The 42,697-nt window shown below is 61.0% G+C and carries 42 protein-coding genes; 17 read left to right on the forward strand and 25 right to left on the reverse strand.

The genetic code is table 11. The features are described 5' to 3' along the window. Positions 1-306: 306 nt before the first annotated feature. The gene (locus ACZRN6_RS32980) at positions 307-1,500 is read right to left on the reverse strand and encodes an MFS transporter (RefSeq protein ID WP_464009751.1); all 1,194 of its coding nucleotides are present in this window, start codon (positions 1,498-1,500) and stop codon (positions 307-309) included. Next, a complete protein-coding gene (locus ACZRN6_RS32985; RefSeq protein ID WP_464009752.1) occupies positions 1,497-2,660 on the reverse strand; it encodes an MFS transporter in 1,164 nt (387 codons plus the stop codon). The genes ACZRN6_RS32980 and ACZRN6_RS32985 overlap by 4 nt, the downstream gene beginning before the upstream one ends. Positions 2,661-2,755: 95 nt before the next feature. Here ACZRN6_RS32985 and ACZRN6_RS32990 point away from each other — a divergent pair, with 95 nt between their 5' ends. The 4 genes from ACZRN6_RS32990 (at position 2,756) to ACZRN6_RS33005 (ending at position 5,180) form a co-directional block, all read left to right on the forward strand. Next, the gene (locus tag ACZRN6_RS32990; protein ID WP_322143708.1) at positions 2,756-3,655 is read left to right on the forward strand and encodes a LysR family transcriptional regulator; all 900 of its coding nucleotides are present in this window, start codon (positions 2,756-2,758) and stop codon (positions 3,653-3,655) included. An 82-nt stretch (positions 3,656-3,737) separates the two neighbouring features. Then, positions 3,738-4,070: a hypothetical protein gene (locus tag ACZRN6_RS32995; RefSeq protein WP_464009753.1), complete on the forward strand. Its 333-nt coding sequence runs from the start codon at positions 3,738-3,740 to the stop codon at positions 4,068-4,070. Positions 4,071-4,161: 91 nt separating this feature from the next. Next, positions 4,162-4,644 carry a methylated-DNA--[protein]-cysteine S-methyltransferase gene (locus tag ACZRN6_RS33000; protein WP_464009754.1) on the forward strand — a complete coding sequence of 161 codons (483 nt, stop codon included), beginning with the start codon at positions 4,162-4,164 and terminating at the stop codon, positions 4,642-4,644. A 110-nt stretch (positions 4,645-4,754) separates the two neighbouring features. Further along, the gene (locus tag ACZRN6_RS33005; protein ID WP_322143705.1) at positions 4,755-5,180 is read left to right on the forward strand and encodes a low affinity iron permease family protein; all 426 of its coding nucleotides are present in this window, start codon (positions 4,755-4,757) and stop codon (positions 5,178-5,180) included. A 54-nt stretch (positions 5,181-5,234) separates the two neighbouring features. Here ACZRN6_RS33005 and ACZRN6_RS33010 read toward each other — a convergent pair whose 3' ends face one another. Next, a complete protein-coding gene (locus ACZRN6_RS33010) occupies positions 5,235-5,762 on the reverse strand; it encodes a DUF4142 domain-containing protein (RefSeq protein ID WP_322143704.1) in 528 nt (175 codons plus the stop codon). Between the two features lie 248 nt (positions 5,763-6,010). Between ACZRN6_RS33010 and relB the strand changes: the two genes are divergently transcribed. Both relB and ACZRN6_RS33020 read left to right on the forward strand, forming a co-directional pair. Then, entirely contained in the window at positions 6,011-6,250 is a 240-nt protein-coding gene (gene relB / locus ACZRN6_RS33015) for a type II toxin-antitoxin system RelB family antitoxin (RefSeq protein ID WP_464009755.1), read from the forward strand. Next, positions 6,240-6,524: a type II toxin-antitoxin system RelE/ParE family toxin gene (locus ACZRN6_RS33020; RefSeq protein ID WP_464009756.1), complete on the forward strand. Its 285-nt coding sequence runs from the start codon at positions 6,240-6,242 to the stop codon at positions 6,522-6,524. Before relB ends, ACZRN6_RS33020 begins: the two co-directional genes overlap by 11 nt. 7 nt (positions 6,525-6,531) lie before the next feature. Here the strand turns inward: ACZRN6_RS33020 and ACZRN6_RS33025 are convergent, their stop codons facing one another. After that, positions 6,532-7,440 carry a LysR family transcriptional regulator gene (locus ACZRN6_RS33025; RefSeq protein ID WP_464009768.1) on the reverse strand — a complete coding sequence of 303 codons (909 nt, stop codon included), beginning with the start codon at positions 7,438-7,440 and terminating at the stop codon, positions 6,532-6,534. Positions 7,441-7,517: 77 nt separating this feature from the next. Here ACZRN6_RS33025 and ACZRN6_RS33030 point away from each other — a divergent pair, with 77 nt between their 5' ends. Continuing rightward, positions 7,518-8,006 (forward strand): DMT family transporter, encoded by a 489-nt coding sequence (locus ACZRN6_RS33030; RefSeq protein ID WP_464009757.1) that lies wholly within the window; start codon positions 7,518-7,520, stop codon positions 8,004-8,006. Here the strand turns inward: ACZRN6_RS33030 and ACZRN6_RS33035 are convergent, their stop codons facing one another. From ACZRN6_RS33035 to ACZRN6_RS33055, 5 genes are all read right to left on the reverse strand, one after another. Further along, the gene (locus ACZRN6_RS33035) at positions 8,007-9,338 is read right to left on the reverse strand and encodes an MFS transporter (protein ID WP_322143700.1); all 1,332 of its coding nucleotides are present in this window, start codon (positions 9,336-9,338) and stop codon (positions 8,007-8,009) included. It lies immediately after the preceding gene. 60 nt (positions 9,339-9,398) lie between these two features. Then, positions 9,399-10,337 (reverse strand): hydroxymethylglutaryl-CoA lyase, encoded by a 939-nt coding sequence (locus ACZRN6_RS33040; RefSeq protein WP_464009758.1) that lies wholly within the window; start codon positions 10,335-10,337, stop codon positions 9,399-9,401. Then, positions 10,334-11,527, reverse strand: coding sequence for a CaiB/BaiF CoA transferase family protein (locus ACZRN6_RS33045; RefSeq protein ID WP_322143698.1), 1,194 nt, complete (start codon positions 11,525-11,527; stop codon positions 10,334-10,336). Before ACZRN6_RS33045 ends, ACZRN6_RS33040 begins: the two co-directional genes overlap by 4 nt. Positions 11,528-11,763: 236 nt before the next feature. Next, the gene (locus tag ACZRN6_RS33050; RefSeq protein ID WP_322143697.1) at positions 11,764-12,675 is read right to left on the reverse strand and encodes a LysR family transcriptional regulator; all 912 of its coding nucleotides are present in this window, start codon (positions 12,673-12,675) and stop codon (positions 11,764-11,766) included. After that, a complete protein-coding gene (locus ACZRN6_RS33055; protein ID WP_322143696.1) occupies positions 12,676-13,350 on the reverse strand; it encodes an NAD(P)H-binding protein in 675 nt (224 codons plus the stop codon). Positions 13,351-13,699: 349 nt separating this feature from the next. On the opposite strand from ACZRN6_RS33055, the gene ACZRN6_RS33060 reads away from it, so the two are divergent. Beyond that, positions 13,700-14,926, forward strand: a complete 1,227-nt coding sequence (locus ACZRN6_RS33060) for an 8-amino-7-oxononanoate synthase family protein (protein WP_464009759.1) — start codon at positions 13,700-13,702, stop codon at positions 14,924-14,926. 46 nt (positions 14,927-14,972) lie between these two features. Continuing rightward, positions 14,973-16,160 (forward strand): MFS transporter, encoded by a 1,188-nt coding sequence (locus ACZRN6_RS33065; RefSeq protein WP_464009760.1) that lies wholly within the window; start codon positions 14,973-14,975, stop codon positions 16,158-16,160. Here ACZRN6_RS33065 and yiaY read toward each other — a convergent pair. Then, on the reverse strand, positions 16,127-17,275 hold the full coding sequence (gene yiaY, locus ACZRN6_RS33070; protein WP_322143693.1) for an L-threonine dehydrogenase: 1,149 nt from the start codon (positions 17,273-17,275) through the stop codon (positions 16,127-16,129). The genes ACZRN6_RS33065 and yiaY overlap by 34 nt on opposite strands. Before the next feature lie 127 nt (positions 17,276-17,402). On the opposite strand from yiaY, the gene ACZRN6_RS33075 reads away from it, so the two are divergent. Next, positions 17,403-18,419, forward strand: coding sequence for a DUF4917 family protein (locus ACZRN6_RS33075; protein ID WP_322143692.1), 1,017 nt, complete (start codon positions 17,403-17,405; stop codon positions 18,417-18,419). Between the two features lie 801 nt (positions 18,420-19,220). On the opposite strand, the gene ACZRN6_RS33080 is transcribed toward ACZRN6_RS33075, so the two are convergent. Further along, complete coding sequence (locus ACZRN6_RS33080) at positions 19,221-19,763, reverse strand: helix-turn-helix domain-containing protein (protein WP_177090499.1); 543 nt, start codon at positions 19,761-19,763, stop codon at positions 19,221-19,223. A gap of 104 nt (positions 19,764-19,867) precedes the next feature. Between ACZRN6_RS33080 and ACZRN6_RS33085 the strand changes: the two genes are divergently transcribed. The 5 genes from ACZRN6_RS33085 (at position 19,868) to ACZRN6_RS33105 (ending at position 25,941) form a co-directional block, all read left to right on the forward strand. Then, positions 19,868-20,650, forward strand: a complete 783-nt coding sequence (locus ACZRN6_RS33085) for an aldolase (protein WP_322143691.1) — start codon at positions 19,868-19,870, stop codon at positions 20,648-20,650. 28 nt (positions 20,651-20,678) lie between these two features. Beyond that, the gene (locus ACZRN6_RS33090; protein ID WP_464009761.1) at positions 20,679-21,566 is read left to right on the forward strand and encodes a dihydrodipicolinate synthase family protein; all 888 of its coding nucleotides are present in this window, start codon (positions 20,679-20,681) and stop codon (positions 21,564-21,566) included. Between the two features lie 183 nt (positions 21,567-21,749). After that, on the forward strand, positions 21,750-22,289 hold the full coding sequence (locus ACZRN6_RS33095) for an RNA polymerase sigma factor (RefSeq protein WP_322143689.1): 540 nt from the start codon (positions 21,750-21,752) through the stop codon (positions 22,287-22,289). Continuing rightward, complete coding sequence (locus ACZRN6_RS33100; protein ID WP_464009762.1) at positions 22,286-23,254, forward strand: FecR family protein; 969 nt, start codon at positions 22,286-22,288, stop codon at positions 23,252-23,254. Before ACZRN6_RS33095 ends, ACZRN6_RS33100 begins: the two co-directional genes overlap by 4 nt. Before the next feature lie 128 nt (positions 23,255-23,382). Continuing rightward, positions 23,383-25,941, forward strand: coding sequence for a TonB-dependent receptor (locus ACZRN6_RS33105; RefSeq protein ID WP_464009763.1), 2,559 nt, complete (start codon positions 23,383-23,385; stop codon positions 25,939-25,941). Positions 25,942-26,086: 145 nt separating this feature from the next. Here the strand turns inward: ACZRN6_RS33105 and ACZRN6_RS33110 are convergent, their stop codons facing one another. Continuing rightward, positions 26,087-26,404 (reverse strand): ribbon-helix-helix domain-containing protein, encoded by a 318-nt coding sequence (locus ACZRN6_RS33110; protein WP_322143686.1) that lies wholly within the window; start codon positions 26,402-26,404, stop codon positions 26,087-26,089. A 16-nt stretch (positions 26,405-26,420) separates the two neighbouring features. Continuing rightward, positions 26,421-27,002: a DJ-1/PfpI family protein gene (locus ACZRN6_RS33115; RefSeq protein WP_464009764.1), complete on the reverse strand. Its 582-nt coding sequence runs from the start codon at positions 27,000-27,002 to the stop codon at positions 26,421-26,423. A gap of 324 nt (positions 27,003-27,326) precedes the next feature. On the opposite strand from ACZRN6_RS33115, the gene ACZRN6_RS33120 reads away from it, so the two are divergent. Further along, positions 27,327-28,226 (forward strand): DMT family transporter, encoded by a 900-nt coding sequence (locus ACZRN6_RS33120; protein WP_464009765.1) that lies wholly within the window; start codon positions 27,327-27,329, stop codon positions 28,224-28,226. A gap of 105 nt (positions 28,227-28,331) precedes the next feature. Here ACZRN6_RS33120 and ACZRN6_RS33125 read toward each other — a convergent pair whose 3' ends face one another. The 4 genes from ACZRN6_RS33125 to ACZRN6_RS33140 are packed head-to-tail and all read right to left on the reverse strand — an operon-like array spanning position 28,332 to position 31,573. Then, a complete protein-coding gene (locus ACZRN6_RS33125) occupies positions 28,332-29,549 on the reverse strand; it encodes a class I SAM-dependent methyltransferase (RefSeq protein WP_464009766.1) in 1,218 nt (405 codons plus the stop codon). A gap of 41 nt (positions 29,550-29,590) precedes the next feature. Next, positions 29,591-30,208 (reverse strand): TPM domain-containing protein, encoded by a 618-nt coding sequence (locus tag ACZRN6_RS33130; RefSeq protein WP_322143682.1) that lies wholly within the window; start codon positions 30,206-30,208, stop codon positions 29,591-29,593. A gap of 28 nt (positions 30,209-30,236) precedes the next feature. After that, positions 30,237-30,965 (reverse strand): TPM domain-containing protein, encoded by a 729-nt coding sequence (locus ACZRN6_RS33135; RefSeq protein WP_322143681.1) that lies wholly within the window; start codon positions 30,963-30,965, stop codon positions 30,237-30,239. Then, on the reverse strand, positions 30,965-31,573 hold the full coding sequence (locus tag ACZRN6_RS33140) for a LemA family protein (protein WP_088426967.1): 609 nt from the start codon (positions 31,571-31,573) through the stop codon (positions 30,965-30,967). The genes ACZRN6_RS33135 and ACZRN6_RS33140 overlap by 1 nt, the downstream gene beginning before the upstream one ends. A gap of 214 nt (positions 31,574-31,787) precedes the next feature. Here ACZRN6_RS33140 and bglX point away from each other — a divergent pair, with 214 nt between their 5' ends. Continuing rightward, the gene (gene bglX / locus ACZRN6_RS33145) at positions 31,788-34,079 is read left to right on the forward strand and encodes a beta-glucosidase BglX (RefSeq protein WP_322143680.1); all 2,292 of its coding nucleotides are present in this window, start codon (positions 31,788-31,790) and stop codon (positions 34,077-34,079) included. Between the two features lie 163 nt (positions 34,080-34,242). On the opposite strand, the gene ACZRN6_RS33150 is transcribed toward bglX, so the two are convergent. The 8 genes from ACZRN6_RS33150 to ACZRN6_RS33185 all read right to left on the reverse strand — a co-directional run bounded on the left by ACZRN6_RS33150 (position 34,243) and on the right by ACZRN6_RS33185 (position 42,487). After that, positions 34,243-35,400, reverse strand: a complete 1,158-nt coding sequence (locus ACZRN6_RS33150; protein WP_322143679.1) for a phospholipase D-like domain-containing protein — start codon at positions 35,398-35,400, stop codon at positions 34,243-34,245. Between the two features lies 1 nt (position 35,401). Beyond that, positions 35,402-35,983 carry a YceI family protein gene (locus ACZRN6_RS33155; RefSeq protein ID WP_322143678.1) on the reverse strand — a complete coding sequence of 194 codons (582 nt, stop codon included), beginning with the start codon at positions 35,981-35,983 and terminating at the stop codon, positions 35,402-35,404. Positions 35,984-36,143: 160 nt separating this feature from the next. Further along, the gene (locus ACZRN6_RS33160; RefSeq protein ID WP_063032738.1) at positions 36,144-36,914 is read right to left on the reverse strand and encodes a helix-turn-helix domain-containing protein; all 771 of its coding nucleotides are present in this window, start codon (positions 36,912-36,914) and stop codon (positions 36,144-36,146) included. A gap of 65 nt (positions 36,915-36,979) precedes the next feature. Further along, entirely contained in the window at positions 36,980-38,422 is a 1,443-nt protein-coding gene (locus ACZRN6_RS33165) for an amidase (RefSeq protein WP_322143677.1), read from the reverse strand. Further along, a complete protein-coding gene (locus ACZRN6_RS33170) occupies positions 38,419-39,729 on the reverse strand; it encodes a citrate-proton symporter (RefSeq protein ID WP_322143676.1) in 1,311 nt (436 codons plus the stop codon). The genes ACZRN6_RS33165 and ACZRN6_RS33170 overlap by 4 nt, the downstream gene beginning before the upstream one ends. A 56-nt stretch (positions 39,730-39,785) precedes the next feature. Continuing rightward, a complete protein-coding gene (locus tag ACZRN6_RS33175; protein ID WP_322143675.1) occupies positions 39,786-40,961 on the reverse strand; it encodes a M20 aminoacylase family protein in 1,176 nt (391 codons plus the stop codon). Positions 40,962-41,096: 135 nt separating this feature from the next. Continuing rightward, complete coding sequence (locus tag ACZRN6_RS33180; RefSeq protein WP_464009767.1) at positions 41,097-41,411, reverse strand: amidase; 315 nt, start codon at positions 41,409-41,411, stop codon at positions 41,097-41,099. Next, the gene (locus tag ACZRN6_RS33185) at positions 41,408-42,487 is read right to left on the reverse strand and encodes a serine hydrolase domain-containing protein (protein ID WP_464009769.1); all 1,080 of its coding nucleotides are present in this window, start codon (positions 42,485-42,487) and stop codon (positions 41,408-41,410) included. The genes ACZRN6_RS33180 and ACZRN6_RS33185 overlap by 4 nt, the downstream gene beginning before the upstream one ends. Positions 42,488-42,697: the final 210 nt, after the last annotated feature.

The raw sequence follows: 42,697 nt of genomic DNA on the forward strand, positions 1-42,697 counted from the left end.
GGCTTGCCCGCGATGCAGGCGACGCGGTCTGCCAGGTACACCGCAGCGATCCCATCGCAGCCTCGCTAATGCTCGACAGCTCCCACAAGGAACTGAATTTACCATCCGAAAAGACGGCTATCTCTCGAGCACCACTCCACATTAGAGCCGCGGCGCTCCCAAATCGGGATGCATTCCCTGTGGGAGCCGGGCTTGCCCGCGATGCAGGCGACGCGGTCTGCCAGGTACACCGCAGCGATCCCATCGCAGCCTCGCTAATGCTCGACAGCTCCCACAAGGAACTGAATTTACCATCCGAAAAGACGGCTATCTTTCGAGCACCACTCCCCGCTGCACCTCCCACGCCAACGGCAATGTCAGCAACAACATCCCCGCCAACACCATCACCGCCACCGGCACGCCCATCGAGTCCCCCAGCCCGCCAAACAGTACCGGCGCCAACGCGCCACCGCCGATGGTGCCGGTGTAGAACACCGCAAACGCCTGTTCCCGTTTACCTGCGCCCGCCAGGTCTGGCACCGCGCCGTAGAGCACCGAAGACGTGCCGTTCAACGCGAGCCCCAACACCGGCAACATCACCATCAACCCGGTCAACGGCAGGTACACCGCCGCCACGATCAACACCGCGGTGCTGGTCTCCGTCAGCCACACGGTTTTCATCATGCCGATGCGTGCGCCGAGGTAGCCGCAGAGCAATTTGCCGAAGGCACCACCGACAAACAGCATGGTCAGCGCTAGGCCAATGCCCGCAGTGCCAGCGCCTTTGGCTTGCAGCAGAAACGGCAAAAACGTGAGAAACCCCATGCGCACGGCACTGTCGAGAGTGCCGGTGACGATCAGCGCACGCAGGCCGCTGACAGAGCCGCTTCCTACCGGTGTCTTGGCGTTTTTCCCGGAAGTGGACGCCGCTGCTTGCGTGGGGATCAGCCACCACAGCAACCCCGCCGCCGCCAACCCCAACAGGCCCAAAAGCGTAACGCTCGCGCGCCAACTGATGACCGTCAGTAACAGTCCCACCAGCCCGGGAACCAGTGTCTTACCAATGTCCCCGGAAAAGTTGTATTGCGACAGCGCCTCCTTGACCCCGCCTCCGCCCTCATAGGTATCGGTGATCATCGAAGAAGCCAGTGGATGTTGGGTGCTCGCGCCCAACCCACCCAACAGCAGCGCCAGCAACAACATGCCCAACCCGGTCGCCTGCCCCACCAACAGATAGGCAATACCGGCAAGCGCCGTACCGCCCACCAGCATCGGTGCGCGCCCCCAGCGTTTGGCGGCGCGGCTGGCCATCAGCTGGAACACCGCCATCATCCCGGAATAGGCACCGCGCAGCAGGCCGATCTGGGCGTAGGTCATGCCGAACTGCGCTTGCCAGATCGGCAGCAGCACGTAGATCACATCGGTCAGGCCATCGTGAATCGCGTGGGCGCTGCAGCCTGCAATCAACGAGCGGCGACGGGCGGAAGTCTCGGGTACGGGCAAGGCAACGGCGTCGTTCATGAGGTCTTGCTCAGTTCAGGTTGGAGGGGCTTCCAGCCCACCAGGGCAATCAGCAAAGACAGTAGCTGGAAACCAATGATCAGCACCACACAGCCCACCCAACCCCAACGCCCCCAGATCAGCGCCGGGACGACGGCACCAAAGCTGCCGCCCAGGTAATAGCAGGTGAGGTACAAGCCTACGGCACCGGCTTTGTTGTGGCGGGCGGTGGCGGTGGTGAAGGCGCTGGCAGCGGCCTGGGCGAGAAAAACGCCGGTGGAGCTGAAGGCCAGGCCCCACACGATGCACCACAGGGATGGCAATAAGGTCAGCGCCGAGCCGCATACACCGAGCGCCGCGGCGGCGGTCAGCAGTTCGGATTGCGGGCGGAATTTGCTCAGGCGACCGGCGATGGGGATCACTACCAAAGCCAGCAGGAACACCATGTATATGGTGCCTAGCGCCGCTGGGCCAAGGTCAAAGGGCGCTTGGCTGAGGTACAGGCCGGCGTAGGTAAACGTCGCCACTTGGGAGAACAGTACGCAAAATCCTACGGCGTAGGCAGCCAACAGCGGAGTGCCGAGCACATCGGCCCAAATGGTCGAAGCTCGCGCGACTCGGGGAGGATTGTCCGGCAGCAGAAACTGGATAAATCCGCCCACCATCAGGCTCAACACCGCCAACAGCTCAAAGGCTTCACGCCAGCCGACGTACTCGGTCATCACGCCGGTGACAAAACGCCCGGCAAACCCGCCGAGCACGGTGCCGGCCACGTACAGGCTGGTGACTTCGGTCACGGTGCCGCCGCGCCAGCGATCGCCGATGTAGGCCACGCTGGTGGCGAACACCACCGGTATCAGCATGCCTTCAATAAAGCGCCACACCAGCAGTTCGGCAAAGCTGGTGGCATAGGCGGTCATCAGCGCCGGCACGGCCAGCAACAGCGCGGCCACCGAGATCACCGTGCGCTGCTCAAAACGCCCGGTCAGGCGGCTGACAAAAGGTGCGGTCAGCGCCACGGCCAAGGTGGTGACGGTAATGCTCCAGCCCGCTGCGTTGGCGCTCACCTGAAAGCGGGTGGCAAAGGCCTGCAAAATGCTTTGGGTGGCGTAGAGGTTGAGAAACGCCGCGCAGCCACACAGGAACAGGGCAAGACGGGCACAATGCAGGCGCGGTTTCATGAAACCTCTCGTTTTATTATCAGAGGCCTTTATAGAATGACCCGCGCACCCGAGACCAATACCAATTTCGAACCGATCAATACCCTGGGGCCAGGATGCTCGACCTACGCAAGCTGCGTTACTTTCTGACCGTCGCCGAAGAATTGCACTTCGGCCGCGCCGCTATTCGCCTGCACCTGGCCCAGCCGCCGTTGACCCGGCAGATTTCCGCGCTGGAGGCCGAGCTGGGGTTTCGCCTGTTCGACCGCACCAGCCGCACGGTTTCGCTCACTCCGCAGGGGCGTTCGTTCCTGCCCTACGCCCGTGCCGTGCTGGAGCAGGTCGACCTCGCCGAAGTCATCGCCGGCAAGCTGGCCGCAGGTGCCGCCGGGCAACTGGCTTTGGGTTACGTTAGTTCGATTGCCCTGTCGGACTTGTTCAGCCAGGCGATTCAAGCCTTTGCCCAACGTTTCCCGGATGTGCAACTGACATTGGTGGAATGCGCCTCCGGCAGCCTGGGCGCGCAGGTAGCCGATGGCCGCCTGGATATCGGCCTGAGCCGCTTGCTGCCCCAGGATGGCCAGACGCAAGTGCAGGCGTTGTCGTTGGGCGAGGAGCGGCTGGTGGCGGCGGTGTCCAGCGACAGCCCGTTGGCCAGCCAGGCCGAGGTCAGCCTGGCGCAGTTGAGTGGGTATCCGCTGATTCTGTTTCCCACCGATTACGGCTCGGGGCTTAACCAGTCCATCGAGCAGCTTTACCGGCACAAGGGTTTGCCATTGCGTGCCGGGCCAACGGGACGGCAGATCACTTCGATCATTGCGCTGGTGGCGGCAGGGCAAGGTGTGGCGCTGGTGCCGGCGTGCACCCAGAGCTTGATGAACAAGGGCGTGACGTATCGACCGTTGGTGGATCTGGACGCGTATGCGCAGTTGTTGGTTCTTACCCGAGCTGAAGGACGAAGCTTGATGGTTGAAGCGTTCATGACGGTCATTGATAAGTTGCTGCAGGACCGATAATGGCATTTAAGCAAACTCCGACGGCCACAACCCACTGAGGCCACGATGATGCTCACTCGTCGCCTCTGAACAAGGACCCTGCATGCTCCTTCCCGCACAACGCACACCAAGGCCCATACTGCGCAAGGTACTGGGCTGGGTACTGGTCACCCCTCTGCTGCTCTCGTTTCTGACGCTGCCATTTCCGTTCGGGCTCGTTCTTGTGCTGGCGTCCATCGCAGCCTCTGTCTACGGCGCCCGGTTTGCACAACTGTACGCCAGCCGGCATGTGACCGTGTTTGCCGTGATTATCACAGTGTTCAACATCGCGTCCTTTTTTCTCATAAGCACTGCGTCGGTACTCAAGGCACTGTACTGGCTCTCGTGGCTTTACTGGTACCCGTATTACGCCAATTGGGTTTATTGGAACTTCTAAATATCTTGCGAATTCAACCGCAAGAAACGTAGTTTCACCCTGTACCGGCAGATCTAGAGTAGCGCTGCACACTAAAAAAAGGCGCCCGACCATGTCCTATGAATACACGCTCATGCCCTCCCCCGTCGGCCAACTGACCCTGGTGGCCCGTGACGGAAAACTCACCGCCATCCTGTGGGAAAAAGAGCGTCCCAACCGTGTCCGGCTGGGTGCCCTGCAAGAAGCCAACAACAGCCCGGTGTTGCAGGAAACCACGCGGCAGTTAAAGGAATACTTCGCCGGTACCCGCAACCGTTTCGAGCTGAAACTGGACTTTGCCGGCACCGACTTCCAGAAAAAAGTCTGGCAGGCGCTGCTGACCATTCCGTTTGGTGAAACCCGCAGCTACAGCCAGATCGCCACTCAGATCGGTAACCCCAAGGCAGTGCGAGCGGTGGGAGCAGCCAACGGGCGCAACCCGATTTCGATTATTGCGCCGTGCCATCGGGTGATTGGCGCGTCGGGCGGCTTGACCGGGTTTGCCGGCGGGCTTGAGGCCAAGCAGTACTTGTTGGCGCTGGAGGAGCGCGCCTGAACGCTCTGCCGATAACCGTACAATTTTATTCAAACTTCCAATTGTAAAAAGAAATTTCAAAGCGCGCCTGCGGTCAATATTTTCATCACCCACTTTTAAGGAAAACGGTCATGAAATTCTCCGCAGTCTCGCAGTCCCTGTCCCGCTGGGCAGGCAGTGCCCGCACGTTCTACGCGGCGGTGGCGTTGATCTTCCTGTGGAGTTTGAGCGGGCCTTATTTCCACTACAACGACACCTGGCAACTGATCATCAACACCTCCACGACCATCATCACCTTCCTGATGGTGTTCCTGATCCAGAACACGCAAAACCGCGACAACGATATTTTGCATATCAAGATCGACGAACTGCTGCGCGCTACCAAGGATGCGCAAAACGCCGTGTTGAGCCTGGACGGCATGGATCGCAAGGAACTGGAAAAACTGCGTAAGGAATACAAGACCATCGGCGACAGCGAATCCATCACCGTCACCACCATGGTCACCGACACACCGGATGAACATGGCCGGGCCAAGACCGATTTGAACCAGGCATAAAAAAACGGCGGCTGGAATATCCCGGTCGCCGTTCTTTATAGGTACTCAGGCCGATCAACCGTCGCCTTGGTGGCCTTTTCCGTAAGTCGATGCCAGCGCCCGGGCTTTCTCCAGGCGTTCTTCCAACTTGGGCAACGTCTCGTCCACCAATGCCTTTATTTCCGGGATATCAGACTCGGCGCCTTCCTGTTTGAACAGGGCGATCGCATCTTCATTGGCCTTGATCTGCTGCGCGGTGTAGGCCGCGTCAAACGAATCGCCGTCCTTTAGCTGCGGCATCAGCGATTCGGCCTTGTCGACGATCTTGTCCCGTGGCGCCACCGGCAAATCGAGCTTCTTGGCGATGGCGGCCAGATGCTGATTGGCCAGGGTGCGTTCATTGATGACTTCGATGGTGTAGTCCTTGATCTCCTGGGACGAAGTCTTGGCGTGTGCCATGCGGCTGGTCTCAATATCGGCCATGCCCTTGGCCGAAGCCTGCTCGATGAAATCGGCAGGCGACTGGGCGAAAGCATTGCTGGCGCCGAGGCCCAGCAGCATCGCAAAACTGGCGGTGCGTAACCGGATAGCCATGCGGCTCATGATGGGTTCCTCCAGGTAATAAACAGGCGCAGGGAAACAAGCCCCGCCTTGAATCTGAATTTTCAGCGCGGTAAAGGTTTAGAAAAAACTTCCCGGCGCGACGAACGGTTGTCAGGCCCAACAGGATGCCTGGCAAGAACGGGTAGCGCCCCGCGACCCGTGCCGCTTCGACAACGACGAACGGAGTACGCCACCATAGCCATGACAATGTAGTATGTTGTATTACACACCACTACATCGAGGCACTTATGTCGATAATGTCATTACGCCTACCTGAAGACATCTCCGAAACACTCGCCAGCCTCGCCAAAGCCACCGGGCGCAGCAAATCGTTCCTCGTCGTCGACGCGTTACGTGAATACCTGACGCGTGAAGCATGGCAAATCGAGGACATTCAAAAGGCCTTGAAAGAAGCCGATGCGGGTGACTTTGCAACTGCGGCCGAAGTGGACGCTGTGGCGAGCAAATGGCGCACCAATGCGCGTTGAGTGGTTGAAGGCAGCACTCCAAAACCTGGATGACGAAGCGGCTTACATTGCTCAGGAAAATCCAAAGGCAGCTCATGAATTCGTTCAAGCCGTCCGGGCAGGGCTTGAGCATCTTGCCGAGTTTCCTGCCATGGGTCGCGAAGGACGCGTTGCAGGTACCCGCGAATGGATAATGTCTCGGTGGCCTTATCTGGTGCCGTACCGTATTCGAGACGGCCGACTACAAGTCCTGCGTTTGTTTCATATGCGCCGCCAACCACCAAAAACCTGGTGACACGTAATCACCTCTTTAGCACCTCCTGCACCTGCCCATTCAACCACTGCAACGCCGGGTCCCCACCCCGCCGCGAATGCCAGGCCAGCACAAACGCAAACGACGGAATATGAAACGGCGGCGGCACAGCCAACAGTTGCTCATGATCAATGTTGAGCAGCCCGCGAGACGACACGGTAAGAATCAGGTCCGTGCCCTGGATCAACTGCGGCGCGACACCCCAATGAGGCAAGCTGATCGCCACGTGCCGCCGCTCACGAATCGCGGTCAATGCCCGTTCGATTTCCGGCGTGCCGCTGCCGCGCATTTCCAGCAACACATGAGGCCGTGCCAAGTACGTGGGCAGGTCAAGCGCACCGCTTCGCGACAGGCTGTCACGGTCCACCAGGCACACGTAATGCTCTTCAAATAACGGGGTGCTGCGCAGTTCGGCAGGCATGTCGGGGAACACCCCGGCGGCCACGTCGATGTCGCCATTGAGCACGCCATCCAGCATGCCTTCGCGACTGGCCTGGATAACCTGCAAATCAATCCCCGGCGCTTCGCGGCGCAAGGTGCGCACCAGCCCCGGCAGGAAAATCGCCGCGCTGTAGTCCGACATGGCCACCCGAAAGGTGCGTTTGGCCGAAGCTGGATCAAAGCGATTCGGCGCCAGCAGCGCCTGTACCTGGGCCAATGCTTGCGCCAGCGGCATGGCCAGTTCCAGCGCGCGTGTGGTGGGCACCAGCGAACTGCCTTGGCGCACCAGCAACGGGTCCCCCAGCACATCGCGCAATCGCGCCAGGGCGTGGCTCACCGCCGGCTGGCTCAAATGCAGGCGCTCGGCAGCGCGGGTCACGTGTTGCTCGTTGAGCAAGGCGTCGAGGATCACCAGCAGGTTAAGATCGATACGTCGAAGATCATTCATCGGCTGCATGTTCTGCATAAGAATCTGGAATTTAAATTTGCGCGACGAATAGCCTAGAGTCCAGCAAAACCTCTGGGAGATGGATCATGACGACGTTGCATTGGGTGGGTTTATTGCTGTTGGCGGCGTTCGCCGGGGCGGTGGTGCCGTTTCAAAGTGCTATCAACGCCAACCTGGGACGCGGCCTGGGCCATCCGCTATGGGCCACCCTCGCCTCGCTGCTGGTGAGCATCATCGTGTTGCTGCCGGTGATCCTGGCCCTGCGCCTGCCGCTGCCCAACCTTGGCTTTATCACCAAGGCGCCGCTGTGGATGTGGAGCGGCGGTGCGTTTGGCGTGTGCTTTATTTCGCTGGCGTTGATTTTGATGCCCAAGCTCGGCGCTTCGGGGTTCGTCGCCTTGGCGATGGCCGGGCAAATCATCGCCGCGTTGATGCTGGATCACTTCGGCCTGTTCGGGCTGGTGGAGCGCCAACTGACCGCGCCCCGGTTGATCGGGGCGTTGATGTTGATCGGCGGCGTGGCGCTGATTCAGTTCAGCGCCACGCCCACCCGATCATTGGTGACCACCGGCTGATCAGTGCTTGTCGAGTGTGCGCAGCTTCTGCGGCAAGCCCCACAGCAACAGCGCCGCCGCGACCAGCGCGCACACGCCGATGACATACAGCGCCGGCGTGGTGCTGCCGGTGAGATCCTTGATCCGGCCGACCATCACCGGGCTGACGATACCGCCGAACTGGCCCAACGTGTTGATCACCGCAATCCCGCCCGCCGCGCCCGCACCGGCACCGGCCAACAACTTCGGCGGCAGCGTCCAGAACGTCGGGATCGAGGCGATGATGCCCGCGCCCAGCAAGCTCAAGGCAACGATCAGGAATGTGGTGTGATCGGCAAAGATCCCCGCACAGAAGAACCCCACGGCGCCCAGCGCCACCAGGCCGCTGACGAACTTGCGGCGCTCGCCGGTGGCGTCGGACAAACGGCCGATCACCACCATGCTGATAGCGCCGCACACGTAGGGAATCGCCGTCAGCAGGCCGATCATCACCGGGCTCTGGGTGCCCGCGCTGCGGATCAGTTGCGGCGCCCAGAAGTTCAGGCCGTAGGACGCCACCTGGATCAGGAAGTAGATAAAGCCGAGCATCAGGAAGCCAGGGATACGCAGTGCGGCGAGCAACGAGCCGCCGCTTTTGTGGGGCTCATGCACGGCAATGCGGCTGGCCAGCAAGGTCTTCTCCGACGGGGTCAGCCAGTGGGCGTCTTCGATGCGGTCCTTGAGCAGCTTCAGCACCAGGAAACCCAGGCCAACGCAGGGCAAGCCACCCAGCAAAAACAACCAGTGCCAACCGCGCATTTGCAGCACGCCGTCGAGGTGTTCCAGCACCAGCCCGGAGAACGGCGCGCCCACCAGCCCGGCAAACGCCGACGCCAGGAACAGCATCGACGTGATGCGCCCACGGTAGTGCTGCGGGAACCACAAGGTCAGGTAATACAACACGCCCGGCGCGAACCCCGCCTCCATCGCACCGATGATGAAACGCAGCCCATAGAACTGCCATTCGGCCGTGACAAACACCATGGCCGCCGTCGCCAGCCCCCACGACATCATGATGCGCGCGATCCAGCGACGGGCGCCGACCTTGTACAGCATCATGTTGCTCGGCACTTCGAAGATCACATAGCCGACCACAAACAGCCCGGCGCCCAGGCCGTAAGCGGTGTCGCTCAGGCTCAGGTCGGTCTGCAACTGGAACTTGGCGAAGCTGATGTTGATGCGGTCAAAAAACGCGAACAGATAACAGACCATGATCAGCGGCATCAGGCGCCAGGCGACCTTGCTCACCAGGGCTTTTTCGGCATCGTGTTCAGCGGCCGGGCGCACGCCGGCCTCCAACGTATTCAGGCTCATTGTTTCTCTCCAGCGGACTGCTCGCAGGCGTCCGATTGTTTTTGTTGTCTGGTGGGCGGTTTACAAGGTCGCGATGTAGGCCGGTGGCGGATGCAGGTCGCAGTTGCGCCCGGCCTTGGCCACCTGGCCTGGTAGTTCGTGGCCAAGCAAGGCCGGCAATTGCCGCGAAAGCTTCAGCAAGTGCGGCAGGTCGATGCCGGTGTGAATCCCGACTTCTTCACACAGGTTCACCAGGTCTTCGGTGCAGATATTGCCCGACGCGCCGGGCGCAAACGGGCAGCCACCGAGGCCGCCCAGTGCCGCATCAAACCGTCGGGCACCGGCCCCGTAGGCGGCCAGCACATTGCACAAACCCAGGCCACGGGTGTTGTGGAAATGCAGGGTCAGGTCGCTGGCCGGAACACGCTCGAGCACGCGCTTGACCAAGCGCTCGACCTGGCGCGGATTGGCCATGCCGGTGGTATCGGCCAGGCTGATGCCCTGGATGCCCAATTCGCGGTAGGCATCGACCAATTGCAGCACGCGGTCTTCATCAATCTTGCCCTCGAACGGGCAACCGAAGGTGGTCGCGATGCTGCCGTTGAGGCGCACCGGATAGCCGCCGGCAAAGCTCACGATGTCGCCGAATGCCGCCAACGACGCTTCGCAACGCATGCGCATATTGGCCAGGTTGTGGGTCTGGCTGGCGGACATCACCAGGTTCAACTCATCAGCCCGCGACTCGATGGCACGCTGGGCGCCCTTGAGATTGGGGATCAACGCTACGTAGATAATCTCGGGGCGGCGGGTGATGCCCTGGAACACCTGCTCGCCGTCGCGCAGCGCGGGAATGGCCTTGGGCGAAACGAACGAACCGGCTTCGATCCGGGAAAACCCGGCCAGGGACAGTTGGTCGATCAGGGCGATCTTGTCGACGGTCTCGACCCAGGTCGGCTCGATTTGCAGGCCGTCCCGGGGCGAGACTTCCTGCACGACCAGGGCATCGCAATAGTTTTTCATTGCACCACTCCCGAGGTTTTCAGGCGTTGAATGTCGGCGCCGCTCAGGCCCAGGTCGCCGAGGATTGAATCAGTGTGCTGGCCCAAACTCGGGCCCTGCCAATTCACCGCGCCGGGGGTTTCCGACAGCTTGGGCACGATGCCGGGCATCTTCACCGTGAGGCCGCCGGGCAGCTCGGCACTGAGCAGCATGTCGCGGGCCTGGTAGTGCGGGTCGGCGACGATATCGGCCACTGAATAGATACGCCCCGCCGGTACTTCGGCCGCTTCCAGGGCAATGAGCACCTGGTCGATGGGCAGGCTGCTGGTCCAGTGGGTGATGGCAGCATCCAGCACACCGCTTTTGGCTGCCCGGCCATCGTTGTGGGCAAACTCTGGCGCTTCGGCCAGGTCGGCGCGGCCGATGGCGAGCATCAGGCGCTTGTAGATCGGGTCGCTGTTGCCGGCAATCACCACGTAGGCGCCGTCGGCAGTCAGGTAGGTGTTGGACGGTGCGATGCCCGGCAAGGCGCCGCCGCTGCGTTCACGCACATGGCCGAGCATGTCGTATTCGGGCACCAGGCTTTCCATCAGGTTGAACACGCTTTCGGCCAGGGACACGTCGACAATCTGGCCGTCACCCTGACCGGTCTTGACCCGCAGCAGCGACATCAGCGCACCGATCACGCCGTGCAGCGAGGCCAGGGAATCACCGAGGCTCACGCCCACCCGCGCCGGTGGCGAATCCGGGTTGCCGGTGGTGTAGCGAATGCCGCCCATGGCCTCGCCGATGGCACCAAAGCCCGGGCGGTCGCGGTAAGGGCCGGTCTGGCCGTAGCCGGAAATGCGCACCAACGTCAGTTTGGGGTTGAGGGCGTGCAGCACGTCCCAGCCGAGGCCGAGTTTTTCCAGGCCGCCGGGGCGCAGGTTTTCGATCAACACGTCGGCGTCGCCCAGCAGTTGCTTGACCAACTCCAGGCCTTCTGCGGACTTGAGGTCAAGCGCCAGGGACTTCTTGTTACGCGATTGCAGGTACCACCACAGCGAGGTGCCTTCATGCAGCTTTCGCCATTTGCGAAGCGGATCGCCCTGACCCATGGCTTCGATCTTGATCACCTCGGCGCCAAACTCAGCCATCAGCCGGGCGGCGAATGGCGCTGCAATCAGGGTGCCGATCTCGATCACCTTGATACCGCTCAGGGGAGCCGTCATGGGGTGTACCTCTTGTTCTTGGAATGTGGGGCCAAGGCTAGAGGACAGGGGCGATAGAAATCCAACCGTCAGTTGGCAACGAGCGTTCGCGAAATGCGAAGCCTTGGGGATTTTGGGCGCTCTTTAAATCGCCATCGCGGGCAAGCCCGGCTCCCACAGAGGATCGATTTTTCCCCAAACAACTCGGTCAACTGTGGGAGCCGGGCTTGCCCGCGATGAGGCCAGCAGCATTTCGTTTAGCCCTGCTCCCGACGCAAATAATCGAACAACAACCGGCTCACCGGCGACAGCTGCGCCTCGTCACGCACCACCAGGATCAGGCTGCGATCCGACCAGGCGTCCGTCAGCGGCACCGCATGCAAACCCAACGCCCGGCCAAACAGTTCATAGGCCTTTTGCGGCAGAATGCCGATGCCCATATTGGCCTGGACCATCCGGCACATCGCATCAAAACCCGGTACATGGATACGCAGGCGCAACACCTTGCCCGCCTCACGCGCTGCCGCGTGGGTGCGCATGTTGATCGAGCTGGCGGAGTGCAGCCCTACATAGTCACTGTCCAGAGTCTCGGCAAAGGCCAACGTTTTGCGCGCCGCCAACGGGTGGTCCGCCGGCATCAGCACCACCAGCTTGTCCCGGCGATAGGTCACGCCGGGCAGGCCTTTGGTATCGGTGTCGCTGGAGCAGATGCCCAAGTCCGCAACCCCATCGATCACACCCTGGACCACGCCATTGCTGGGCCGCTCTTCCAGGTCGGCTTTGACCTGTGGGTGCAGCGCGGAAAAGTCGCGCAAGTCTTCCGGCAGGAACTGAATGATCGCCGAGAGATTGGCCAGCATCCGCACATAACCACGCACGCCGTGGCTGTGCTCGCCCAGTTCCAGGCCCATTTTCTCGACGTTGAACAGCATTTGTCGCGCATGGTGCAGCAAGGTCTCGCCGGCGGCCGTGAGCTGCATGCCCTTGGCCTGGCGTACAAACAGGCTTACGCCCAACACGTGTTCCAGCTCCATCAACCGCTTGCTGGCCGCCGAGACCGCGATGGCTTCACGGGCGGCGGCGCGGGTCAGGGTGCCTTCTTCATGCACCGCCACAAACAGTTGCAGGGTGATCAGGTCAAGGCGGCGGACCAGGCTTTTGTGCAGCATCTAGGCGCGCTCGGTGGCCAGGCGATTGATATCGGCCTGCTCTACCACAGCCGACGGGGCGCCGTGCCGGACGGCCGAGAGCATCGCGCGGCCAACGGTTTCCGTGCTCACGACCCAGGCCGGGCGCACATGGCGCAGCAGCGACAACAGCGGGCCGATCACGGTGTAGATGGATTGGTAGAGCGGGGTTTTCGAACGTACGCCGTGCAGCGGCTGGATAACCCCGGGGCGGAACAGGTACACCGCCTTGAACGGCAGGCGCAGCAAGGCGTTTTCGGTCTTGCCCTTGATCCGCGCCCACATGGTTTTGCCGGCTTCACTGCTGTCGGTACCGGCGCCGGACACGTAGATGAAGGTCATCTGCGGATTGAGCCGCGCCAGGGTGCTGGCAGCCACCAGCGTCAGGTCGTAGCTCAAGTGAGTGTACTTGGCTTCATCCATGCCCACCGAGGACACGCCCAGGCAAAAGAAGCAGGCGTCAAAGCCTTGCAGCAGATGCTCCAGGGGCTGGAAATCGAACATGTCGGCATGCAGCACCTGATGCAGCTTGCCGTGTTCCTGGGTCAGTGCGGTACGGCCTACGGCCACCACTTCCTGCACATCACTGGCCAACAGGCACTCGCGCAACACGCCTTGGCCGACCATGCCGGTGGCGCCGAATAGCAGAACTCTCATCAAAAACTCCCATGAACCTGCTGGTTTTTTCAAAACGAAAACGGCGCTCTCACGCCTTCTGTACGTCTTCATTAGCAAGTTAACACTTAACCCAAGGACGTGAGTCAATAGGTTCACCAAACCAGACACGGGTATGCGGCTCATAGAGCCTCTGCTGGCGTCTTCGACGGCGATACTGGCAGACATCAGTGAGAACATAAACATAACGTCCAGGTCTTTATCAAAAAAGTAGGAGTTTACACACGCAAAAAATCCCAGCGCGTGCAGGTCATGTAGGAAGCATCTGACTTATCCAAAGATACTTTTCTCGCTAAGGTCTTTGGCCCTAAGCAGAAATGGACACCTAACAATGGAAAACCACCCATACAACAAATTTACCAATTACAAAAAAGTGATTCAGTTAGCAGACAGTGACTGGCAAACAGCAAAATCAGGTCGAATCTGTGAGTTAAACGTCACGGTAAAAAAAGCCAATCTACTCACTGACCAATACGGAAGAGACGTCCATCACTTCTGTACAACATCATACTTGGGACTGGACTACCACCCAGACATCCTTAAAGGTGCGATACGAGGAATACAAGAGGCAGGAACACTACGCATTGCAAACTCAAAAAACCGCTGCAAACTAGCCATTCTTGATCAGTATGAAACAGAGCTGTCTGAACTTTTTGATTCAACGTGCTTAAGCGCTTTATCTTGCAGCGCTGCCACTTCCGGCATACTACCTTTGCTCGCCAGCGGAGCGTTCACTGACGACAATCCACCCATCATGGTATTCGACAAAAAATCGCACTACTCGATGAATCACCTTAAAGCTTCATGCGCAGATGAAACAGAGGTAGTAACCGCCCCCCATAACGACATTTCATTTCTCGAAGATTTATGTAAAAGGCATAAAAAAGTTGTATACGTAGCGGATGGCATTTATAGCATGGGAGGTTTCGCCGACATAGAAAGCCTTCTCTATTTAAAATCGCGTTATGGTCTATTCCTGTACCTGGACGATTCCCATGCACTATCGGCGATTGGGGAGAACGGGAGCGGCCATGTTCGACCACAGCTGTCGCACTTAGATGATCAGATCATAATCGTCGCGTCCTTAGGCAAGTCTTTCGGCGCAAGCGGCGCAGTAGTGATGCTCGGCAACGAGCGCCAAAAGAATTTGATCTATCGCTATGGAGGACCTAACAACTGGTCCCAAAGCTTAAACTCCGCATCGATCGGGGCAGGACTCGCCTCCATTCAACTACACAAATCAGACCAACTACCAGCCCTGCAACAGAACCTTCAATCAAACATCAAACTATTTGACAGCTTAATAAAATCAGATCAATCAGGCGCAAATACACCAATTCGATTAATCACTTGCGCAGGAGCTGAAACAGCAAACAGAGTGGCTATAGGGCTTGCAGAGAAAGGCTTTTTCACCTCAGCAGTATTTTTCCCGGTCGTTCCACAGGGAAAAGCGGCGATACGTATTACGCTACGAGCGGACATGCCCCACTCTCTAATCAAGCTATTTTGTGTAGAGCTTAGAGCCTTGATGATGGAACACGGGAAAGCTAATGATTAGCACCACCCGATAATCTTGTACTCATCTGTAGAAGGATGCCCCACGCTTGAAAAGCACCACCACCCTCGCCATCGCCTGCAGCGCGGCCTTTCTGTCCCAGGTTGGCATCAGCAGTTACCTACCCGCCGTACCGGCGATTGCCCACGCATTGCCTGCTGCCGAGGACCAGGTGGCTCTGGCCCTGGCGGTGTATTTGATCGGCATGGCGTTGCCGATGCTGCTTTGGGGCAGCCTCGGTGAGCGGGTTGGCAGAAAGCCGGTGCTGTTGGCGGCGTTGGCGCTGTATGCCCTGGCCAGTGTGGCGATTCCGTCCGCCTACAACCTCGAATCCTTTCTTGGCCTGCGGCTGGTTCAAGGCCTCGGCGCGGGCGGTGTATCGGTGATGGCGCGGGTGCTGGTTCGCGACAGTTTCAGCGGTGCGCTGTTGGCCAAGGGTCTGTCGTGGCTGGGCATGACGTTCGTGATCGCGTTGGGCATCGGGCAGTTTGTGGGCTCGCTGTTGCAGGTGGCGTTTGGCTGGGAAGCGATCTTTTATGGGCTGGCGATGGCGGCTGCCGGCTTGATGATTGCGCTGCAACGGGTGGTGTTTCCGACACTGGAAAAAGCCGCCGGGCACCTCTCGGCCTGGCGCAACTACAGCACGATCCTGCGCCATCCGGCGTTCCTGCGCCCTGCATTGGCGGGCGGTTTGGGTTACGGGGTGATCATCGCCTTCAACACCTGCGCACCCTTGATCTTGCAGGGCCATTTCCAGTGGAGCGCGGCGCAATATGGCTGGCTCGGCTGGCCGATCAGCGGGGCGTATCTGGCGGGGGCGTTGATGGTCAATCGCCTGGTCGCCCGCACCGGGCGCCTGTCGATGATGAGTTGGGGCGTGGCGTTGGTGATGTGCGCCAGCGCAACGATGTTGCTGGGCAGCCTGTTTGCCAATGGCCTGGCGATTCTATTGTGGTTGCCTTACTGCCTGGCGGTGTTCGGGCAGTCGATGAGCTATCCCATCAGCCTGTCGCTGGCCAATGATGAGTCGCCGGTGAGCGGCTCCTACGCCATGGCCTTGAGCGGCTTTATGCATCAGTTGATGGCCGCGGCGATCGGTGGTGTGGCCAGCCTGTTGGCGAGTCAGCAGGCCTGGCCGTTGGCGGTGTTGTGCGTAGTGCTGGCGGGCGGCGCACTGTTGAACGTCGCCCTGATCAGAGCCGATCAAAACGCGCTGCGAAAGATCTCCTCAATCTGACGTTGATCCGCCCGCCGTGGGTTGGTCAGGCCGCAGGCGTCCTTCAATGCATTGGAGGCCAGCAGCGGGATGTCCTGCAGCTTGGCACCCAACTCGCGCAGCCCGGCAGGAATTTCCACATCCTGGGACAGGCTGCGAATTGCCACGATGGCCGCCTGGGCGCCCTCTTCCGCCGTTGTGCCCTTGATATCTGCGCCAAGGGCCCGGGCCACATGGCTCAGGCGTTCGGCGCTGACGCTGGCGTTAAAACTTTGCACATGGGGCAACAGCACCGCATTGCATACGCCGTGGGGCAAGTCGTACAGGCCGCCCAACTGGTGGGCCATGGCGTGCACGAACCCCAGCGAGGCATTGTTGAAGGCCATGCCGGCGAGGAACTGCGCGTAGGCCATGTTCTCCCGCGCGGCCATGTCTTTGCCGTCGCGCACCGCAATCCGCAGGTTGGCGCTGATCAGTTCGATGGCCTTGATCGCGCAGGCATCGGTGATCGGGTTGGCGGCGGTGGACACGTAGGCTTCGATCGCGTGGGTCAGCGCGTCCATGCCGGTGGCGGCGGTCAGCCCCTTGGGCATGCCGACCATCAGCGCCGGGTCGTTGACCGACAGCAGCGGTGTGACGTTGCGGTCCACGATGGCCATTTTCACGTGGCGGGTTTCGTCGGTGATGATGCAGAAACGGGTCATTTCGCTGGCGGTGCCGGCGGTGGTGTTAATGGCCACCAGCGGCAGTTGCGGCTTGGCCGACTGGTCGACGCCTTCGTAGTCGCCGATGTGCCCGCCGTTGGTCGCACACAGGGCAATGCCCTTGGCGCAGTCATGGGGCGAGCCGCCGCCGAGGGACACTACAAAATCGCAGCCACTGTGGTGCAGCAGCGCCAGGCCTTTTTCGACGTTTTCAACATTCGGGTTGGGCTTTGCGCCGTCGTAGATCACCGAGTCGATGTCCTGCATCGCGAGTTTCTCGGCGATCATGCTGGCTACACCCGCCTTGGCCATGCCGGCATCGGTGACGATCAGCGCCTTGTGAAAACCGTAGTTGCGGATGGCCGTCATGGCTTCGTCGAGGCAGTCGATGCCCATGATGTTAACGGCGGGAATGAAGAAGGTGCTGCTCATGGTGGCTAAACCTCTAAAGTCGTTATGCCTACAGCATCGACCCCGTTTACCTGCGGCATCTTGACCAGGATCAACGCCCGCTCGTGATAAAGTCACCGCCCAGCCGATTTTGAGTAGACCCGCCGCAATGAAGGATTCCCAGGATTTTGATGCCCACCTTGAAGACTGGAACGCCTTGCGCAGCAGTACCGCCTTCAGCGGGATCCTGATCGGCAACGGCGCCAGCCGCGCAGTGTGGGAAGACTTTGCCTACGACTCGCTGTTCGAAAACGCCCGCACCGTGGAAGAGAAACCCCTGAGCCAATCCGAGCTGAGTGTGTTTGACGCGATGCAGACCCGCAGCTTCGAGCAGGTGCTGGGCGCGCTGAAAACCACCAGTCGGGTCAACAAGGCCCTGGCGGTCAGTTCGGCGGCGCCGCGTAATCGCTATTACGCGATCAAGGAAGCGCTGATCAATACGATCCACAGCGTGCATATTCCATGGCGTTTGGTGAAGCCTTCGACGCTGGCGACGATTCATCAGGAGTTGGCGAGTTATCCGACGGTGTTCACCAGCAATTACGACCTGCTCAACTACTGGGCGATCCTGCATGCGCCGGGCATCGATGACCTGTTTCGCAGTGCCGATGCGAGTTTTGACTTGCGCAATACGGTTACCGATACCACACGTATTCTGTACCTGCATGGTGGTTTGCACCTGGTGCGTAACCTTGATGGTACGGCGCGTAAACTGCCGACTACCGACAGTACGTTGCTCAGCAGTTTTGCGATCAATAACACGATCAAGACGCTGGATGATGTGCCGTTGTTTGTCAGTGAAGGGAAGGTTGAGGAGAAGCTGAAGACTATTCGCAGTTCTGACTATTTGTCGTTTTGCTATGAGCAGTTGTTGAGCCATGAGGGTGGGTTGTGCATTTTTGGGCATCACCTTGGCGCGCAGGATGTGCATCTGGTGCAGGCGATCCGGCAGGCCAGGGTCAAGACCCTGGCGATTTCGGTGTTTGGCCGCAGTGCGGGGTTTATCCAGCAGCAGAAGCGGCGTTTTGCTGAGTTGTTTGAGGGGGTGGATGTGGAGTTGCGGTTTTTTGATGCGCGTAGTCATGTGCTTGGGACATCGGGGCTTTCGGTGGCGGTAGAGCGGTGATTGGGGTTGGGTTTTTTGGGTTGGGTGCATATCCGTTGCTGCGGTAACGGCTTCTTATGGTTCCGCTCTTACAGCGGGTCACTTTTGGCAAACGCCCCAAAAGTAACCAAAAGGTCTTTGCCCCACCACTCGGTGCCTCGCTTAGGCTCGGCATGCCCGCAATCAGACCCGTCTCCGCGGGCCGCCGCGACGGGCCATCCATGGCCCGGCGCGGCTAAATCGGCATCCTTGCCGATTTACCCGCTCCACCGTGCCTGCTTGCGGCCATCGTGGTTGACGGGGCCTGCAGATCAAGGTCAACAGCAAGAGCACGGCGGCCTGAAAGCCGACCTGAGTGTTAAAAGCAAAAGCAAGGCGTAGGAGCTGGCTTGCCGGCGATGCAGGCGACTCGGTTTTTCAGACACGCCGCGGCGATGCCATCGCAGGCAAGCCAGCTCCCACATTGGAACCGTGCCTGCTTTAGCTTTTGATTTGGCTTTTAACACTCAAGCCGGCCTGTAGGCCGCTGTGCACTTGATCTTGCTTTTGATCTGACTGCCCCATTCAGCCCGAGGCCGAACGCAGGGATTGAGGAGCGGGTAAACCGGCAGGACGCCGGTTTAGCCGCGACGGGCCAGGGACGGGCCGTCGCGGCGGCCCGCGGAGCAATTCCGGAGTGAGGGAACGCCGAGCCACAGCGAGGCGCCGACAGGCGGGGCAGAGCGTTTTGGTTACTTTTGCGCTTTTCAAAAGTGACCCGCTGTAAGAGCGGAACCCATCGAAGCCGTTACCTAAATAACGGATATGCCCACAACCCCACAGTCACTCATCGCTGCTGTGCACCACCACCAACAACTGCGCCTGAACCTCCCCCACCGACCGAATCCGGTGGGGCTTCTGCGCATTGAAATGCAGCGCATCCCCGCGGTTCAACACCACCCGCTCACTCATGAAATCCACTTCAACCTGACCTTCATGCACAAACAAAAACTCCTCACCCAAATGCTCCTTGAAGGTCTTGTCCGTAAACTCCGCCGGCGGATAAATGATGAACGGCAACAAACTACGCTCGCTGACCTGATGCGCCAACACCGCGTAACCCGGTGACGCATCAGTGCCCGACAACGCCTGCCGCTCATGGCTGCGAACCAGGCTGTAGCTGTCGAGGCTCACGCTGTCTTCACTGAACAGTTCCTCGACCTTCACGTTCAACGCCTTGGCCAGTTTCAACGCTGCGGCAATCGACGGCGTATTCAACCCGCGCTCGACTTTCGACAGGTAGCTCTTGGTCATCCCGGATTTTTCCGCGAGCGACTCCAAGGTCACGCCAAGTTTTTTTCTCAGTATTTTCAAACGGATAGACATGTGCAGCGGTTAATCCATTAAAGAGTCGATGAAGAATACTTGTCAATGACACTTTGTGTCATATAGTCTCTTTCGTGTCATTTGCAACGAACAAGGACACAGACATGGCCAAGACATTAGCACTCCCGAAAGACCAACTGGTCAAGCAAGCACTGACCCAGATGCAAAACACCCTGGCGGATAATACGTGGACCGACCGGCAAAAGCTGGCGCTCACCTGCCGGATTCTGTTCGAGAACGGCCATGACTCCGGCCTGGCCGGGCAGATCACCGCACGCGGCCCGACCCCGGGCACTTATTACACCCAACAACTGGGCCTGGGTTTCGATGAAATCACCGCCAGCAATCTGCTGCTGGTCAACGAAGATTTGGAAGTACTGGAAGGCCACGGCATGCCCAACCCGGCCAACCGTTTTCACAGTTGGGTGTACCGCGCTCGCCCGGATGTGAACTGCATCATCCACACTCACCCGACTCACATCGCCGCGTTGTCGATGCTCGAAGTGCCGCTGCAGGTGTCCCACATGGACCTGTGCCCGCTGTACGAAGACTGCGCATTCCTCCAAGCCTGGCCCGGCGTGCCGGTGGGCAACGAAGAAGGTGAAATCATCACCGCTGCACTGGGCGACAAGCGCGCGATATTGCTTTCCCACCACGGCCAATTGTCCACCGGGGCGAGCATTGAGGAAGCCTGCGTGATCGCGCAGTTGATCGAGCGCGCGGCCAAGTTGCAGCTGCTGGCGATGGCCGCCGGCACGATCAAGCCGATCCTGCCGGAACTGGGCCGCGAAGCCCATGAGTGGATTTCCAAGCCCAAGCGCCATGGCGCCGCGTTCAACTACTACGCTCGGCAGAACCTGCGTCAACACGCCGATTGCCTGAACTGAAACCCTTTTTTCGACAGGAGACTTTTCCATGTCCAGCCCTTCTATTCACGGCATTATCGGCTACACCATCACCCCGTTCAGTGCAGACGGCCAGCACCTGGACCTGGACGCCTTCGGACGCTCCATCGACCGCCTGATCGACAGCGGCGTACACGCCATCGCGCCGCTGGGCAGCACCGGCGAAGGCGCCTACCTCAGCGATGCCGAGTGGGATGAAGTCGCCGCCTACAGCCTCCAGAAGGTCGGCAAACGCGTACCGGCCATCGTCAGCGTCTCCGACCTGACCACCGCCAAGGCCGTACGCCGCGCACAGTTTGCCGAAGCCCACGGTGCGGACGTAGTGATGGTATTGCCGGCCTCGTACTGGAAACTCAGCGAGGCGGAAATCCTCGCTCACTATGCCGCCATCGGTGACAGCATCGGCGTGCCGATCATGCTCTATAACAACCCGGCCACCAGCGGCACCGATATGTCGGTGGACTTGATCCTGCGCATCGTCAACAGCGTCGACAACGTGACCATGGTCAAGGAAAGCACCGGGGATATTCAGCGCATGCACCAGTTGCACCGGCGCAGCGAAGGCCAGGTGCCGTTCTACAACGGCTGCAATCCGCTGGCGCTGGAAGCGTTTGCGGCTGGGGCGAAGGGCTGGTGCACGGCAGCGCCGAACCTGATCCCGCAGCTCAATCTGGATTTGTATGAAGCCGTTCTGAGCAATGACCTGACGAAAGCGCGAGCGCTGTTTTATCGCCAGTTGCCGTTGCTGGACTTCATCCTCAAAGGTGGCTTGCCGGCGACGATCAAGGCCGGTTTGCGGCTCACGGGGCTGGAGTGCGGGGACCCACGCTTGCCGGTGTTCCCGCTGGGTGAGGCTGGCCGGGTTAAGCTTCAAGAACTGCTGACCACATTGCGGTGACCCCCTGTGGGAGCTGGCTTGCCTGCGATGGCATCACCTCGGTATTCCTGACAAACCGAGGTGCCTGCATCGCAGGCAAGCCAGCTCCCACACTGATGCGTATATTTCAATAGAGACAAATGACAATAATTCTCGATATCATTCGCGACTTTTCTACGTCGTGCTTCGTCAAGAAGGATATCCATGTCTCGTCCCAAGCCCGACCCGCTGTCGGCTGATGCCTTTCGCGGGTTCTATGCAGATATCCTGCATTTCCTGCGCAAACGCACGGACAACGCCAGCGACGCGGCAGACATGACCCAGGATGTCTTCACCCAATGGCTGGACTACCGCGACAGGGCACAGGTTGCGCAGCCACGGGCGTTTCTGTTCCAGATGGCGCGCAACCTGCTGCGCGATCACTGGCGTAAACAGAAGGTGCGGCACACCGTCCACCAGCAACAGGCCGAGCTGGATGCCGAACCTGTCAGCGACTCGCGAGACGATCCCATGGCCGCCGCGCAACGCCTGCAACGCCTGGAACAGTTGAAAGAAGTCCTCGCTGAACTCTCGCCCAGAAGACGAGAAGCCCTTATGCTGCACCGCTTCGAAGGCCTGAGCCAGGCCCAGATCGCCGAGCGCATGGGCGTTTCGATCAGCATGGTGGAAAAGCACATCGCTTTTGCCTTGCTGCATTGCAAGCAGCGACTTCAACAAGAACAGGGCAAGGAGCAGCCAGAATGACCCGCCTGAGCGACATCGACACCTGTGGCATCGAGGCCAGCGACTCGATCGATGCCCAGGCCGCCAGCTGGTTTGCGCGCAACCGCAATGACGCGGGCCGCGCCGACCGCAAGGCGTTTGCCGCCTGGCAGTCGGAGCCGGCCAATGCTCGCGCCTATGCCGAATTCGAACAGCTGTGGGCCGACCTGGCCCAGTTGCAGCAACTGAACAAACCGACACCGCTACCCGTACGCAAACAGCCCGTGTGGCGCCCCGCCCTGGCGGTGGCGGCCGCGTTGGTGTGTGCCCTGCTGGCGAACAATCTCGGTGCCCCGCGCGAGCTGTTCCACACCCAGGTGGCGGCTCATGCCAAGGGTATGCGCACCTTGCAACTGCCCGACGGCAGCACCTTGTACGTCAACGCCAACACGCGCCTGCGAGTGGACTTCACCAGCCACCAGCGCGTCGTGCATCTGGATCAAGGCCAGTTGTATATCGAGGTTGCCGCCGACAAGGAACGCCCGCTGTTCGTGCAGGCCGGCGAAGCCAACGTACGGGTGGTCGGCACCGGCTTTGATGTGCGGCGCAGCAAACAACAACTGGTGGTCAGCGTGGCTCACGGCCAAGTGGCGTTCGATGCCGATGCCAGGGTGCCTGCCACGTTGCTTGGCGCCCAACAGCGCGCCACGTTCAGTTATGCCAAAGGCACCCTGCAACAACAAACCCTCACCGCCGACGAAATCGCCGATTGGCGCGGTGGGCACGTATCGTTTCGCAATCGCGAGCTGGCCAGCTTGATGGACGAGTTGAGCCTGTACCGCCCCCAGGCACCGTTGCTGGTGGACGGCGCAGTGGCGCAGTTGAAGGTCTCGGGCAACCTGGATGTGAATGATCCGGACGCCCTGCTCAACGCCCTGCCTGCCCTGCTGCCGGTAAAAACCGTGGCCATGGCCGATGGCAATATCAGGATCGAACCGCGCAAGTAATCCTGCAAAATCCTTATTTGAGAATATTTTGCATTCGCATGTGAGGATTATTTTTTCTGCCGCGTCTTCCTCCGGTCTGCGTTTGATACGCACACCTTTTTGGCCATTTGGCTACTCCGGGGGATTTCATGTTTCGCGCGCCTTGCCACGTTCAGCACTTGTTTGTTCGACCCACCGCCCTTGCCGCCTGCCTGGCCTTCAGCCTGAATGCCCAGGCCGAGTCGTTCAAACTGCAATTGCCGGCCCAGCCCCTGGCCACGTCCCTGAGCCAGGTGGCGCAGCAGGCGAAAATCCAGCTGCTGTTCGATGAAGCGTTGCTGAAAAATATCCAGGCGCCGGCCCTCAATGGCGACTTCACCCCGGAAGTGGCGATTCGTACCCTGCTCAAAGACGGCGAGTTCGTGTTGCTCAAGGTCGGCAGCACCTACGTGGTACGGCCCGAAGAAGGCAAGACCACCAACAGCGGCGCGATCCAGTTGGAAGCCCTGAGCGTGATCGGCACCGGCAACGAGGTCGACTCCACCACCGTCGGCCGCTCCACCCTGAGCCAGGCCGACATCGACCGTTACCAGTCCAATAACATCCCCAGCCTGCTGCAAACCCTGCCCGGCATCAGCCAGGGCGGCTCGCTGAAGCCCGGCGGGCAGACCATCAACATCCGCGGTTTCGGTGACGCCGAAGACGTGCCGCTGACCGTCGATGGCGCCACCAAAAGTGGCTTTGAGCGTTACCAGCAGGGCACCGTGTTTATCGAGCCCGAGCTGATCAAGAGCATTGAAGTAGAGAAAGGTCCCAACTCGGCCTTCAGTGGCAACGGCGGCTTTGGCGGTACGGTCAACATGACCACCAAGGATGCCCCGGACCTGCTCAAGGACGGGCGCAACAGCGGCGCCATGCTCAAATACGGTTACTCCAGCAACGACCATGAACAGGTCTACAGCAGCGCGGTTTACGGGCGCACCGATGACGGGCGCTTCGATGCCCTGGCCTACCTGACCCAGCGCGACGGCGGCGACATGAAGCTGGCCGCCACCCTGCCCAACGATAACAACCAGTACCCGATCAACCCCAAGCGCCTGCCCAACAGCGCGCAGAACGTGGACGGCAAGCTGTTCAAGGTGAATGCACACTTTACCGATGAGCACAGCCTTGGCCTGTCGTATTCACGCTCCAACAGCCAGCGCTGGACGCCCTTCTCTGCCGCCAGCTACCCGACGCCGCCGACCCAGGCCAACATCGACCGCTATGGCTACGAAGCCGCGCTGAAACGCTTCCTGGCCAACCGCAACACCGTCGACACCACCTGGTCCGGCAAGTACGAATACCAGCCGATGAATAACCCGCTGGTGGACTTGACCATCAAGTATTCAGAATCCAACACCGACCAGACCGACGAGCGTGACGCCACGGCGTTTTTCCAGCTCGCGACCGGCGGGCGCAAGATGGACACCTCCTACAACGACAAGAACCTAGACGTACGCAACGTCAGCCTGTTTTCCACCGGCGTGTTGCAGCATGCGGTGACCACCGGGGTGCAAATCCGCAAACACGCCCGGGAAACCGAAATGTGGATGCCCGGCGCCACCTACAACACCCCAAAATATAACTACGGGCACTTCCAGCCGGGGTTCATGCCCCATGGCAAGGTCGACACCAACAGCTTCTTTATCCAGGACGCGGTGACGCTGGGCGACGTGACCATCACCCCCTCGATGCGCTATGACCATGTGCGCAACCGCGGCGAGGCCAACGACGCGCCGTACTACAGCAACCCGGACCCGGCCATCGGCCACGACTACAGCGACCGCACCTACACCGGCTGGTCGCCCCGCCTTGCGGCGTACTGGACCATCACCCCGAACGTGGCGATGTTTGCCAACTGGAGCCGCACCTGGCGTGCCCCGGTGATCGACGAGCAGTATGAGGTCCAGGGCCTGGGCAGCCGCACCGCCACCAGCGTCGACCTGGACCCGGAGCGCATCACCTCGATCACCCTCGGTAACGTCACCCGCTTCGCCGACGTGTTCACCCACGGCGACAACCTGCAACTGCGGACCACGCTGTTCCACAACAAGGTCGAAGACGAGATCTTCAAGGCCACGGGCGTGGGCTGCCAGAACCAGGCGGTCAACGGCGGGACCATTTCCAGTGCCTGCCCGCCGGGGGCGATGTCCAACTACCGCAACATCGGCGGCATGACCATCAAGGGTTTCGAGGCCGAGAGTTTCTATGACTCCACCTACGTGTTCGGCTCGGTATCGTTCGCCTACACCACCGGCAAACACGAAGGCGCCTACACCAACCCGTGGGGGCCGGACGTCTGGGCGCGGGATATTCCGCCGACCAAATGGGTGGTGTTACTGGGCACCAAGATCCCGAGCCTGGATATGCAGGTGGGCTGGCAAGGACAATTCATCGGCGCCACCAGCCGTTTGCCGAGCGACAAGTATTCCGGTGGCCCGGGCAGCAGCATCGGCGACCTGTTTTACGATCAGTACGGCAACAAGCACTACAACACCCAGGGCCTGTTCGCCAGCTGGAAGCCGCAGCAGGCTTATCTGAAGGGCACCGAGGTGAACTTCACCGTGGACAACCTGTTCAACAACAACTTCCGCCCGGCTCTGAGCGGCGACCGCGCCTACACCAAGGGCCGCGATGCCAAGATCAGCGTGACGCAGTTCTTCTGACCCTTCACCAGCATTCGGCCTGGAAACCCGATCAGTGTGGGAGCTGGCTTGCCTGCGATGCGCGCGACTCGGTCAGCCAGTTAAACCGAGGCGATGTCATCGCGGGCAAGCCCGGCTTGCTCCCACATTGAACGAGTTGCCACATTTAGATCTTCTGCGTGCCACTTCTGGGATTAACAAGGCCGAGCCCTGGGGCGTGAACCCGCTGCTTGCTCAGATACCGCGTGCAACTCACCCGCAGGAACGAAGCGAAATTCACCACTTCGCCGCGGTAGTCCATCACCTCTTCATACAGCTTGGTGATCAGTTGATTGGTGGTCATGCCATCCACCTCGGCGATTTCGCTGAGGATGTCCCAGAACTGGTTTTCCAGGCGCACGGTGGTCACCACGCCGCAGATGCGCAGGGAGCGCGAGCGGGATTCATACAGAATCGGGTCGGCCTTGACGTACAGCTCGCACATGGTGATGACCTCCGGTTTACAGGGTGATCCGAGTACCCAGCAGGCCAAGGAAACCCGCCAGCCAGCCAGGGTGCGCCGGCCAGGCCGGGGCAGTCACCAGATTGCCTTGAACATGGCTGTCGGTCACCGGGATATCGATGAACGTACCGCCCGCCAGTCGCACTTCCGGCCCGCACGCCGGGTAGGCGCTGCACTCGCGGCCTTCCAGAATGCCGGCGGCGGCCAGCAGTTGCGCACCATGGCACACGGCGGCGATAGGTTTGCCGGCCTGGTCGAACGCCTTGACCAGTTGCAGGACTTTTTCGTTCAGGCGCAGGTACTCGGGTGCACGACCACCGGGCACCAGCAGCGCGTCGTAGTCAGCGGCGTTCACCTTGGCAAAATCCGCATTCAGGGCGAACAGGTGCCCGGGCTTTTCGCTGTAGGTCTGGTCGCCTTCGAAGTCGTGGATTGCCGTGCGCACGGTCTGGCCGGCGGTCTTGTCCGGGCACACGGCGTGTACGGTATGCCCCACCATCAACAGCGCCTGGAACGGCACCATCACTTCATAGTCTTCGACGTAATCGCCGACCAGCATCAGGATTTTTTTCGCGGCCATGGGGCATTCCTCCGGTTGAACGGTTGGGCAGACAAGAGTAGCCAAGATAGACCCGCAGGCTTGATCCGGGTAATGGCCCGCTACTACATCAGCACCCCGGCTTGTGTGGGAGCCGGGCTTGCCCGCGATGCAGGCACCTCGGCCTGACAGGTAAACTGCGTTGACCCCATCGCAGCCTCGCCAAGGCTCGACAGCTCCCACACGAACCGAGTCGCCCGTTCAAAACTGTACGGCTCAATCTGCACCCAGCTGTAAGCCCGTGTTTGCGGGGCTTTGTGGCTAGATGAACGTCCACTTCCGGCCCATTCGATTCTGGTTCCTTCCATGAGCTCCCGCGAAAATACCGGCATGGCCCTCGGCCTGCTGGGCGTCGTCATCTTCAGCCTCACCCTGCCCTTCACCCGTATCGTGGTGCAGGAAATCCACCCGCTGCTCAATGGCCTGGGCCGGGCGTTGTTTGCGGCGGTGCCGGCGGCGGCGTTGTTGCTGTGGCGCCGTGAGCGCTGGCCTACCTGGCGCCAGGTGCGCGGGCTGACGCTGGTGATTGCCGGGGTAATCCTGGGGTTTCCGGTGTTGTCAGCCTGGGCCATGCAAACCTTGCCGGCGTCTCATGGTGCGTTGGTCAACGGTTTGCAGCCGCTGTGCGTGGCGCTGTATGCGGCGTGGTTGTCCCATGAGCGGCCATCGAAGGCGTTCTGGGCCTGCGCGGCGCTGGGCAGTGCGCTGGTGCTCAGTTATGCGCTGATCACCGGCGCTGGCAGCATCCAGGCGGGTGATCTGTTGATGCTCGGGGCAATTGCCGTGGGTGGCCTGGGTTACGCAGAGGGCGGCCGGTTGGCCAAGGAGATGGGCGGCTGGCAGGTGATCTGCTGGGCGCTGGTGCTGTCGACGCCGGTGTTGATCGGGCCAGTGGCGTACCTGGCGCTGCAACACGAAGGGCCGATTTCGCCGCGCACCTGGTGGGCGTTTGGCTATGTCTCGCTGTTTTCGCAGTTCTTCGGCTTCTTTGCGTGGTATGCCGGGCTGGCCATGGGCGGCATCGCGCGGGTGAGCCAAATTCAGCTGTTGCAGATCTTTTTCACCATCGCGTTTTCGGCACTGTTTTTTGGTGAGCACATCGAGCCGATTACCTGGCTGTTTGCCTGCGGGGTGATTGCGACGGTGATGTTGGGGCGCAAGACCAGTGTGAAGCCTGCACCAGGCTCCAAGGCGAGCACGATCTAATGTGGGAGCTGGCTTGCCTGCGATAGCATCACCTCGCTTTACCTGATACACCGAGGTGCCTGCATCGCAGGCAAGCCAGCTCCCACATTTTGATTTGCGTCGTACTCAGGCCAGGTAACCATCTGCTCGCAGCAGGGTTTCCAGGCAGTGCTCGGTGATGGTGTAGAACGCTTTCAGCTCCTGGATTTTCACCAGGAGCTGGGTGTTATCCACCGGCTCGGCGCGCTTCACGGCGAGGATCATCTTGTTCTTGTTGGTGTGGTCCAACGAGATGAACTCAAACACCTTGGTCTCATAGCCGCACGCTTCAAGGAACAACGCACGCAGGCTGTCGGTCACCATTTCCGCCTGTTGGCCCAGGTGCAAACCGTACTGCAGCATCGGCTTGAGCAGCGCCGGGCTCTGGATCTGCAAACGAATCTGCTTATGGCAGCACGGCGAGCACATGATGATCGACGCCCCGGAACGGATGCCGGTGTGAATCGCGTAGTCGGTGGCGATGTCGCAGGCATGCAGGGCGATCATCACGTCCAGCTCGCTGGGCGCCACGCTGCGCACATCCCCGCATTTGAACACCAGCCCCGGGTGGTCCAGGCGGGCGACGGCGTTGTTGCACAGGGTCACCATGTCTTCACGCAGTTCTACGCCGGTCACTTCGCCTTCGGCGTTGAGGGTGTTGCGCAGGTAGTCGTGGATGGCAAACGTCAGGTAGCCCTTGCCCGAACCAAAGTCTGCGACGCGCACCGGCTGGTCGAGCTTCAGCGGTGAAGTGGTCAGCGCATGGCTGAACACTTCGATGAACTTGTTGATCTGCTTCCATTTGCGCGACATCGCGGGGATCAGCTCGTGCTTGGCGTTGGTCACGCCAAGGTCAGCGAGGAATGGCCGGGTCAGGTCCAGGAAGCGATTTTTCTCGCGGTTGTGCTCGGCAGAGGGTGCCTCGCGCAGTTGTTGCGGCTTGCTTTTGAACAGCGAGCTTTTGTTCTTCTTGCTGTATTCCAACTGGGCTTCGTCGGTCACCGAGAGCAGGTGCGCGTTCTTGAACGAGGCCGGCAACAGCTCGGCAATCGCCGCTACGCCGTCTTCCAGCGAGAAGTTCTTGGTGATGTCGCGGGTCTTGTAGCGGTAGACGAAGGACAGGCAAGGCTGATCCTTGACGGTCAACTGCTTGATGATCAGCTTCTGAAGATCAGGCTCGGTGCCGACGTACTTGGCCAGCACCAGCTTGATAAAGGCGTTTTGCTCAAGGCTCGCGCTCAACAGTTCAAGGAACTGCGCGTGATGATCCGGCGCGGGGCTGGCAGGTTTAGCGGTGGCAGACATGAACAAAAACGCCTCGGGCAGGGAATGCCGGGAATTTTACACTACTCCAACACCACCAACCGATTCGGCAACTCATTGCGCGCATGAGTCACCGGCACATGCGCCTTGAGCAACTCCCCACAGGCATCAATGCAGCTGATAAACCCGGCCAACGTCTGCCCCTGCTTCACCTGACGGGTGAATTCCTTGACGATCACATCCCAACTGCTGTCATCCAGTCGACTGGAAATACCCTTGTCCACCAGGATTTCCACATACCGCTCGGCCTCACTGACAAAAATCAGCACCCCGGTACTGCCCAGCGTGTGGTGCAGGTGCTGCTCCAGAAACTGCCGCCGCGCCAGGTTGGACGCGCGCCAGTGGCGCACCGAGCGCGGGATCAGCCGTGTGGTGACCTTGGGCAGACGGAACACCAGGCACAGCACCACAAACGTGCCCCACTGCGCCAGCAGCAAGGTGTACATGCTCAACCAGCCAGACAAATAGTGAACGATCCCCGGCACCACCAACGCCAACAGGCTGGCCCACAACAGCGGAATGTAGGCGTAGTCGTCGGCGCGGGCCGCGAGCACAGTCACCAGTTCGGCGTCGGTCTGTTGCTCGACCCTGGCGATCGCCTCGGCGACCTGGCGTTGCTCGTGTTGACTCAGTAGTGCCATGGTTGTTGATGCTCTCTAGTTATTGTCATTACCAGCCGCCCGAGGCGCCACCGCCGCCGAAACCACCGCCGCCGCCCCGGAAGCCACCGCCACCGCCGCCTCCCCCGCCGCCACGGCCACTGCTGCTGAGAATCGCCAGCAGGATAGCGCCAACGGGCAGGCCCATGCGATTGCACAGCCACAATACCGCCAGCAGCAGGATAAACAGGCCGAAGGAGATGCCGGGGTTTTGCTTGGCGAAGTTGGCTTCAGACACATGCGCCGGCACGGCCAGCGGATCGCCGCCCACCACTTGCAGCATCGCCGCCACGCCGTCACTGATGCCCTTGCTGTAGTTGCCCGCCTTGAACGCCGGGGCGATCACCTGGTTGATGATCACCCAGGACTGCGCGTCCGTGAGTACGCCTTCGAGGCCATAACCCACTTCGATACGGATCTTGCGCTCATCCCGGGCGACGATCAGCAGTGCGCCGTTGTCCTTGCCCTTCTGGCCGATGCCCCAGGCGCGGCCCAGTTGATAACCGAAGTCTTCAATGGGCACGCCTTGCAGGTCAGGCACGGTGACCACCACGATCTGGTCGCCGCTGGTCTGCTCCAGCGCCTGCAATTGCTGGGTCAGTTGCGCGCGCACAGCCGGGTCGATCATCTGCGCATTGTCGACAACCCGTCCGGTCAACGCCGGGAAATTCAGGGCGGCCTGGGCGGTCAGGCTAAAGGCCAGCAGCACCGCCGCCAGCAGCCAAGCGCGCTTGCCCATCAGAATTTCACTTGCGGCGCTTTATCGGCATCGGCACTGGTGGCCTCGAAGTTGGCGCGGATCGGCAAGTCGCTGTACATCACGCTGTGCCACAGGCGGCCGGGGAAGGTACGGATTTCAGTGTTGTAGGCCTGTACCGCCTGGATAAAGTCGCGACGGGCCACGGCGATGCGGTTTTCGGTGCCTTCAAGTTGCGATTGCAGGGCCAGGAAGTTCTGGTTGGCTTTCAGATCCGGGTAGCGCTCGGACACCACCATCAAGCGGCTGAGTGCACCGCTCAAACCGTCCTGGGCCTGCTGGAACTGTTTGAGCTTTTCCGGGTTGTCCAGGGTGCTGGCGTCTACCTGGATCGAGGTGGCCTTGGCCCGCGCCTCGATCACAGCGGTCAGGGTGTCCTGTTCATGGGCGGCGTAGCCCTTGACCACTTCCACCAGGTTGGGGATCAGGTCGGCGCGCCGCTGGTACTGGTTCTGCACCTGGGCCCAGGCCGCCTTGGCCTGCTCGTCCAGGGTCGGGATCTTGTTGATGCCGCAACCGCTCAACACGGTGCTCACCAATATCAATGCCACGGCCTTCCAGCCCCAACGGTAACCTTGTGCTGCTTGCATGGTGTTTCTCCTGCCAAACCTATGAAATTTACCGACTGACGCGTTAGCTACGGGCTTAGGGCATAATCCGCCACCACCCACTGGATTGCATCGTGCCAATCAGCTAAAAGATGCCCAGCGCCAATAAGAGTTCAGAAGTGTGCTGCATTTATCTGAACAACACCCGAACAACAATAGACGCTCTCCGGTCCCAAGGCTGCGAGAAAGGATTTTCATGAAGAAGCTGTGTTTGCTGGGCCTTGTTGTCAGTTTGGCCACTCATTCCGTATTAGCCGAAACAAAGCCCGCAGTACTCAAGGACAAGGACGCCTTCGTCAGTGACCTGCTCAAGCAAATGACCCTCGATGAAAAGATCGGCCAGTTGCGCCTGATCAGCATCGGCCCCGAAATGCCCCGCGAGCTGATCCGCAAGGAAATCGCCGCCGGCCGCATCGGCGGCACCTTCAACTCGATCACCCGCCCGGAAAACCGTCCGATGCAGGACGCGGCCATGCGCAGCCGGTTGAAGATCCCGATGTTCTTCGCCTATGACGTGATCCACGGCCATCGCACGATTTTCCCGATCAGCCTGGCCCTGGCGTCCAGCTGGGACATGGACGCCATCGGCCACTCCGGGCGCATCGCTGCCCAGGAAGCCGCCGCCGACAGCCTCGACATCACCTTTGCACCGATGGTCGACATCTCGCGCGACCCGCGCTGGGGCCGCACCTCCGAAGGCTTCGGCGAAGACACCTACCTGACCTCGCGCATTGCCGAAGTGATGGTCAAGGCCTTCCAGGGCACCAGCCCCGCCAAGGCCGACAGCATCATGGCCAGCGTCAAGCACTTCGCCCTGTACGGCGCGGTGGAAGGCGGTCGCGACTACAACGTGGTCGACATGAGCCCGGTCAAGATGTACCAGGACTACCTGCCGCCCTACCACGCCGCGATCAAGGCCGGTGCCGGCGGCGTGATGGTTGCGCTGAACTCGATCAACGGCGTACCCGCCACTGCCAACACCTGGCTGATGAACGACCTGCTGCGCAAGGACTGGGGCTTCAAGGGCCTGGCGGTCAGCGACCACGGCGCGATCTTCGAGCTGATCAAGCACGGCGTGGCCAAAGACGGGCGTGAAGCCGCCAAGCTGGCGATCAAGGCCGGCATCGACATGAGCATGAACGACTCGCTCTACGGCAAGGAACTGCCCGGCCTGTTGAAGTCCGGCGAGATCGAACAGAGCGACATCGACAACGCCGTGCGCGAAGTGCTCGGCGCCAAGTACGACATGGGCCTGTTCGCCGACCCGTACCTGCGCATCGGCAAGGCCGAGGATGACCCGGCCGACACCTACGCCGAAAGCCGCCTGCACCGCGCCGACGCGCGTGATGTAGCGCGCCGCAGCCAAGTGTTGCTGAAAAACCAGAACAACACCCTGCCGCTGAAAAAGACCGCGACCATCGCCCTGGTCGGCCCGCTGGCCAAGGCGCCGATCGACATGATGGGCAGTTGGGCCGCGGCCGGTAAACCGGCGCAATCGGTAACCCTGCTGGACGGCATGAATGCGGTGATCGGCGAAAAGGGCAAGGTGATCTATGCCCGTGGCGCCAACATCACCAACGACAAGAAAGTGGTCGACTACCTCAATTTCCTGAACTTCGATGCCCCGGAAGTGGTGGATGACCCGCGCTCGTCCCAGGCGATGATCGACGAAGCGGTCAAGGCTGCCAAAGACGCCGACGTAGTCGTGGCAGCCGTGGGCGAATCCCGTGGCATGTCTCACGAGTCGTCGAGCCGCACCGACCTGAACATCCCACAAAGCCAGCGCGACCTGATAAAGGCCCTGAAAGCCACCGGCAAACCGCTGGTGCTGGTGTTGATGAACGGCCGCCCGCTGTCGATTGTCGACGAGAACGAACAGGCTGACGCGATCCTGGAAACCTGGTTCGCCGGTACCGAAGGCGGTAACGCAATCGCCGACGTTTTGTTCGGCGATTACAACCCGTCGGGCAAGCTGCCGATCACCTTCCCGCGTTCGGTGGGGCAGATTCCGACCTACTACAACCACCTGAGCATTGGCCGCCCGTTCACCCCGGGCAAGCCGGGCAACTACACCTCGCAGTACTTCGATGACACCACAGGGCCCTTGTTTGCGTTCGGTTATGGCTTGAGCTACACCAGTTTCAGCCTGTCGGACATGGCGCTGTCGTCCACCACCCTGAACAAGACCGGCAAGCTCGACGCCACTGTGATGGTGAAAAACACCGGCAAGGTCGATGGCGAAACCGTGGTGCAGCTGTACATCCAGGACGTGGCCGGCTCGATGATCCGCCCGGTGAAGGAGTTGAAGAACTTCCAGAAGATCATGCTCAAGGCCGGTGAGGAGCGCGCGGTGCACTTCACCATCACCGAGGATGACTTGAAGTTCTACAACACCCAGCTCAAATTTGCGGCTGAACCGGGCGAGTTCAATGTGCAGATTGGCTTGGATTCGCAGGATGTGAAGCAGCAGAGCTTCGAACTGCTCTGATCTAAAGCTGTAAACACGGTCAGTGTGGGAGCTGGCTTGTGTAGGAGCCGGGCTTGTGGGGGAGCCGGGCTTGCCCGCGATTGCATCACCTCGGTGCATCTGAAGTACCGAGGTGCCTGCATCGCAGGCAAGCCAGCTCCCACATTTGATCTCAGCGTTCTGGCTAGCCGCGTCGGTCCAGCAGGTTGACCACCAACCGATCAATCCAGCCCCACACCCGTTGCTTCACCCGTCGCCACAATGGCCGCGATTGCCATGCCTCCAGGCTCACCGCCTGGCTCTTCGCAAAATCCCGCTCGAAACTCCCCGCCACCGCCAACGTCAGCTCCGGGTCCAACGCTTCCAGGTTCGCCTCCAGGTTGAAGCGCAGGTTCCAGTGGTCGAAGTTGCACGAACCAATGCTCACCCAGTCGTCCACCAGCACCATTTTCAGGTGCAGGAAGCACGGCTGGTATTCAAAGATCTGCACCCCGGCCTTGAGCAAACGCGGGTAATAACGGTGCCCGGCATACCGCACCGACGGGTGATCGGTACGCGGCCCGGTGAGCAGCAAACGTACATCCACCCCGCGTCCCGCTGCCCGGCGCAGTGCTCGCCGTACGCTCCAGGTCGGCAGAAAATACGGCGTGGCCAACCAGATACGTTGGTGCCCGCTGTTCAGCGCACGGATCAGCGACTGCAGGATATCGCGGTGTTGGCGGGCATCGGCATACGCCACACGCCCCAACCCCGGCCCTGTCGCCGGCAGCTTGGGCAAGCGTGGCAGGCCAAAATGCATGGCCGGTTTCCACGCACGACGATCGTCGTTGGCCAGCCATTGACGATCAAACAACGCCTGCCAATCCAGCACCAGCGGGCCACGGATTTGCACCATCACTTCGTGCCAGTCGGCGGTGTCTTCTGCGGGTGTCCAGAATTCATCCGTCACGCCGGTGCCACCGACCACGGCGATGGTCTGGTCGACCAGCAACACCTTGCGGTGGTCGCGGTAGAGGTTGCGCATCCAGCGGCGCCAGTTCAGGCGATTGTAGAAACGCAGGTCCACCCCGGCGTCGATCAACCGTCGACGCAAGCCCAGGGTAAACGCCAGGCTACCGTAGTCATCGAACAGGCAACGCACGCGCACCCCACGTTCGGCGGCGGCCACCAGGGCCTGAACCATCGCCTCGGCACACGCGCCCGCCTCCACCAGGTACAACTCCAGCGCAACCTGTTGCTCGGCCTGGGCGATGCCTTCCAGCATGCGCGGAAAGAAGCTTGGGCCGTCGATCATCAGCTCGAAACGGTTGGCGCTGCGCCACGGGAACACTGCGCCGCTCATGTCAGCGCGCCGTGAAAATCAGGACCGCACCCACCGGCACCGACAGGCTGATCTGCGACAGCCCGGCGGCCTTGCGCAACGCGGCCACGCCCGGCAGCAAATCGAAATCCTCGGCATGCACCACCAACGGTTCCAGGGTGACCACCTGAAAGCGCCGGTCATCCAGCCGGGTCGCCAGCAGCTCGGCGCTATAGGTTTGCGTCTTGCCGTGCAGCGTCACCGACAGCGGCAGGCGCAGCTCATATTGCGCGCCGGGAGCCAGGTCGTTGATCGGTTGCAGGTTGATCTGCGCATTGATCACGGCATCGGGAAATGTCTTGATCTCGAACAGCTCATTGCGCATGCGCTCGTCGCGCAGCGGGATGCCGCTGTTGATCGACTCCAGTTCAACTTCCAACTGCGCCGCGCCTTTGCTGTCGACCTTGCCGTGCAGCACCAGGAAGCGCTGTACTTCGGCGAAGTCAGTGTTTTTGGTGGTGACGAACGACAGGCGCGAGGACTCGTTGTCCAGGTACCAGTCGGCGTGGGCAGGCACGGCGGCAGCGGCCAGCAGCAGGAAGGCCATGGGTTTGAACAGGGACATAAAGACTCGTGGGGCAAAAAACCTGAACGAACAGTAACAAAGACCTCCTGTAGGAGCGAGCTTGCTCGCGAAGATTGCCAACGATGACGCGGGCATTCTGAATGAATGCGGTGCCTGTGAGTTCTTCGCGAGCAAGCTCGCTCCTACAGGGGAACGGTGGTCAGGCCAACGCCTGCTGCACATCGCGAATGGTCGACTCAAGGCTGGCCAGGTGCAAGCTCAACACCCGCTCCACCGGCGCCTGATCCATCGGCCAATGCAGCGCCATGCTCCCCACCAACCGCCCGTTGGCCCGCACCGGCAACGCTACCGCGCGAATCAGGAACGGCAGGCGCACCGGATATTCCCAGTAACCTTCGGTGCGCTGGCCAAAACCCTGGTGCTGGGATTGTTCACACGCCCGGTACTGGTCGTCTTCCGCCACCCGTTCACGGCCGGCCAGGCGCTGCACTTCATCTGCCGACAATTGCGACAGGCACGCCTTGCCCATGGCCGAGTGAAACAGGCTGGCGTGCTGGCCGACGATCTGGCAGTTGTTCGGGTAGAGCTTGCGCAGCACCGTGGGAATCGCGCTTTCCATCACTTCCAGGCGTTCGCCGTCGAAGCTCGACAAGTCCACCACCAGGCCGGTGCGCTCGCTGAGGTCGAGCAGCCACGGCGCGGCGCTTTCCACCAGTTGGCGCTTGAAGCGTTGCTGGGTGTCACCGAACAGGCGTCGGGCCCGCAGGCGGTAACGCCGGTCACTGAGGCCGCGGTAGATCCAGCCCTGCTCCTGCAAGGTCAGCAGCATCCGCGACACCGTGGCCTTGGGTAGGTGAGTCAGGTAATGCAACTCTTCCAGCCCCAGCGCCTGATGCTCGCCGAGCAATTCGATGATCGCCAGTGCTCGCCCCACTGAGCGTACGGTTCCCGTCTCGGCGTCGCTGCCCATGTGTCGATCTCCTTGATGCCGATGGATGATCTGATTCTCACAGCAAGATACAGGCCCGTCGCGGCTCAACCGGTCGAGCCGAGGCAAGTGGGCGGTCGTCGCTGCACCCAGCGGGTCAGTTGTTCGTGGGCGTACGCCAGTTGCAACACCGCCCTGTCTGCCTGGGCCGGGCCGATGATTTGCAGGCCCATAGGCAAGCCCCGGGGGTTGAAACCCACCGGCACGTTCATGCTCGGCAGACCGGCCAGCGTAGGTCCGATCACCACCTCCATCCAGCGGTGATAGGTGTCCATCTCACGCCCTGCGACGATGCGCGGCCAGGGTTGTTGTGCATCGAAAGGGAACACTTGGGCGGTGGGCAACAACAGAAAATCGTAACGTTCGAACAGTTTGCCGAGGGCGCGGTACCAGTCGCTGCGGCTGACCGAAGCCTGGTAGACGTCTGCCGCACTCAACTGCAAGCCACCCTGCACTTCCCATTGGGCTTCGGGCTTGAGCAGCGCGCGTTTTTGCGGGTCGGCATACGCCGCGCCGAGTGAGCCCTGGATCAGCCAATGACGGTGCACCAGCCAGGTCTGCCACAGGCGCTCCAGAGAGAAATCCGGCTGGCAGTGCTCGACCTCGCAGCCCAGCGCAGTGAAGTCCTTGAGGGCCGATTCGCACAGGCTCATCACGCCGTCTTCCATCGGCAGGTAGCCGTTGTAATCCCCTAGCCAGCCGAGGCGTGCGCCCTTGAAGTCGCGCTGCAACGGTTCACCCAACACCGCCGGATCTTCCTTCAGTGACAGCGGTACGCGAGGGTCGTAGCCGGCTTGCACACTCAGCAACCGCGCCACGTCCGCCACACTGCGGCCCATCGGGCCTTCGGTGCCCAGTTGCTGGATGAACAGTTCCGGCGTCGGCCCATAAGGCACGCGGCCGAAGGAGGGGCGCAGGCCAAACACGTTATTGAACGCCGCCGGGTTTCGCAGCGAGCCCATCATGTCGCTGCCATCGGCCACCGGCAGCATGCGCAGTGCCAACGCCACAGCCGCCCCGCCGCTGCTGCCACCCGCCACAAGGCGTGGGTCGTAGGCGTTGCCGGTGGTGCCGAACACGCTGTTGTACGTCTGCGAGCCCAGGCCGAATTCCGGCACGTTGGTCTTGCCAATGATGATCGCGCCGCTGGCCCGAACCCGCGCCACGCTGATCGCATCGTATTGAGGAATGTGCTCGGCAAACAACGGCGAACCCAGGGTAGTGCGCAAGCCTTGGGTGGCCGCCAGATCCTTGATCGCCTGGGGCATGCCGTGCATCCAGCCACGGGACCGGCCCTGGTCCAGCTCTCGGTCGCGCTGCACCGCTTCGGCCAGCACGTCCTCATCGGAGCGCAGCGAGACCAGCGCATTCACCGCCGGATTAAAGCGCTCGACCTGCGCCAGATACGCCTGCATCACTTCATGGCAGGACACCTGCCGCGCGTGGATCGCCCGTGACAGTTCGATGGCGTCCAGCCCAACAATACTCAAGGTTTCACCTCGCTGGAAAACGGCGCCGGTCGTTTCGCCCGGGGCGCCTCATGCATGCAATAAGTGCCCAGCAGCGTCAGGACGCAAGCGAACAGCACATAAAACGCCGGGGCCACCGGCGTGCCCAGCACCTTACTGAGCCAGGTGACGATCAACGGCGCAAAACCGCCGAACACCATCACCGACACGTTGTAGGCCACCGACACGCCAGTGGAACGTACCTCGATGGGAAACTGCTCGGCCAAAGCCGTCGGCGCCGGGCCGAAAAAACCACCGATGGCGGTGCACAGCATCACCTGCATCACCAGCAAACGCTCGATGGACGGCGCGGCTGCGACCCACACATACAGCGGGTACACCATCACAAAAAACGCCAGGGTGAACGCCATCAACACAGGCCGCCGACCCAGCCTGTCCGACAGCAGGCCGGACAACGGAATCACCACGGTCATCAGCGCCACCGCGAACATCTGCACCATCAACACCTGGTCCAGTGGCAGGCCGAGGTTCTTGTGGGCGAAGGTCGGCATATTCACCAGCACCACGTAGAACGACACCGTCGCCCCACACGCCAGGCCCATCGATACCAAGATGCTGCGGCGGTGATCGCGAATGACCTCCATCAAGCTCGGCGCCGCGCCTTTTGCCTGTTTGCGCGCTTCGATAAATTCCTCGGGATCTTCCATGTGCCGACGGATCCACAAGCCCACCGGACCGATCAGCAAGCCGAAGATGAACGGCAGGCGCCAGCCCCACAGCTCCAGGGTTTGCGGTTCGAAAAAGTGCGTGACCAACGCCACCATCGCTGCGCCGCCAAACACCGCCAGGCACTGCCCCACCAACTGCCAGGAACCGTACAACCCCTTGCGATGGGCCGGTGCGCTTTCCACCAGAAACGCCGTGGCACTGGCGTATTCGCCGCCGGTGGCAAAGCCCTGGAGCATGCGCGCCACCACAATCAGCATCGGCGCGCCCATGCCGATGGCGGCGTAGCTGGGGGCAAAAGCGATCAAGGCGATGGAGATGGTCATCAGCCGGATGATCAACTGCATCGCAGCCTTGCGGCCTTTGCGGTCTGAATACATGCCGAGCAGAATCCCGCCCACCGGGCGCATGAAGAACCCGACGCCAAACGTCGCCAACGCCATCAGCAGCGAGGCGTATTCATCCTCCGAGGGGAAAAACTGCCGGGCGATGATGCTGGCGAGAAAGCCATAAACGATGAAGTCATACCATTCCAGCGCATTGCCGATCACCGCCGCGACCACCTGGCGGGTGCGCGATACACCGTGTTTTGTAGCCTGCATGGGAACACTCCATTCAACCTGTTGGGAAAGGGTCCAGCGGCAGAAAAAAGCGCTCGTCAGGCGGGCTTGAGCCAGCTCTCGGCCAGCGCGCCCCAGTAGGCGGCGCCGGTCAACAGGATGTCGTCGTTGAAGTCATAGGCGGGGTTGTGGACCATCGGCCGCGAGACGCCGTTGCCGATAAACAGGTAGCTGCCGGGGCAGCGTTGCAGCATCCAGGCGAAGTCTTCACTGCCCATCAGCTTGGTGGTGTTGCCATCGACGGCGTCTTCACCGAGCAGGGCGACGCCGACCTGGCGGGCGAATTCGGTTTCATCCGCGTGGTTGACCAGCACCGGGTAGGCCGGGCGATGTTCGATCTGTGCGGTGCAGCCGAAGCTCGCGGCCTGGGTCTGGATGATCGCCTTGACCCGCTCCAGCATCAGCTCACGCACGCTCGCATCCAGGGCGCGCAGGCTCAGGCGCAACAGCGCTTGCTGGGGAATCACGTTGGCGGCCTGGCCGGCTTGCAGGGCACCGACGGTGACGACTGCGGCTTCCTGGGCATTGATATTGCGCGCCACCACGGTCTGCAAGGCCATGACCATACTGGCGGCGGCCACCAGCGGGTCGACTGTCAGGTGCGGCATGGAACCGTGGCCGCCGACACCTTCGAGGGTCACGGTGATCAGGTCCTGGGACGCCATCATTGGTCCGACCCGCAGGCCCAGATGGCCGGCGGGCAGGCCTGGCATGTTGTGCATGCCGAACAATGCATCGCAGGGGAAACGCTCCAGCAAGCCCTCGGCGAGCATGGCTTCGGCGCCGCCCTGGCCTTCTTCGGCGGGTTGGAAAATAAGATTCAGGGTGCCATCGAACTGACGAGTCGCGGCCAGGTAACGGGCCGCGCCCAGCAGCATGGTGGTGTGGCCGTCATGGCCGCAGGCGTGCATGCAGCCGGCGTGTTGGCTGGTATAGGCGGCGCCGGTGTTTTCGATGATCGGCAACGCGTCCATGTCGGCGCGGATACCGAGCTTGCGTGAGCTGCTGCCATTGCGCAGCACACCGACCACGCCGGTCTGGCCGATGCCGGTGTGCACTTCATAGCCCCAATTTCGCAGGGATTGCGCCACGAGGGCGGCGGTGCGGTTTTCTTCAAAGCCCAGTTCGGGGTGGGCATGAATGTCCTGACGCACGGCGTGCAGGTCGCTGGCGACATCGCTCAGCCAATCCAGGATGTGCTGGTGTGGGCTCATGGTGATTCTCCTCGCAGGCGGGTGTTCCCGTTCTTTTTCGTTGCACACCGCCAGATAACCGCGATGTGCGCAGGAGGACAATCAAAGGTGGTTCCACCCTGTGGAACCTCAGCCCCCAGGTTCGGTGTAACTGCATTAGGGCAAGAGGCGGCAGCCCTCGCGTTGGCCCAACCATTGGGCGCTGTGGGTGCGGCCCAGGCCGCTGGCGGTCACCGAGTGTTTTTCCGGGTTGTCGGCGAAGGCGCTGGTGGGCACGTATTGCTTCACATACCCCACGCAATAATCAGCCGGGTTGCCTTCCACGTAACGGCACGAGCAGTACTCCTTGGCGGTGTAGGCCGCGATGATGTCGGGGAAGGCTTGCAGGTTGACGCGCTCGTGCCAGACCCAGCCGAGCAATGCGAGTAGCAGCAAAACCAGCAGGCTGCTGAAGGGGCGACGGCGGATCACGGTTGCACCGCCGCGAGGACGCGCTTGAGCAGTTCATTGTGGCGATAGCTGCCGTCGCGGTCGTCGCCGTAGCGCACGATCACCAGCTGTTTTTCAGGCATCACGTAGAGCGCCTGGCCCCAGTGCCCGAGGGCGGCGAAGGTATCGGCAGGAGCATCCGGCCAGGGTTTGGGGGCGCCCTGCACTTCGCGGTTGAGCCACCATTGGCCGCCGGGGACGGCTTCGTCCTGGCCTGCTTTGTACTTGTCGAAAGGTCGACGGTTGAAGTCGACCCATTCTTTGGGCAATAACTGTTGCTCGCCCCAACGACCGTCCCGCGCCATCAGCAGGCCGACACGTGCCAAATCCCGGGCGGTGAGGTAGGCGTATGACGAGGCGACGAAGGTTTCGTTGGCGTCGCTTTCCCAGGTGGCGTTGCTGATACCCAGTGGCTGGAACAGGGCGGTCCACGGATAGTCGACGTAGGCCTTGTGGCCGAGCATGCCTTTGAGGGTGACGGACAGCAGGTTGCTGTCGCCGCTGGAGTAGCGGAACACCTGACCGGGAGCGCTGAAGGTGGCGGTGTCGGCGGTGAATTCGGCCATGTCGTGACGGCCTCGGGTGTAGAGCATTGCGACCACTGAGGACTTCAGTGGGGCGTATTCGTAGTCCTCCTGCCAGTCGAGGCCCGAGGCCCAGTGCAGGAGGTCGGCCATGGTCACGCTGGGGTGTTGTTTCATCGGCGGGTAAAAGCGTGCGGCGGGGTCGGTGAGTTTGAAGCGGTTTTCGCCGAATGCGACGCCCAGGACGGTGGCCATCAGGCTTTTGCTGATGGACCAGGTCAGGTGCGGGGTGCTGGCGGTGGTGGGGGTGGCGTAGCGTTCGTAGATGATTTGGCCGTCGCGGATGACCAGCAGGGCGTCGGTGCGGATGCCTTTGCGGGTGGTGTCGTCGCGGGGTGGGAAGGCGTAGTCATCTAGGGCCTGGGCGGCCGGGCCTGTTAGTTGCTGGCCTTGGGACCAGTCCTTCTGCGGCCAGGTTTCGGCGTGGGCCGTCAGGGTGAACAGCAACGCGGCGTAGAGCAGGCCTTTGAACATGGACTTGGGACTCGGGGGCATTCGAGCCCGCGAGCCTAGCCCAGGGGAATGACGGTTTTGTTACTGGGCCTTCGAGTGAGTACATATCCGTTTTTGAGTGATGGCCGCTATGGGTTCCGCTCTTACAGCGGGTCACTTTTGGCAAACGCCCCAAAAGTAACCAAAAGGTCTTTGCCCCACCACTCGGTGCCTCGCTTAGGCTCGGCATGC

This window comes from Pseudomonas sp. A125 (assembly GCF_055409485.1).

Bases quoted from the DNA above. Each gene is read 5' to 3' on its own strand.
- ACZRN6_RS32980 (WP_464009751.1), bottom strand. From the start codon at position 1,500: ATGAACGACGCCGTTGCCTTGCCCGTACCCGAGACTTCCGCCCGTCGC.
- ACZRN6_RS32985 (WP_464009752.1), bottom strand. From the start codon at position 2,660: ATGAAACCGCGCCTGCATTGTGCCCGTCTTGCCCTGTTCCTGTGTGGC.
- ACZRN6_RS32990 (WP_322143708.1), top strand. From the start codon at position 2,756: ATGCTCGACCTACGCAAGCTGCGTTACTTTCTGACCGTCGCCGAAGAA.
- ACZRN6_RS32995 (WP_464009753.1), top strand. From the start codon at position 3,738: ATGCTCCTTCCCGCACAACGCACACCAAGGCCCATACTGCGCAAGGTA.
- ACZRN6_RS33000 (WP_464009754.1), top strand. From the start codon at position 4,162: ATGTCCTATGAATACACGCTCATGCCCTCCCCCGTCGGCCAACTGACC.
- ACZRN6_RS33005 (WP_322143705.1), top strand. From the start codon at position 4,755: ATGAAATTCTCCGCAGTCTCGCAGTCCCTGTCCCGCTGGGCAGGCAGT.
- ACZRN6_RS33010 (WP_322143704.1), bottom strand. From the start codon at position 5,762: ATGAGCCGCATGGCTATCCGGTTACGCACCGCCAGTTTTGCGATGCTG.
- relB (WP_464009755.1), top strand. From the start codon at position 6,011: ATGTCGATAATGTCATTACGCCTACCTGAAGACATCTCCGAAACACTC.
- ACZRN6_RS33020 (WP_464009756.1), top strand. From the start codon at position 6,240: ATGCGCGTTGAGTGGTTGAAGGCAGCACTCCAAAACCTGGATGACGAA.
- ACZRN6_RS33025 (WP_464009768.1), bottom strand. From the start codon at position 7,440: ATGCAGCCGATGAATGATCTTCGACGTATCGATCTTAACCTGCTGGTG.
- ACZRN6_RS33030 (WP_464009757.1), top strand. From the start codon at position 7,518: ATGACGACGTTGCATTGGGTGGGTTTATTGCTGTTGGCGGCGTTCGCC.
- ACZRN6_RS33035 (WP_322143700.1), bottom strand. From the start codon at position 9,338: ATGAGCCTGAATACGTTGGAGGCCGGCGTGCGCCCGGCCGCTGAACAC.
- ACZRN6_RS33040 (WP_464009758.1), bottom strand. From the start codon at position 10,337: ATGAAAAACTATTGCGATGCCCTGGTCGTGCAGGAAGTCTCGCCCCGG.
- ACZRN6_RS33045 (WP_322143698.1), bottom strand. From the start codon at position 11,527: ATGACGGCTCCCCTGAGCGGTATCAAGGTGATCGAGATCGGCACCCTG.
- ACZRN6_RS33050 (WP_322143697.1), bottom strand. From the start codon at position 12,675: ATGCTGCACAAAAGCCTGGTCCGCCGCCTTGACCTGATCACCCTGCAA.
- ACZRN6_RS33055 (WP_322143696.1), bottom strand. From the start codon at position 13,350: ATGAGAGTTCTGCTATTCGGCGCCACCGGCATGGTCGGCCAAGGCGTG.
- ACZRN6_RS33060 (WP_464009759.1), top strand. From the start codon at position 13,700: ATGGAAAACCACCCATACAACAAATTTACCAATTACAAAAAAGTGATT.
- yiaY (WP_322143693.1), bottom strand. From the start codon at position 17,275: ATGAGCAGCACCTTCTTCATTCCCGCCGTTAACATCATGGGCATCGAC.
- ACZRN6_RS33075 (WP_322143692.1), top strand. From the start codon at position 17,403: ATGAAGGATTCCCAGGATTTTGATGCCCACCTTGAAGACTGGAACGCC.
- ACZRN6_RS33080 (WP_177090499.1), bottom strand. From the start codon at position 19,763: ATGTCTATCCGTTTGAAAATACTGAGAAAAAAACTTGGCGTGACCTTG.
- ACZRN6_RS33085 (WP_322143691.1), top strand. From the start codon at position 19,868: ATGGCCAAGACATTAGCACTCCCGAAAGACCAACTGGTCAAGCAAGCA.
- ACZRN6_RS33090 (WP_464009761.1), top strand. From the start codon at position 20,679: ATGTCCAGCCCTTCTATTCACGGCATTATCGGCTACACCATCACCCCG.
- ACZRN6_RS33095 (WP_322143689.1), top strand. From the start codon at position 21,750: ATGTCTCGTCCCAAGCCCGACCCGCTGTCGGCTGATGCCTTTCGCGGG.
- ACZRN6_RS33100 (WP_464009762.1), top strand. From the start codon at position 22,286: ATGACCCGCCTGAGCGACATCGACACCTGTGGCATCGAGGCCAGCGAC.
- ACZRN6_RS33105 (WP_464009763.1), top strand. From the start codon at position 23,383: ATGTTTCGCGCGCCTTGCCACGTTCAGCACTTGTTTGTTCGACCCACC.
- ACZRN6_RS33110 (WP_322143686.1), bottom strand. From the start codon at position 26,404: ATGTGCGAGCTGTACGTCAAGGCCGACCCGATTCTGTATGAATCCCGC.
- ACZRN6_RS33115 (WP_464009764.1), bottom strand. From the start codon at position 27,002: ATGGCCGCGAAAAAAATCCTGATGCTGGTCGGCGATTACGTCGAAGAC.
- ACZRN6_RS33120 (WP_464009765.1), top strand. From the start codon at position 27,327: ATGAGCTCCCGCGAAAATACCGGCATGGCCCTCGGCCTGCTGGGCGTC.
- ACZRN6_RS33125 (WP_464009766.1), bottom strand. From the start codon at position 29,549: ATGTCTGCCACCGCTAAACCTGCCAGCCCCGCGCCGGATCATCACGCG.
- ACZRN6_RS33130 (WP_322143682.1), bottom strand. From the start codon at position 30,208: ATGGCACTACTGAGTCAACACGAGCAACGCCAGGTCGCCGAGGCGATC.
- ACZRN6_RS33135 (WP_322143681.1), bottom strand. From the start codon at position 30,965: ATGGGCAAGCGCGCTTGGCTGCTGGCGGCGGTGCTGCTGGCCTTTAGC.
- ACZRN6_RS33140 (WP_088426967.1), bottom strand. From the start codon at position 31,573: ATGCAAGCAGCACAAGGTTACCGTTGGGGCTGGAAGGCCGTGGCATTG.
- bglX (WP_322143680.1), top strand. From the start codon at position 31,788: ATGAAGAAGCTGTGTTTGCTGGGCCTTGTTGTCAGTTTGGCCACTCAT.
- ACZRN6_RS33150 (WP_322143679.1), bottom strand. From the start codon at position 35,400: ATGAGCGGCGCAGTGTTCCCGTGGCGCAGCGCCAACCGTTTCGAGCTG.
- ACZRN6_RS33155 (WP_322143678.1), bottom strand. From the start codon at position 35,983: ATGTCCCTGTTCAAACCCATGGCCTTCCTGCTGCTGGCCGCTGCCGCC.
- ACZRN6_RS33160 (WP_063032738.1), bottom strand. From the start codon at position 36,914: ATGGGCAGCGACGCCGAGACGGGAACCGTACGCTCAGTGGGGCGAGCA.
- ACZRN6_RS33170 (WP_322143676.1), bottom strand. From the start codon at position 39,729: ATGCAGGCTACAAAACACGGTGTATCGCGCACCCGCCAGGTGGTCGCG.
- ACZRN6_RS33175 (WP_322143675.1), bottom strand. From the start codon at position 40,961: ATGAGCCCACACCAGCACATCCTGGATTGGCTGAGCGATGTCGCCAGC.
- ACZRN6_RS33185 (WP_464009769.1), bottom strand. From the start codon at position 42,487: ATGTTCAAAGGCCTGCTCTACGCCGCGTTGCTGTTCACCCTGACGGCC.